Annotated in this window: 44 protein-coding genes and 2 pseudogenes (1 of these 46 cut by a window edge); 23 read left to right on the top strand and 23 right to left on the bottom strand. The window is 40.5% G+C overall.

Going from position 1 to position 57,671, the window contains the following annotated elements; genetic code table 11:
• Nucleotides 1-239: 239 nt before the first annotated feature.
• The 5 genes and pseudogenes from ACMX3D_RS29110 (at nucleotide 240) to ACMX3D_RS29090 (ending at nucleotide 7,807) form a co-directional block, all read left to right on the top strand.
• Entirely contained in the window at nucleotides 240-434 is a 195-nt protein-coding gene (locus tag ACMX3D_RS29110) for a hypothetical protein (RefSeq protein ID WP_482749237.1), read from the top strand.
• A 65-nt stretch (nucleotides 435-499) separates the two neighbouring features.
• Nucleotides 500-688, top strand: a pseudogene (locus tag ACMX3D_RS29105) (hypothetical protein); the annotation flags it as partial.
• Between the two features lie 86 nt (nucleotides 689-774).
• On the top strand, nucleotides 775-1,284 hold the full coding sequence (locus ACMX3D_RS29100) for a MarR family winged helix-turn-helix transcriptional regulator (protein WP_482749236.1): 510 nt from the start codon (nucleotides 775-777) through the stop codon (nucleotides 1,282-1,284).
• Nucleotides 1,285-1,497: 213 nt separating this feature from the next.
• Nucleotides 1,498-6,876, top strand: a complete 5,379-nt coding sequence (locus ACMX3D_RS29095; protein ID WP_482749235.1) for a trifunctional serine/threonine-protein kinase/ATP-binding protein/sensor histidine kinase — start codon at nucleotides 1,498-1,500, stop codon at nucleotides 6,874-6,876.
• Nucleotides 6,877-7,270: 394 nt separating this feature from the next.
• The gene (locus tag ACMX3D_RS29090; RefSeq protein WP_482749234.1) at nucleotides 7,271-7,807 is read left to right on the top strand and encodes a hypothetical protein; all 537 of its coding nucleotides are present in this window, start codon (nucleotides 7,271-7,273) and stop codon (nucleotides 7,805-7,807) included.
• A 68-nt stretch (nucleotides 7,808-7,875) separates the two neighbouring features.
• Here the strand turns inward: ACMX3D_RS29090 and ACMX3D_RS29085 are convergent, their stop codons facing one another.
• The 3 genes from ACMX3D_RS29085 to ACMX3D_RS29075 form a co-directional block, all read right to left on the bottom strand.
• Nucleotides 7,876-13,329 carry a trifunctional serine/threonine-protein kinase/ATP-binding protein/sensor histidine kinase gene (locus tag ACMX3D_RS29085; RefSeq protein ID WP_482749233.1) on the bottom strand — a complete coding sequence of 1,818 codons (5,454 nt, stop codon included), beginning with the start codon at nucleotides 13,327-13,329 and terminating at the stop codon, nucleotides 7,876-7,878.
• A gap of 196 nt (nucleotides 13,330-13,525) precedes the next feature.
• Nucleotides 13,526-14,644 (bottom strand): DNA-processing protein DprA, encoded by a 1,119-nt coding sequence (gene dprA / locus ACMX3D_RS29080; RefSeq protein ID WP_482749232.1) that lies wholly within the window; start codon nucleotides 14,642-14,644, stop codon nucleotides 13,526-13,528.
• A 95-nt stretch (nucleotides 14,645-14,739) separates the two neighbouring features.
• Nucleotides 14,740-16,194: an aminotransferase class I/II-fold pyridoxal phosphate-dependent enzyme gene (locus tag ACMX3D_RS29075; protein ID WP_482749231.1), complete on the bottom strand. Its 1,455-nt coding sequence runs from the start codon at nucleotides 16,192-16,194 to the stop codon at nucleotides 14,740-14,742.
• A 125-nt stretch (nucleotides 16,195-16,319) separates the two neighbouring features.
• Between ACMX3D_RS29075 and ACMX3D_RS29070 the strand changes: the two genes are divergently transcribed.
• From ACMX3D_RS29070 to ACMX3D_RS29055, 4 genes are all read left to right on the top strand, one after another.
• A complete protein-coding gene (locus ACMX3D_RS29070) occupies nucleotides 16,320-17,894 on the top strand; it encodes an alkaline phosphatase D family protein (protein WP_482749230.1) in 1,575 nt (524 codons plus the stop codon).
• A gap of 238 nt (nucleotides 17,895-18,132) precedes the next feature.
• Complete coding sequence (locus tag ACMX3D_RS29065; protein ID WP_482749229.1) at nucleotides 18,133-18,426, top strand: hypothetical protein; 294 nt, start codon at nucleotides 18,133-18,135, stop codon at nucleotides 18,424-18,426.
• Nucleotides 18,427-18,784: 358 nt separating this feature from the next.
• Nucleotides 18,785-21,142, top strand: coding sequence for a two-partner secretion domain-containing protein (locus ACMX3D_RS29060; RefSeq protein ID WP_482749228.1), 2,358 nt, complete (start codon nucleotides 18,785-18,787; stop codon nucleotides 21,140-21,142).
• Between the two features lie 22 nt (nucleotides 21,143-21,164).
• The gene (locus ACMX3D_RS29055; RefSeq protein WP_482749227.1) at nucleotides 21,165-21,308 is read left to right on the top strand and encodes a hypothetical protein; all 144 of its coding nucleotides are present in this window, start codon (nucleotides 21,165-21,167) and stop codon (nucleotides 21,306-21,308) included.
• Between the two features lie 127 nt (nucleotides 21,309-21,435).
• Here the strand turns inward: ACMX3D_RS29055 and ACMX3D_RS29050 are convergent, their stop codons facing one another.
• The 4 genes from ACMX3D_RS29050 to miaB all read right to left on the bottom strand — a co-directional run bounded on the left by ACMX3D_RS29050 (nucleotide 21,436) and on the right by miaB (nucleotide 23,645).
• Nucleotides 21,436-21,594, bottom strand: a complete 159-nt coding sequence (locus ACMX3D_RS29050; protein ID WP_482749226.1) for a hypothetical protein — start codon at nucleotides 21,592-21,594, stop codon at nucleotides 21,436-21,438.
• Nucleotides 21,595-21,735: 141 nt separating this feature from the next.
• Nucleotides 21,736-21,978, bottom strand: a complete 243-nt coding sequence (locus tag ACMX3D_RS29045; RefSeq protein WP_482749225.1) for a hypothetical protein — start codon at nucleotides 21,976-21,978, stop codon at nucleotides 21,736-21,738.
• Entirely contained in the window at nucleotides 21,959-22,240 is a 282-nt protein-coding gene (locus ACMX3D_RS29040) for a BrnT family toxin (protein ID WP_482749224.1), read from the bottom strand. Before ACMX3D_RS29040 ends, ACMX3D_RS29045 begins: the two co-directional genes overlap by 20 nt.
• A gap of 40 nt (nucleotides 22,241-22,280) precedes the next feature.
• A complete protein-coding gene (gene miaB / locus ACMX3D_RS29035) occupies nucleotides 22,281-23,645 on the bottom strand; it encodes a tRNA (N6-isopentenyl adenosine(37)-C2)-methylthiotransferase MiaB (RefSeq protein WP_482749223.1) in 1,365 nt (454 codons plus the stop codon).
• Between the two features lie 210 nt (nucleotides 23,646-23,855).
• On the opposite strand from miaB, the gene bchI reads away from it, so the two are divergent.
• Both bchI and ACMX3D_RS29025 read left to right on the top strand, forming a co-directional pair.
• Complete coding sequence (gene bchI, locus ACMX3D_RS29030; RefSeq protein WP_482749222.1) at nucleotides 23,856-24,980, top strand: magnesium chelatase ATPase subunit I; 1,125 nt, start codon at nucleotides 23,856-23,858, stop codon at nucleotides 24,978-24,980.
• A 67-nt stretch (nucleotides 24,981-25,047) separates the two neighbouring features.
• Nucleotides 25,048-25,335, top strand: a complete 288-nt coding sequence (locus tag ACMX3D_RS29025) for a hypothetical protein (RefSeq protein ID WP_482749221.1) — start codon at nucleotides 25,048-25,050, stop codon at nucleotides 25,333-25,335.
• Between the two features lie 27 nt (nucleotides 25,336-25,362).
• Here the strand turns inward: ACMX3D_RS29025 and ACMX3D_RS29020 are convergent, their stop codons facing one another.
• The 4 genes from ACMX3D_RS29020 to ACMX3D_RS29005 all read right to left on the bottom strand — a co-directional run bounded on the left by ACMX3D_RS29020 (nucleotide 25,363) and on the right by ACMX3D_RS29005 (nucleotide 30,785).
• On the bottom strand, nucleotides 25,363-26,454 hold the full coding sequence (locus tag ACMX3D_RS29020; protein WP_482749220.1) for a nucleotidyltransferase domain-containing protein: 1,092 nt from the start codon (nucleotides 26,452-26,454) through the stop codon (nucleotides 25,363-25,365).
• A 243-nt stretch (nucleotides 26,455-26,697) separates the two neighbouring features.
• The gene (gene secA / locus ACMX3D_RS29015) at nucleotides 26,698-29,493 is read right to left on the bottom strand and encodes a preprotein translocase subunit SecA (RefSeq protein WP_482749219.1); all 2,796 of its coding nucleotides are present in this window, start codon (nucleotides 29,491-29,493) and stop codon (nucleotides 26,698-26,700) included.
• Nucleotides 29,494-29,802: 309 nt separating this feature from the next.
• Nucleotides 29,803-30,069: a hypothetical protein gene (locus ACMX3D_RS29010; RefSeq protein ID WP_482749218.1), complete on the bottom strand. Its 267-nt coding sequence runs from the start codon at nucleotides 30,067-30,069 to the stop codon at nucleotides 29,803-29,805.
• A gap of 173 nt (nucleotides 30,070-30,242) precedes the next feature.
• Nucleotides 30,243-30,785, bottom strand: a complete 543-nt coding sequence (locus ACMX3D_RS29005) for a diheme cytochrome c (RefSeq protein ID WP_482749217.1) — start codon at nucleotides 30,783-30,785, stop codon at nucleotides 30,243-30,245.
• A gap of 266 nt (nucleotides 30,786-31,051) precedes the next feature.
• Between ACMX3D_RS29005 and ACMX3D_RS29000 the strand changes: the two genes are divergently transcribed.
• The 8 genes and pseudogenes from ACMX3D_RS29000 (at nucleotide 31,052) to ACMX3D_RS28965 (ending at nucleotide 36,728) form a co-directional block, all read left to right on the top strand.
• A complete protein-coding gene (locus ACMX3D_RS29000; protein ID WP_482749216.1) occupies nucleotides 31,052-31,489 on the top strand; it encodes an RrF2 family transcriptional regulator in 438 nt (145 codons plus the stop codon).
• 89 nt (nucleotides 31,490-31,578) lie between these two features.
• Nucleotides 31,579-32,541 carry a cysteine synthase A gene (cysK, locus tag ACMX3D_RS28995; RefSeq protein WP_482752453.1) on the top strand — a complete coding sequence of 321 codons (963 nt, stop codon included), beginning with the start codon at nucleotides 31,579-31,581 and terminating at the stop codon, nucleotides 32,539-32,541.
• 15 nt (nucleotides 32,542-32,556) lie between these two features.
• Nucleotides 32,557-33,249: a J domain-containing protein gene (locus tag ACMX3D_RS28990; RefSeq protein ID WP_482749215.1), complete on the top strand. Its 693-nt coding sequence runs from the start codon at nucleotides 32,557-32,559 to the stop codon at nucleotides 33,247-33,249.
• Nucleotides 33,250-33,303: 54 nt separating this feature from the next.
• Nucleotides 33,304-33,975 carry a Uma2 family endonuclease gene (locus tag ACMX3D_RS28985; protein ID WP_482749214.1) on the top strand — a complete coding sequence of 224 codons (672 nt, stop codon included), beginning with the start codon at nucleotides 33,304-33,306 and terminating at the stop codon, nucleotides 33,973-33,975.
• A 41-nt stretch (nucleotides 33,976-34,016) separates the two neighbouring features.
• Nucleotides 34,017-34,247 (top strand): annotated as a pseudogene (locus tag ACMX3D_RS28980) (hypothetical protein).
• Nucleotides 34,248-34,300: 53 nt separating this feature from the next.
• On the top strand, nucleotides 34,301-34,507 hold the full coding sequence (locus ACMX3D_RS28975; RefSeq protein WP_482752452.1) for a ParE family toxin-like protein: 207 nt from the start codon (nucleotides 34,301-34,303) through the stop codon (nucleotides 34,505-34,507).
• 129 nt (nucleotides 34,508-34,636) lie between these two features.
• Nucleotides 34,637-35,509: a 6-carboxytetrahydropterin synthase gene (locus ACMX3D_RS28970; protein WP_482749213.1), complete on the top strand. Its 873-nt coding sequence runs from the start codon at nucleotides 34,637-34,639 to the stop codon at nucleotides 35,507-35,509.
• A gap of 139 nt (nucleotides 35,510-35,648) precedes the next feature.
• Entirely contained in the window at nucleotides 35,649-36,728 is a 1,080-nt protein-coding gene (locus tag ACMX3D_RS28965) for an NAD(P)H-dependent flavin oxidoreductase (RefSeq protein ID WP_482749212.1), read from the top strand.
• 145 nt (nucleotides 36,729-36,873) lie between these two features.
• Here the strand turns inward: ACMX3D_RS28965 and ACMX3D_RS28960 are convergent, their stop codons facing one another.
• Nucleotides 36,874-38,814: an FAD-dependent oxidoreductase gene (locus ACMX3D_RS28960; protein ID WP_482749211.1), complete on the bottom strand. Its 1,941-nt coding sequence runs from the start codon at nucleotides 38,812-38,814 to the stop codon at nucleotides 36,874-36,876.
• A 171-nt stretch (nucleotides 38,815-38,985) separates the two neighbouring features.
• On the opposite strand from ACMX3D_RS28960, the gene ACMX3D_RS28955 reads away from it, so the two are divergent.
• Entirely contained in the window at nucleotides 38,986-39,759 is a 774-nt protein-coding gene (locus ACMX3D_RS28955) for an ABC transporter permease (protein WP_482749210.1), read from the top strand.
• A 74-nt stretch (nucleotides 39,760-39,833) separates the two neighbouring features.
• On the top strand, nucleotides 39,834-40,736 hold the full coding sequence (locus ACMX3D_RS28950) for an ABC transporter ATP-binding protein (protein ID WP_482749209.1): 903 nt from the start codon (nucleotides 39,834-39,836) through the stop codon (nucleotides 40,734-40,736).
• A 49-nt stretch (nucleotides 40,737-40,785) separates the two neighbouring features.
• Here ACMX3D_RS28950 and ACMX3D_RS28945 read toward each other — a convergent pair whose 3' ends face one another.
• The 4 genes from ACMX3D_RS28945 to ACMX3D_RS28930 all read right to left on the bottom strand — a co-directional run bounded on the left by ACMX3D_RS28945 (nucleotide 40,786) and on the right by ACMX3D_RS28930 (nucleotide 48,378).
• A complete protein-coding gene (locus ACMX3D_RS28945) occupies nucleotides 40,786-41,796 on the bottom strand; it encodes an acyltransferase family protein (protein ID WP_482749208.1) in 1,011 nt (336 codons plus the stop codon).
• A gap of 264 nt (nucleotides 41,797-42,060) precedes the next feature.
• A complete protein-coding gene (locus ACMX3D_RS28940) occupies nucleotides 42,061-43,632 on the bottom strand; it encodes a Na+/H+ antiporter (protein ID WP_482752451.1) in 1,572 nt (523 codons plus the stop codon).
• A 32-nt stretch (nucleotides 43,633-43,664) separates the two neighbouring features.
• Nucleotides 43,665-44,657 (bottom strand): mechanosensitive ion channel family protein, encoded by a 993-nt coding sequence (locus ACMX3D_RS28935; RefSeq protein WP_482749207.1) that lies wholly within the window; start codon nucleotides 44,655-44,657, stop codon nucleotides 43,665-43,667.
• A 382-nt stretch (nucleotides 44,658-45,039) separates the two neighbouring features.
• Complete coding sequence (locus ACMX3D_RS28930; protein WP_482749206.1) at nucleotides 45,040-48,378, bottom strand: DUF4912 domain-containing protein; 3,339 nt, start codon at nucleotides 48,376-48,378, stop codon at nucleotides 45,040-45,042.
• Between the two features lie 614 nt (nucleotides 48,379-48,992).
• On the opposite strand from ACMX3D_RS28930, the gene ACMX3D_RS28925 reads away from it, so the two are divergent.
• On the top strand, nucleotides 48,993-49,913 hold the full coding sequence (locus tag ACMX3D_RS28925; protein ID WP_482749205.1) for a ParB/RepB/Spo0J family partition protein: 921 nt from the start codon (nucleotides 48,993-48,995) through the stop codon (nucleotides 49,911-49,913).
• A gap of 478 nt (nucleotides 49,914-50,391) precedes the next feature.
• Here ACMX3D_RS28925 and ACMX3D_RS28920 read toward each other — a convergent pair whose 3' ends face one another.
• The 5 genes from ACMX3D_RS28920 to ACMX3D_RS28900 all read right to left on the bottom strand — a co-directional run bounded on the left by ACMX3D_RS28920 (nucleotide 50,392) and on the right by ACMX3D_RS28900 (nucleotide 56,003).
• Nucleotides 50,392-50,865 carry a hemerythrin domain-containing protein gene (locus ACMX3D_RS28920; RefSeq protein WP_482749204.1) on the bottom strand — a complete coding sequence of 158 codons (474 nt, stop codon included), beginning with the start codon at nucleotides 50,863-50,865 and terminating at the stop codon, nucleotides 50,392-50,394.
• 394 nt (nucleotides 50,866-51,259) lie between these two features.
• Nucleotides 51,260-52,651, bottom strand: coding sequence for a cytochrome P450 (locus tag ACMX3D_RS28915; protein WP_482749203.1), 1,392 nt, complete (start codon nucleotides 52,649-52,651; stop codon nucleotides 51,260-51,262).
• 197 nt (nucleotides 52,652-52,848) lie between these two features.
• The gene (locus tag ACMX3D_RS28910; RefSeq protein ID WP_482749202.1) at nucleotides 52,849-53,556 is read right to left on the bottom strand and encodes a DevA family ABC transporter ATP-binding protein; all 708 of its coding nucleotides are present in this window, start codon (nucleotides 53,554-53,556) and stop codon (nucleotides 52,849-52,851) included.
• A gap of 90 nt (nucleotides 53,557-53,646) precedes the next feature.
• On the bottom strand, nucleotides 53,647-54,822 hold the full coding sequence (devC, locus tag ACMX3D_RS28905; RefSeq protein ID WP_482749201.1) for an ABC transporter permease DevC: 1,176 nt from the start codon (nucleotides 54,820-54,822) through the stop codon (nucleotides 53,647-53,649).
• Complete coding sequence (locus ACMX3D_RS28900) at nucleotides 54,819-56,003, bottom strand: ABC exporter membrane fusion protein (RefSeq protein ID WP_482749200.1); 1,185 nt, start codon at nucleotides 56,001-56,003, stop codon at nucleotides 54,819-54,821. Before ACMX3D_RS28900 ends, devC begins: the two co-directional genes overlap by 4 nt.
• 159 nt (nucleotides 56,004-56,162) lie before the next feature.
• On the opposite strand from ACMX3D_RS28900, the gene ACMX3D_RS28895 reads away from it, so the two are divergent.
• Nucleotides 56,163-56,768, top strand: coding sequence for a TetR/AcrR family transcriptional regulator (locus tag ACMX3D_RS28895; protein ID WP_482749199.1), 606 nt, complete (start codon nucleotides 56,163-56,165; stop codon nucleotides 56,766-56,768).
• Nucleotides 56,769-56,793: 25 nt separating this feature from the next.
• Here ACMX3D_RS28895 and ACMX3D_RS28890 read toward each other — a convergent pair whose 3' ends face one another.
• Both ACMX3D_RS28890 and ACMX3D_RS28885 read right to left on the bottom strand, forming a co-directional pair.
• The gene (locus tag ACMX3D_RS28890; protein WP_482749198.1) at nucleotides 56,794-57,156 is read right to left on the bottom strand and encodes a VOC family protein; all 363 of its coding nucleotides are present in this window, start codon (nucleotides 57,154-57,156) and stop codon (nucleotides 56,794-56,796) included.
• A gap of 180 nt (nucleotides 57,157-57,336) precedes the next feature.
• Nucleotides 57,337-57,671, bottom strand: partial view of a family 10 glycosylhydrolase gene (locus ACMX3D_RS28885; RefSeq protein ID WP_482749197.1) — the end only. 1,894 nt of this gene lie beyond the right edge of the window; only the last 335 of its 2,229 coding nucleotides appear in the window; its start codon lies beyond the right edge, outside the window — the gene reads right to left on this strand; its stop codon occupies nucleotides 57,337-57,339.

Below are 57,671 nucleotides of genomic sequence, written 5' to 3'. Positions count from 1 at the left end.
TAAAGGATAGAGGCTAGTGTAGTGTAGTTCATGTAAATGAAAGGTGCTATGTTTGCCTCTTTTAGTTGATTGGTAAGTGCGATCGCTGCTGGTAGCATTCGAGTACTACCATTTTGATATTCATGAAAAATTTTGTTAAGTAGAACTGCTAGTAAGCATCTCAGGGTTTTGAGGTAGTACTGTGGTAAATGCTGGGCTGAAATGGGAATAATACCTCAAAGCATTACGGAGTAATACTGATGGAAGAATATTTAAGAGAAGCCATAGGTCTAAGTAGTTCTCAAATCACACCCGAACCATTACCAAAACCTGAAGTCGAACCGCAGCCACAAGTCACTATCTACGATTTTGCGGACTTACTTCTCAAAAATGAACCACCCAAAATCGAACGTCACCAGAGCAGTAATATAGTGATAAAAATTCAGTTACTGTAGGCAGATAATCATTGCTCAGACTTGCCCATAATCTTAATTTTGTAGAAAAAAATTTTATAATTATTGCAAATAATCGTCGTTTATTAGGCGATCGCCATTGGGATATGACGGCTAACGTTGCAGATATAGTGTGCTATTTACCTGCACCAATGGTCGCTTTACGCACCCTCAAGTCAGAAGTAGCAGTAGGTTTAAAATCTGATGCTTCGTGGTTAACGAACGGACAATGGGGTGTGATCCAGTTTGTGGCTTAGTTTGGATATTTGTATGAAACTGCGATCGCATCAACATTATATTAAGGCAGCATATAGTAAGTTAGTCAACAAATGCTTGCCAACTTATGTTTGTTTCTCCCGAAGTTCCTTCACCGCAAGAATTAAAGGAATTAGCGCAGCAATTTTCTGAGTTAGACATTCCATCTATAGAGGCTTGTTTAGCATTTTTGAATACGACATCTCTGGTTTATGCTGCATTAGATACCCATTTAGCTCGTCATCAGCTATCGATGGGCAAATTTACAGTTCTGATGCAATTATTCCGCACCAAAGGGCAAGGCTTAACACCTTCCGAATGTGCGGAACGTTCTGGTGTAACTCGTGGAACGATCACAGGACTATTGGATAATTTGGAAAAAGATGGACTCGTGAAGCGTCAACCACACCCAGAAGATAGGCGGCGTTTAATTGTCCAATTAACTCCCCAAGGACAGCAAAAGTTAACTCAAATGCTACCAGAGCATTTTTTTCGCACAACTGGGATGATGGCTCATTTGACTTCTGCTGAGAAGAAAACACTGATTGAGTTATTATCCAAACTACAGGCGGGACTTCCTGCTATGCGAGATATTTAAGAACGAAAAGCTAGAAGATGGTTTTTTGAAACTCTCAAATTTATATTTCGTGAAAAGAAACCTTCACGCTGAAGAAAGCTATTTCAAAATTCGGTCTAGCAAGCTGCTAGCAGATTGTGCATTAGCGTATGATTACTGCGAGTGTTTTGGCGCTATTTGTAAAATATTTTATATGTATGGGAATACTAAATCTGATGTTGGAAATTTGGCGTTATGATTAGTATTCCCGGTTATCGCTTGAGCAACAAACTTTATGACGGTTCGAGAACCGTAGTTTATCAAGGGATTCAAGAGATTGATTCATTACCAGTAATCATTAAAGTACTAAAGAATCAATATCCCAGCTTTAGTGAACTAGTACAATTTCGCAATCAATACGCCATTGCTAACAACCTTAACTATCATGGAATTATTCAAACTTACAGCTTAGAACCATTACACAATAGCTTTGCGTTAGTAATGGAAGATTTTGGCGGGATTTCTCTGAAGGATTATTTCTCTAACAATAATGTCGTATCTTTAAATCAATTTTTACAAATTGCGATCGCTCTGTGCGATACCTTAGACATACTCTACCGCGCTCGCATTATTCATAAAGATATTAAACCCAGCAATATTTTAATTAATCCCGAAACCAAACAAGTTAAATTAATTGACTTTAGTATTGCCTCTTTACTACCAAGAGAAACTCAAACTCTCGTCAATCCCAATGTTTTAGAGGGGACATTGGCTTATATTTCTCCAGAACAAACAGGCAGAATGAATCGAGGGATTGACTACCGCACAGATTTGTATTCTTTGGGTATAACCTTCTATGAATTACTAACAGGGCAATTACCATTTTCATCGAATGATGCAATGGAGTTAGTACATTGTCACATTGCCAAAATCGCACCATTAGTCCATGAAATCAATTCAGAAATTCCCTCTGTTATCTCAAGAATTGTCAGCAAATTGATGGCGAAGAATGCTGAAGATAGATACCAAAGTGCTTTGGGGCTGAAGTTTGATTTAGAGAAGTGTTTATATCAACTCAAAGAAACTGGTAGGATTGAGAGTTTTGAAATTGGGCGAAGGGATGTGTGCGATCGCTTCCTCATTCCTGATAAACTCTATGGCAGAGACATGGAGGTTCAAACCCTTCTGCAAGCATTTGAGCGAGTCAGTCAGGGTGCAACGGAAATGATGCTGGTTGCTGGATTTTCTGGTATTGGCAAAACAGCAGTCGTCAACGAAGTACATAAACCAATTGTCAGACAACGCGGCTATTTTATCAAAGGTAAATTTGACCAGTTTCAACGTAATATTCCCTTCAGCGCTTTTGTGCAAGCATTTCGAGATTTAATCGGGCAGTTGTTAACAGAAAATGATATTCAGTTAGCTCAATGGAAAGATAACATCCTATCAGCAGTTGGCGAAAACGGTCAAGTAATTATTGAAGTTATTCCCGAATTAGAACGCATTATTGGCAAACAACCACCAGCGATAGAATTATCAGGAATAGAGGCACAAAATCGCTTTAATTTATTATTCCAAAAATTTACGCAAGTCTTTACTATTGCAGAACATCCCTTAATTATCTTTTTAGATGATTTGCAATGGGCAGATTCAGCATCACTAAAATTAATGCAACAATTAATGGCTGATACAGGCCATCTTTTCATCATTGGTGCGTACCGCGATAACGAGGTAACTTCAGGACATCCACTAATGTTGACTTTGAGTGAAATTGAGAAAATACCAGCAGCAATTAGTACAATTACTTTAGCACCATTATCTCAATCTCAAGTAAATAAGTTAGTCGCTGACACCCTAAAATGTCCAGAAAGTTTGGCGTTGAATCTTTCTCAGTTAGTTTATCGCAAAACTCAAGGAAATCCATTTTATACAACTCAGTTTCTGAAAGCATTACATCAAGATAAACTGATTGAATTTGACTTTGAATTAGGATGTTGGCAATGCGACATTGCACAAATTAATCAACAGGCAGTTACAGATGATGTTGTTGCCTTTATGGCGTTGCAACTAAAAAAATTGCCAGAATCAACTCAAAAGGTATTACAATTAGCTGCTTGTATCGGCAATCAGTTTGATGTTGCAACTTTGGCTATTGTTTCAGAGCAATCAGAAGTAGAAACAGCAGCCTGTCTATGGAAAGCTTTACAAGAAGGATTGATTTTACCAATTAGTGATGTTTATAAGTTTTATCAAGGAGAGAATAATCAGCAATTTGCCTTAGAAAATATCAATAAACAATTAGCTAAATATAAATTTTTACACGATCGCATTCAACAAGCTGCCTATTCTCTAATTCCTGATGACCAAAAACAAACAACTCACTACCAAATTGGACAACTACTGCTGCAACAGATTCCAACAGCAGCAAGAGAAGACAGAATTTTTGAAATAGTTAATCAATTAGATCGCGGCACTACTTTAATTGCCGAACAAACACAACGATATGAATTAGCCCAACTTAATTTAATTGCTTGTCGCAAGGCTAAAAATTCCACTGCCTATCAAGCAGCGGGTGAATATGCCAAAATTGGATTATCTTTGTTAGGAGAAAAAACTTGGCAAGAGCAATATGAAATGAGCCTCGATTTCCATGAATTAGCTGCGGAAATCGCTTCTTTATGCGGCGAATTTGCAGTAATGGAACAGTTGGTTGATAGTGTTATTGAACAGGCACACTCTCTGCTCGAAAAGGTGAATGTCTACTGTATTAGAATTCAGTCTTATATCTTTCAGAATAAAATAGTCAAAGTCCTTGATATCGGACAGAATCTCCTGCAACAGCTTGGCATAACTTTTCCTGAATCACCCACACCCGTAGATCTTCAACAGTTAATTCAAGAGATTAAGGAATTGATTGGAAATCAAGAAATTGCAGATTTAGTTGATTTACCTGTAATGACAAATCGGGAAGTCTCGGCAATTATCCAGATTGCTAGTAATCTCATCCCAGCAGCGTACAACAGTGGTTCTATCTTGTGTCCATTACTGGTGGCGTTATCAGTCAAATTATCCATTCAGTATGGAAATACAGTAACTTCTGCATTTAGTTACGCTAACTATGGCTTTATTCTCTGCAATTTTTTCCAAGATGTAGATACAGGGACAAAGTTTGGCCAATTGTCACTGCAAATTATCTCTAAATTTGACGCTAAAGCTATTAAACCAGAAGTGCTTTTGGTGCTGGCAGGTTTTGTTCTGCACCGCAAATCTCACATCAAAGATATCCTCCCACTTTTGCAAGATGGCTACATGACTGGTTTAGAAGTTGGCAGCACGAAGTTTGCTGGGTATCATGCCCGAACCTTTTGTAACGCTTCTTTTTGGTGTAATCAGCCTCTTGCTACTGTTGAACAAAATGCTCGTGCTTACTACAACGGATTGATGCAATTGAACCAAGCGGCACTAGCTAATCATTGTCGCCTTTCTTGGCAGTCGGCATTAAATTTGCTGGGTTTTGGGGAGCATTCTTGTGTTTTGTCTGGGGAAGCTGTACGAGAGGCAGAAATGCTGCCGCAGCTAATTTCTGAGAATGATGTCAGTGAGTTATGTGTATTCTATTCATATAAACTTATGCTCTGTTTCTTATTTGGTGAAATTGAGCAAGCGCAAAATTATACTGTTGAATGCAGTCGTTATTTAAATGCTGCTAAGGGATTAGTATACGAACCTGCGTTTTATTTCTATGATTCTTTGATTGCTCTAGCAGCTTTAAATTTGCGATCGGAACAAGTAGCAGAGGTATTTCAACGAGTAGAGCAGAACCAAACTCAACTACAACACTGGGCGCAATATGCTCCAATGAATTATCAACATAAAGTTGATTTGGTGGAAGCAGAAAAATGTCGAGTGTTAGGAAAGAAAGTCGAAGCAATGGATTTATACGACAAGGCAATATCTGGAGCCAAAGCCAACGAATATATCCAAGAAGAAGCTCTTGCCAATGAACTCGCCGCTAAATTTTACCTCGACTGGGGCAGACAGCATATTGCCCAAGACTATACGATTGAAGCCTATTACGGTTATGCTCGCTGGGGTGCAAAAGCCAAAGTCGCCGATATAGAAAAGCGTTACCCGCAATTATTGGGTTCTATCTTCCAACAAACTCGCACTCTTGTCTCAGTTAACGAAACTGTCTTCAACTTGGGAACTGTTACCGCTACTAGTTCTTCTACAAGTGTCTCCCATTCTCTTGATTTAGTTACTATTCTCAAAGCCTCGCAAACTCTCTCTGGTGAAATTGAACTGGAAAAACTGCTGGTATCGTTACTTTCTATTGTCATTGAAAATGTGGGGGCTGATAAATGTGTATTAATGCTGTTACGAGACGATCGCTTGCTGATTGAAGGATTAATTACTCTCTTAACAGAGCCAGTTGTATTGCAGCATCTCCCCATTGAGGAAAGCCTAGAAATTCCTCTGAAACTAATTTACAAAGTCAAAAATGAGCAGCAAACTACTGTGCTGACTGATGCGAGTACCGATCTCACCTTAGCTAACGATCCGTATATCATCCGTCAACAGCCTAAGAGTATCATGTGCAACCCGATTTTATATCAGGGCAAGTTGTTGGGGTTGTTATACCTAGAAAATAGTTTAGTTACAGGGGCGTTCAGTGGCGATCGCGTCGAACTACTCAACGTACTCTGCACTCAAGCCGCAATTTCTCTAGAAAACGCTCGATTATATGAACGATCGCAGCAATATGCCCAACAATTAGAACAGGCATTAAACAAATTACAAAATGCTCAATTACAAATTGTTCAAAGTGAAAAAATGTCTGCGTTGGGTAACTTAGTTGCCGGTGTCGCTCACGAAATGAATAATCCTTTGGGTTTTATTGCTGCCAGTCTCGAACAAGCTAAACCCTCACTTGCAGATATTGTTGAACACCTAAAACTATATCAAGAAACTTGCCAAAACCAGAGTGAACAAATTATTGACCATGCGGTCGAAATTGATTTGGAATATACCTTGGCAGATTTACCAAAGGCGATTGATTCGATGACTATGGCTTGCGATCGCCTGAAAAATATCAGTACTAGTCTCCGCACCTTCTCTCGTGCTGACAAAGATTACAAAGTACCATTTAATATCCACGAAGGAATTGACAGTACAGTTTTAATTCTCAAACATCGCCTCAAAGCTAACGAACAACGCCCAGCAATTGAAGTGAAAACTGATTATGGCAACCTACCTCAAGTTGAGTGTTTTCCAGGACAATTAAATCAAGTATTTATGAATATTCTGGCTAATGCTATTGATGCTTTAGAAGAATCAAATCATGGACGTAGCTTTCAGGAAATACAAGCCAATCCCAACCGCATTAAGATTGCTACCGTAGTGAAAGATAACCAAGTAAAAATATCAATTTCTGATAACGGTATGGGTATGAGTGAATCAGTTAAACAAAAAATATTTGACCATTTATTTACTACCAAAGCTGTTGGTAAAGGGACAGGTTTAGGATTGGCGATCGCTCGGCAAATTATAGTAGAAAAGCACGGCGGTTCCCTCGAATGCAATTCCTCTCCCGGTCAAGGTACAGAATTTGCAATCTTCATTCCAATTCGATAGTCAGCTGACAAACAATACAGCAGGGAACAGGGAACAGGCTTGAAAGTCCTGTGTTACATTGCTTTTTGGTGAAAACTTGTACCTCATTCACCTGCAATCTGCTGTAAATGGTTTTAGCCAGAGATTTAAATGTGTGTAACCTCAACAGGTCAACGGGCGTTGCATAACTGCTAGAACACCAATTCAGTAATGCTGGAAGAACCTCTCCCCCTACCCCTCTCCTACGAGGAGAGGGGAGTTTGGCTCCCCCTTCCCTAGTAGGGAAGGGGGCTGGGGGGTTAGGTTTTTGATTACTGAATCGATGCTCTAGACACAATAGTAAGGAACCATATTATATGGTAGCTTATTAAAATAGCTAGACTGTGATTCTTCCTACATCCAACCTGGAGAGTTTATGCCCAAGCTCAACGTTAAACAGAAAAACTGGTTATTATCGGCTCATGTGGCCTTTGGGAGCATTTGGTTTGGTGCAGCTTTGTGCATGGTAGCGATCGCACTGAAAAATGCTCATACTACTAACGGTGATGAACTGTATGGGATTAATGCAACGTTGAAACTATTGGATGATTTCGTCGTGATTCCCGCAGCTAACTTGTCTTTATTAACTGGGGGACTGCTTTGCTGGTTAACGATTTGGGGATTTTTTAAACACTACTGGGTAATTGTCAAATGGGTTGCGACAGTCACCTTGATTACTACAGGAACTATTTGGCTAGGGCCTTGGGTAAACGCAGCTACTAGTATTTCGGATGTAGAGCGATCGCAAGCATTAATCAACCCACTGTATAACTTTGATATCAAAGGCGTTCTCATCGGCGGTACAATTCAAAACTTATGTATACTTGCTATCATTGCTATTTCCGTGCTGAAGCCTTGGGGTAGAAGAATAGTTAAATCGCCAGAACAAGCCACAGCAAAAAGCAGCGAATAGAGAACAGATTGATAATTCTAAGTAGAGAGGCGAAATTTTGCGTCTCTACTACAAATCTGATATTCTCATCAGCTTTCCAGCGAGATGGGAATGCAGATAATAAACTCTGCACCCTGACCTAGTTCTGACTGACAAACAAGAGAACCACCGTGTTTTTCAGTGACAATTTGGTAGCTAATCGATAAACCCATACCCGTGCCTTTACCCACAGGTTTTGTCGTGAAGAAAGGATCGAACAGGCGTTGTCGAACTGGCTCTGGTATTCCTATACCGTTGTCTGCAATGCGGATTTCAACTTGATGCGCATTCACTTGTTGAGTGTGAATAGTAATCCTGGGGCCAGTCATTTTTCCGGGATTGTTCACTAATGAATCTTCCAACGCATCAATAGCATTACTCAACACATTCATAAACACTTGATTTAACTCTCCTGCATAGCATTCAACTAGAGGCAGATTGCCATAATTTTTGATAATCTCAACACCTGGATGCTCTGACTTCGCTTTGAGGCGATGTTGCAGAATCATCAAGGTACTGTCAATCCCATCATGAATATTCACCGCTTTTCTTTCAGATTCATCCATCCGCGAGAAGGTGCGCAGAGAAGCGACAATTTTGCGAATTCGGTCTGCGCCTACCCGCATAGAAGACAGTAATTTAGGTAAATCTTCCAGCAGAAATTCCAAATCAATTGCTTGGGCTTCTTCTTGAATTTCTGGATGAGGAGATGGGTAATGTTTTTGATAGAGTTCCAACAATCTCAGCACTTCTTCTGTGTATTCGTTGGCATGATTGAGATTGCCATAGATAAAATTAACTGGATTGTTGATTTCGTGAGCAACGCCAGCTACTAGTTGTCCTAAGCTGGACATTTTCTCTGTTTGTACAAGTTGAGCCTGGGTTTTTTGAAGTTTTTCCAAATATTGTTGGAGTTGTTCGGCTTTTTCTCGCTCTCGCGTTTCGGATGCTTGCAAAGCTGTGTTTTTAACTTCGAGTTCTTGGGAGTAAGTTTGCAAATTGGTATAAAGACGGGCGTTATCAACTGCGATCGAAATTTGTGCAGTTAATAAACTTAGCACCTTCACCCGTTCTGGAGTAAAAGCACCAGGAATCAGGTTATTTTCCAAATAAATAATCCCAGTAAACTTGCCAGAATGAATTAGTGGCAAACATAAAATCGACTTAGATTGATGCGTGGAGATATAAGTATCAGTTGCAAACCGGGAATCTTGGACAGCATCATCTAAGACTAGGTTTTCTTTGGTTCTCTCGACGTAGTTAAATAAAGCAACTGGTAGTAAAGGTGAATCTGTTTCTGATTGCGAGTTAATAATAACGCTAACGTCTTTCCCTTCAACAATTCCCGCTGCTTCTGGCATCCATTGATTCTCGTGCTTAGTAATCAAGTAACCTTGGACAGCACCAGCATTTTCGATGACAATTTTCATCATTTTTTGCACCAGGCGATTTAGCTTCATTTCTTCTGACAACACCTGCGCAGCTTTCATCACTGTCATCAAGTCAAGAATATGAGCGCTTCCGGTAGTAGTAGAACTGGTTTGAGTTAGGTCTAGGTGCTTTATCGATTTTTCTGTGGTGGCAGTTCGTGTAATTAAATGTGGGTATTTTGCTTCTAAATCTTTGACTTTTGCAACAGCACCCCAACGCATATAGCAGTAGTACGCATCTGTCATATAGGTTTTAGCAATGCTTTGTTTACCCCATGAAAGATAGAATTTAGCTGCAAGTTCGTAAGCTAATGCTTCTTCGTTGATGTATTCGTTTTCTTTAGCAAGTGCGATCGCTTTATCATACATCTCAATCGCTGCTAATTTTTCATCCAAAACTCGATATTTTTCTGCCTCTACTAAATAGAATTTGTGCAGATAATTCATGGGTGCATGATGCGCCCATTTTTGCATTTTTTCTTGATTAGCTTGGACGCGCTCAAAAATGGCTTTTTGCTCATACCCTTGGATATTAGGATACACGGCTAAGTGTGCTAAAGAATCATAAAACTTGAAAATAGGAACAACAGGCAATCCTACTAGTGCGTTCAAACACTTTTCTGCTATGGCACTATTTTCCATCGCTGCGGAATAATTTTCAAACCAGTAACTCAGTGAAAATTTGTTCAAGTATATGTAGCCAACTCCCGCATCGTCTTTCGTTTGCTGATGCTGTGGCAACTTTATCTGCTCATCGTAGACTTCACCCTTGAGACAGCAAGTATTTTCACTTTTTCCCAACAAATTTAAGATAGTCTGCCAATAGGTTTCTATATAATTAAGCGCTGTTTCATGCTTAATTTTATGAATAGCATCTCTGTTAATTGCTATCTCTTTTTCAAAGACAGTCAGTTCTTTGCCGCTAAAGTAAGCTAAACAGGAATACTGTAGTAGATTATAACCAGCATATTCTAAATCGCCTGTCTCTATTCCACTAGAATAAGCTGACACCAAAGGCTTTAAACTTTCTCTCAGATGCTCTTTGCAAGGTCGGATAAATAGATTTACGATGAAGGCCGTTTTGGCTTTCATTTCTTGAGCATTCAACTTTGATACCAGACTTAAAGCCAATTGACCGAACTGATAACCTAAATCAATATCTTCTACAACGCCACAAAGAAGAAAACCATAATTGGCGTAAGCAAAGGGAGAAACAGAAGCATTACCATATTGGACGGATAAATTTACTTGTTTGCACACCGTCAAGGGTAATAGTGCAGGAGCAGCAATGTATGCAGGAGCAAAGATACTTGACAAAAGCCTCATAGCTGCTAGTTTGTAGGGATCGGACATTTGAGGCAGATCAACAAAATCTTCAATTTGCTTGCCTTTCAAAGTTGCCGCAGTTTCCCCTAGCACCTGCCCAATATCTGACGCGTTCGGCTCTTGGGGAAACTCCACTCCTAACAGCCTCAACACTTGTAGCGCTGTATTAACTGCTTCTAGCAGTCTGTTTTGTCCCATGTATGCTTGCATCTGGACTTCATACACTTTAATTTTGTCCAGCAGCGTTCTAGCGCAGTTTTGTACTACCTCAACGAACTTCTGCATTCCTGCAAAATCACCGCTTAAAAAAGCTGCTTCTGCTACTTCCTCATACAGTGCTAATGTCAGTTCATAGTGACTTTCCCAGCTATCAACTGCTAACAGCCCTAAACCTACTTGCAAATATTTGATCGCAGAATCATATGCTGTTGCGGCTTTGGCTTTTTGCCCAGCTATCAAGTTAAGTTGGGCTAGTTCATATTTTTCTGTTTGGGTTGTTAGTAAATCAATACCATAATTGAGTTGATTGACTAAAGCAAAGACATTTTCTTTACGTTCTTCTAGTGTTGTATTTTGTAACAATAATTGACCAATTCTCAGGTGCGTTGCTTTTTTCTCTGCATCAGGAATCAAAGAATATGCGGCTTGTTGTACTCGGTCATGTAAGAATTTGTAGTTAACTTTGACATCCGTTAAATTAATTTTGCTAGATTCTTCCTGACCAAACACTAAAGGAATTTTGTAATCTTGAGTTAACGGCAAAATAAACCCAGCTTGCAGCGCAGTCCACAGTTGTGTTGCAGTAGTTAGGGGTGATGCTTCGTTAACAATTGCTAAGACATCTAAATTAAAAGTATTACCAATACAAGCAGCCAATTTCAAAACTTTTTGCGTTTCTATTGATAGTTTGCGAATGTTTCTGGCTGTCAGTTCGACAACATTCAGGTCAGTAATACCTATCGCTTGAATATATTGGATATTCCACTGCCACAGCCCTGAATGGAAGTTGTATGTTAATAAGTCTTCTTGATGTAGAGTTTTGAGCAGTTGTGTTAAGAAGAACGGATTTCCCCCTGTTTTGTGCAACAGTAATTCTGCTAGTGGCTTGGTATGTTCTGTGTCATTCAATGTATCAGCAACTAACGCTTCTACATCTGTTAACTGCAACGGTGATAAGACAAGGTGATTCACCACAGCATCGGCTGTTTGAATTTTCTCCAAACTCATCATCAACGGATGGGTGCGCGAGACTTCGTTATCGCGGTATGCTCCAATTAATAATAGATATTGGCGATCGCTATCCGTCATCAATAACTCAATTAAATTTAACGATGCCGAATCTGCCCACTGTAAATCATCCAGAAACACAACCAAGGGATGCTCTTGGCTAGTAAATACTCCGATAAATTGCCCAAAAACACGATTGAAGCGATTTTGCGATTCAGCCGCACCCAGTTGTGTCACAGCTGGCTGAGTGCCAATAATTAGTTCGACCTCTGGAATCACATCGATAATAACTTGCCCATTTTCCCCCAATGCGGTTAACAGTTTCTCTTTCCATACTTGAATTTGGGCTTCGCTTTCGGTGAGTAATTGCCCAATTAAAGATTGGAAGGCTTGAATCAACGACGCATAGGGAATATTGCGCTTGAATTGGTCAAACTTGCCGGCAATAAAATAACCTCTTGCGCCCACAATTGGTTTATGAACTTCATTGACAACGCTAGTTTTACCAATCCCGGAATAACCGGAAACAAGCATCATTTCGCTGCAACCACTTGCCACACGCTCAAATGCAGTCATCAAGGTTGAAACTTCAGTTTCGCGTCCGTACAACTTTTGGGGAATCAAAAATTGTCCCGATTTATCTCGTTTTCCGAGTACAAAATTGACAATTTTGCCAGTCGTTTGCAGTTGAAACAAACATTCCTCTAAATCTGCTTTCAGTCCCCAAGCGCTTTGATATCGCTCCTCTGCTGTTTTGGCTAATAGTTTCAAAATAATCGCACTAATCGCCTCTGGCACATCTTCTGGAATGCGACACACTGTTTCTTTGCAAGGTGCGGCGGGTATTTTGGCAATGTGACAGTGTACCAATTCCATTGGGTCGGAAGTATGAAATGGCAAAGTACCTGTCAGCATTTCATATAACGTCACACCCAAAGAGTAAAAATCTGTGCGATAATCGATCGCTCGATTCATTCTGCCTGTTTGCTCAGGCGACATATAGGCCAGTGTACCTTCTAGCAAATTCGGATTGCTCAAGGTGGGATTTTCTTTATCAAGGCGCGAGGAAATACTAAAGTCAATTAGTTTAACTTCTCCAGATTCGGGGTCAATTAAAATATTATGTGGCTTAATATCTTTATGAATAATTTGTTGGGCGTGCAACTCTCCTAAGGTGTGTGTCAGATTAATTGCGACTTTTAGGAAAATAATCAAGTTGGTTGTTTGATTAGTAATTACTTCTTTGAGCAAGTAACCTGGAATGTCTTCCATTACCAAAGCCAGACTATGATGATAATTCTTTAATTCGTAGGGTTTAACAATGCCTGGAATTTGCAGCGGCTCAATAATTTGATATTCGTGGCGCAGCCGTGCAATGTCTTCTAAAGATGGATGTTCGTCCACAAGAGTTTTGACAATGACGGACGCATTATCGGTATTTCTCCGTCCGCGATAAATGATGGTTTTACTGCCACAGTGAAGGGTTTCTAGGAGTTGATAACCAGATAGTGTTGTTGTCATTTTGAGCTTGCAACATGATAAGCATTCTTAATATGCCCATGCAAGTTGAGCTTTGTAACTTTTCAAACAAAACTATATATTTTTTAATGAGGTGTTACGACTACTAATTTAGAAGAGTAACTCCTTACCAACCTGATTTTGCTGGGCTGATTACCCTATTAAATACTAGAAATAACACGAGATTATATGTAAATAATCAAACTTTTTGATACCTCATCCCTGGAAGTTGCGAGACTAAACCCATAAGTTCTAGTTGTAATAAAACACTAGAAACAGAACTAGCGGGAATACCTGTTGTTTGAACGATCGCATCCAAGGGTAAAGTATCAGAAGCGATCGCATCGATTACTTGTTGCATTTGCGGTGCTAAAGTCGGCAAACTTAACTGTTCTATTGCTGGGGAAGTTGTCACAGCATCTAGTTTTGGAACTGCACCTAATAAAGTTAATAGTTCATCTAATTCTCGAAAAATTATCGAAGCGCCTTGAGAGATTAACTTTAAACAGCCTTGGGATGGGTAATCATCGAGTCTTCCTGGGAGTGCATAGATATCTCTGCCAAAATCGTTAGCGTAGGTAGCAGTAATTAACGCACCAGATTTTAAAGGCGCTTCCATTACCAAAATGGCACGGCTTAAACCTGCAATAATTCTATTGCGTCTAGGGAAATTTTTGCGATCGGGTGGGGTTTTGGCAGGATATTCACTCAGCACTAAACCTGCATCTAAAATCTGCTTGTACAAATCTCGATTTTTGTGGGGATAAATCACATCTACACCTGTTCCTAACACTGCAATTGTCCTTCCACCCGCTTTAATTGTGGCGCTGTGACTTTCGGTGTCAATTCCTTCCGCCATCCCCGAAACAACCGTAAAGCCATTTTTCGCCAAAGCCGTACTAATTTGGCGAGTCCAGCGAATACCATATTCGGAAGGTTGGCGGGTTCCAACAATTCCCACCATTGGTTTTTGTCCGAGATTTTCTGCTAAATCCACTTTACCCCGATAGTACAAAACTGGTGGTGGACTGGGTGTTTCTAACAGCAAGCGGGGATAATCTGCATCGGCTGGTGTCCAGAAACAAGGGTTTTCTTGCAGGTGTTGGGTAAGTAATTGTTCTGGATGTAATTGCGATCGCTCTTTTACTACTTTAGCCAATGTTTGCAAACCAAAACCTTCAACTTCCCCTAATTCAGCCTTGGTAGCTTCCCAAGCTGTAGATAAAGTCCCAAAATGCTGGTGCAATCGTTGCAACAACACCGGGCCAATTCCCGAAATTTGCGCCCAAGCTAACCAATATGCTCGTTCTTCTAACACTTGCTGATCCTCGCACCCACTCTCGTTGAGTATTCCCAAATTAGACGAGGCAATTGTGAGAATTATCTTCAAATTTACCAATTGTAGAGCGATCGCTAATTTTTAACTACTTTTAAAGTATGCAAATTATTATCTGCACAACCAGTAATAAATCCACCCATTGCTTGAATTTGTTGCAGATATGCTAAAGCTGCTTTGGTAATAATTTCTCCTGGCATTAATACCGGGATTCCGGGAGGGTAGGGACAGACGATTTCGGCACAGATGCGATCGCTTGTTTGTTCTAATGGTACAGTTTCACTAGCAGCAAAAAACGCATCACGAGGAGATATCTGTACAGCATACTCCTCAAAATTCTGCTCAACTGGGCGATTTACAATTACTCTGTTACTACGATACTTTTCGGCAAGAATATCAAAACCTTGGATTAATTGCTCAATATCACTAGCGGTGTTCCCTAAACTAATAATAAAAGTCAGATTCCGCAATGATGAGAATTCCGCAGTTACGCCTAGCTTTTCGTCTAAAATTTCCTCGGCTTCAAATCCAGTTAAACCTAACTCAGTCAAGTTCACCGTTAACCGAGTTCTATCTAATTCCTCAAAGCCAGGTGATAATTTTTGCTGCAAAATTGATAAACCGGGAATTTGACTGATTTTGCTTCTCGCTAAATCTGCAAGTTGCAAAGTGCGCGACATAAGTTGTTCGCCATTCACCGCCATTTGCTGACGTGCTGCATCTAAAGAAGCTAACAGTATATAACTAGGACTGGTAGACTGGACAAGTTGCAAAGCTTTACTCACACGGTCAATATCTATTCTCTGTCCTTGAACGTGTAACATCGATGCTTGCGTCATCGCACCGAGTACTTTGTGAATTGACTGGACAGTTAAATCTGCACCTGCGGCTAAAGCTGGGGTAGGTAATTCTGGATGAAAGGTGAAGTGTGCGCCGTGAGCTTCGTCTACCAGTAAAGGAATATTATATTGATGGGTAATTTGGGCGATCGCACCTAAATCTCCGCAGACACCGTAATATGTCGGGTAAACTGTCAACACTGCTTTAGCATCAGGATGCTTTTGTAGCGTTGCTTCTACCGCATCGGGTGTGATACTGTGAGCAATATCAAAAACTGGGTCATATTCAGGATTAACAAAAATTGGTATCGCGCCGGAGAGAATTAAACCAGCGATCGCAGAAGAATGCACATTTCGCGGCAAAATAATTTTATCGCCTGTACCGCAGGTAGCCAGAATTGCCGCTTCAATACCACAGGTAGAACCATTGACAAGAAACCATGTTTGTGCAGCACCAAACGCTTCCGCCGCCAATGCTTGTGCTGCTTGAATCACACCTTGGGGTGCAAACAAACTATCTAACTGAGCTAATTCCGTTAAATCTGCGTGAAATACAGTTTCACCAAGTAAATCAGCCAATGACTGCGGAATTCCCTGACCTCGCTTGTGTCCAGGAGTGTAAAACGGCGCGTGAGGATTTACTGTACAAGCTTTGATCGCATCTAATAAAGGCGTTTCGTTTTGGTTAAGCATTAAACAAAGAATAGAATTTCATACTTCACACTTCATACTTCACACTTTTAACACTTTCTTAAACTCCGCTTGATTGTCGGTTGGTAGGTTCATTGCATTTGTGCGGAAACAAACTAAGGGTGGATATGGATTTTATCAATTGCGATCGCCTATTATCAAATCGTTATAAACGGCGGAGTATTTTACTTGGTGCAGGATTTTTTACAGGTTTAGCATTAACTAGTCAATGGGAACCAGCATTAGCAACATCGAGATTTTCTAGCTATCCATTTACCTTGGGTGTAGCTTCTGGCGACCCTTTACCCGATAGTGTGGTGTTATGGACAAGGTTAGCACCCGACCCCCTCAATGGCGGTGGAATGCCCCCCAGAAATGTGGTGGTACACTGGGAAGTTGCCATAGACGAGAATATGCGAAAAGTTGTCCGACGTGGTAAAACTTTAGCGATCGCAGATTTAGCACATTCAGTACACGTTGATGTTCAAGGGTTAGAACCTAACCGTTGGTATTGGTATCAGTTTCGGGTAGCAAATGAACTTAGCCCCATCGGTCGGACTCGTACAGCACCAGCATTCAACAGTTCTATTCAACAATTGAACTATGCTTTTGTTTCTTGCCAAGATTGGCAAAATGGCTTTTACACAGCTTACCGACATCTAGCGGAAGAAGATATTGAATTAGTTGTACATCTTGGTGATTACATTTACGAATACGGGCCAGAAACTGGGGGGCCACGTCAGCATAATAGCCCAGAAATTATGACTTTGAATGACTACCGTAACCGTCACGCACTTTATAAAACCGACCCAAATCTGCAAGCAGTTCATGCAGCCTTTCCTTGGATAGTTACATGGGACGACCATGAAGTAGAAAACAACTACGCCAACTTAATTTCAGAAGATAACGTCAACCCAAAAGAATTTGCCCAACGCCGCGCCAATGCGTATAAAGCATACTACGAACACATGCCACTGCGCTTATCTTCACTGCCCATTGGTGCTAACGCCCAGCTTTATCGGCGCTTGAGTTATGGGAATTTAGCTCAGTTTCACGTTTTGGATACCCGTCAATTCCGCACAGACCAACCTTGTAATGATGGACTCAAGCCTCGTTGTCTGCAAGCCTTTGACGAAAATGCAACCATGACAGGCTCAGAGCAAGAACGCTGGCTATTCCAAGGTTTAGATAAATCCCCCGCCCGTTGGAATATTATTGCCCAGCAGACGATGTTTGCTCAATTCGATTTTGATCCTCGTCCAGAGATTGGGGTGTTTAACTTAGATCAATGGGATGGTTATGTAGCAGCACGTCAGCGAATTGTGAATTTCCTCAACCAGCGCCGTCCCTCTAACCCTGTGGTGATTACTGGTGATATCCATTCCAGTTGGGTACACGATGTAAAACTTGATTTTAATAATCCATCCTCAGTAACAGTGGCGACTGAGTTTGTTGGTACTTCCATTACCTCCGACTTTCCCACCTCATTCATTGCGCCAGTGCAAGCCGCTTTGAGTGCTAATCCCCACACTAAGTTTTTCGACGGTGCATACCGGGGCTATGTCCGTTGTCAAGTCACTCCCAGACAGTGGCAAAGTGATTATCGAGCTGTTTCTAGCATAGTTGACCCCAATGCAACTATTAGAACCTTAGCTTCCTTTGTTGTCCAAGATGGGCAACCAGGAGCATATCGGCAAGCTTAATTCTGACGCTCCTGTTAATAACTAGATTGTTGTAGGTGGTATTTGCCCACCTACACTTTTTGCATAATTTCATAGAGGAAAATCTAAAGTTTTGTTAAGCAATGCGTAATTCTTCGGAGTCACTCTGAATTTATAAATAGAGAGAAAAAGTTCACACCTCAAGCTTGTGACTTGTAACTCAGCAATGCTAAACAGCTAAATTCATTTGTCTACTACATTAAAAAGCCAACCAAAATCTATGCAATCCCAAGAAACAGAACCAACAGTTATTGATTCGCAAATATTACCAGAGTTATACGCTGATTTGTCCAAAGAAATATACAGTAATCTGAATCATGATAAACTAGCTGAATTATTAGAAAAATATGGTCTGTCAGATTTAGAATCATTTCAATTACAGTTCTTAATCGACCTAAGTCAAATTAAATCCAGCCAAGAAAATCAAGGAATTTTGCCTAGTATTACCCCACCAAAGGTTAAATTACAAGGTTATTACTACAATGGACAATGGTATAGCTGTGGTTTTCCCTAAAAATACACTGCATCTTGCTCATACAAGGCAAAAAAGCAGATTGAGAAACATTTTTCTGTAGTAAATATTAGAAGGGAGTAATCTTTCTTTTACTATTACTAATAAGTTACGACAACCAAATAAAAATTTGCTCAATCAAAAAAAGCGGTGTTGTCCCTATTAGAATATAGATAACACCGCTTTTTTTTCATAAATTTAGTGCTATTTGATAAAACTCTTTTCGCTACAAATAAAGTTGCAAAATAGCAGTAAAAATAAACGTTGATAAGCAGCATAACCAACGAATTTTGTCAATTCTTCAACAGGTCATTGCATTTTAAAAGTACAATCACAATTGTTCAGTGAGTTGTGTGGAGATATGAGCAATCTTCATTGGTGGTCAAGAATTTTAGGCAGTGCAATAGGTAGTGTTATAGCTTTTTCTGCTAACTCAACTTCTGCCCAAATCATGCAGGATGGGACATTGCCCACCAATTCTCAAGTCACAAACCAGAACAATACTACAATAATTACAGGGGGTACTCGCGTCGGTGATAACCTCTTCCATAGTTTTGTGAATTTTTCTGTCCCTGCTAACACTACAGCTAGTTTTCAAAATACTGCTGGTATTCAAAACATTATCAGCCGCGTAACAGGAAATTCTATTTCTGAAATTGATGGTACTCTCCAGGCTGGAGGTACAGCTAACCTGTTTTTGATTAACCCCAACGGAATTGTGTTTGGGCCTCAAGCTACATTAAATATTGGCGGTTCTTTTCTGGCAAGTACAGCTAGTAGGATTAACTTTGCTGATGGCAAGACATTTAGTGCTACAGATACACAAGTTTCATCTCTACTATCTGTCAGTATTCCCATTGGTTTACAATTCACAGCGATCGCGGCGCCTATCCGCAATCTATCTCAAGCAAGTCCCAATGGTACGACTAATGTGATTGGTCAACCTGTTGGCTTACAGGTGCAGTCAGGTAAAACATTAGCTCTAGTGGGCGGTAATTTATTCTTAGATGGAGGAAATATAACAGCGAAGTCGGGAAATATTGAATTAGGAAGTGTTGTGCCTAATAGTCTAGTTACTCTCAAGCCCATAAGCCAGGGTTGGGTCTTGGGATATGAAAATGTCAATAATTTTCAAAATATTCAACTAGCTCAACGAATAGTTGGTAGCACGGCGGTAGGTTCTGTCCTAGATGCTAGTGGTGTAGATGGTGGTGGCAGAATTACAGTACAAGGTAACACTGTCGAACTAATTAGCCGCTATGCAATTGTTACAAGTCAAACTCTAGGTATGAGAGACGGCCAAGACTTAACAATTAACGCTAAGAACTTAATTCTTCGGGATGGCGCACAAATTCGTGTTTCTACTTTCAACAAGGGGGATGGGGGAAATTTGAATGTCAATGCTTCTGATTCAGTGGAGTTAATTGGTGGGATTGTTGAGCCAGTTAATCGTTTTATAGCCACTGCATTGGTGAGTGATACTGCTGGTGATGGTCATGCGGGTGATATTACAGTAAACACTAGTAGATTGCGCTTACAAAACGGCGCAGAAATTTCAGCTGGCTCTGGTGGTAATTTAGATCCTTCAACTTTGACCTTGATACCAGCTAAAGGTAACGGAGGAAATATAACAATCAATGCTTCTGATTCAGTGCAGATAACTGGTATCTCAGCAGTAGGTTTTCCTAGCAATTTGTCTGCCACAACTATAGGCCCTGGAGCAGCAGGTACAGTGACAGTTAATACAGTAAAATTATTGATAAGAGATGGTGGTATAGCTGTTACTAGTCGAATTCCAAGACTTCCACCTGTGATTAAATATCAAGGAAATGTCAATGAACTAGGTACAGCAGGTGAAATAAATGTAAATGCTGGTTCTATCCTGCTGGATGAGAAAGGACAAATCTCCTCTAATAGTCAAGGTGGTGGAGGTGGGAATATTACGTTGCAGGTGCAAGATGTATTATTATTACGTCGCAATAGTCAAATTTCCACAAATGCAGGTACAGCCAACGCTCCAGGGAATGGTGGCAATATTACCATCAATGCACCTAATGGTTTTCTAGTCGCTACTCCCCAAGAAAATAATGACATTACAGCCAATGCCTTTTCTGGTACTGGTGGTAGGATTTTCATCAACGCCAATAGTATATTTGGATTTGTGCAGCGCGATCGCTCCGACTTAATCAGCCTCTTAGGTACTGAAGATCCAAGACAACTAGACCCCGGTAGACTACCAACCAGTGATATTACCGCTTTTTCGCTACAAAACCCTTCATTAAACGGTATTATCCAAATCAACACACCCGATGTTGACCCCAGCAGAGGATTATTAGAACTACCCGCAGATCCAGTTGATGCTTCTCGGCAAATTGCCACAGCTTGTAAACCAGGGGGTAAATTCAAACGAGGTTCTCTTGTCGCCACAGGTAGGGGAGGAATTGCACCCAGTCCCACAGACCCTTTAATGGATGATACAGTCCTAGCCAATTGGATTACTCTAGATGACGAGAGTGAAAATACTGCTAGTACTCAGCCCCATCGAATAAACACACAAAAAGTAGATTTTGTCAATCAAACAACTAAAATTGTCCCAGCCCAAGGCTGGGTGACAGATGGCAAAGGAAATGTGACTTTAGTTGCACAAGCACCCACTGTCACACCCCATAGCCCATTACTCAATCCAGCATCTTGTGCTGTACCTCATAGCAATTTTTAATATCTTGTCTGACTGATCATTGATGATTCGCTGCAACTGTGCAGCAACTACAAAACCCTCTCCCCTGCACCCTGCAACGCCAGTCGCTACAAGTCGGGAAACCCGACGACAGTTGCTACATTTGATGAGTGTGGAGCGATCGCTTGTGAAATACTGGAATAAATAAAGCGTTGATTAATGGTGGAAGAATTACTGGCGATCGCTGCGCCAACTCCTACAGTGATCGCTCACCTGCTTTTATGTCTAATTTTTCATCTTATTGACATTCTAAGTTTAGAGCAATTTGCTGTGAGTTAACTTCTTCTGTAAATACCTCTGTTGCAACATATTTTTGGCAGGCTTTTAGGTATGCCACCTTGAGCTAGTTTTACCTCTAATTCTAGCGTTTCTCTGCCTTGCAATCGCTCAATAACAGTAACAAGCAAATTAGTAACAGCAGTATCGCCAGACATACTTGAATTTGATTTACCTTTGAAATAATAATTGCTGTAGTTTATCACAGATAAACAATTGTGATTGAAGTAGCTGATAAGTGCATTACCCAAGTCTTTTATAAGCGTTCGCCTCAAAGTACATTCTGCTACAAAAAACTTTTATTCTTTCCCACTCTTGGGTGTTTTTGGCATCGACTCAATTAATGCTCGTAGAACTTTATTAACTGATTCAGGAGTTTTGAAAACTTTTGCTACATCTTCATCCAAAACTACAACTGTTAAACTTTGTGTTCCACTTCGGTTAGCAAAACGGTTTGGTTTTGCTTTCCGGTAATCAAAGTTGTACTCAGCCAAAAGCTCGTCATCAGAATTTTGTGATTGTTCAAAATGTGTTTCGTTCATAATCTTCACGTTCCTTTCGAGTCGCTAAACGGGCGCTAATGATACGAATATTATTGGAACGCTCGGTGAATGAAATCAGCAGCAAGCGATTTTGTCTGGAGTGACCAATAATGATTTCTCGCTGATCATTTATAGAAGAGTGCGTTTGATCATTAAAGATAACTGCTAACGGATTATCAAAAACAGTTTTAGCTTCTTCAAAGCTGACTCCGTGTTTCTTTAAATTCGTAGTTGCTTTGGACTCATCCCACTCGAACTCCATGTCCCAATAATATCGAATCTATGATTAAAACATCACCTAATTAAACTGTTAAAGCTTGCCGCACTTCTATTGGTTCACCAGTCAAGCTAAAAGCGCGAACTTCGGTAATTTTAACTTTCACCAATTGCCCTTTGAGTTCATTAATATCGCCTGTAAAAAATGTCAAACGATTACCGCGTGTACGTCCCATAACTTGAGTTTGATCTTTGGGGTTTTGGTCTTCGACTAATACTTCTTCGATGCGACCAAAATAACGCTGCGATCGCTCGGCTGCTTTGATAGCCACTAAATGATTTAATCTTTGTAGGCGATCGCTTTTTACTTCTTCACTCAGTTGATTTTCCCACAATGCTGCGGGTGTTCCCGGACGTGGTGAATAGGCGGCTGTGTTCAATTGGTCAAAACCAATATCTTCAACCAGCTTCAAGGTATTCTCAAATTGTTCCTCTGTCTCACCAGGAAAGCCGACAATGGCATCAGCACTAATTGACGCATCCGGCATATACTTGCGAATCGTATCAATAATCCGGCGATATTTCTCGTGAGTGTAACCCCGTGACATCGCTTTTAATACATCGTTATCCCCAGACTGAAACGGAATATGGAAGTGTTCGCACACCTTGGGTAATTCCGCACAAGCTTTAATCAATCTTTCCGTGAAATAACGAGGATGGCTGGTAGCAAATCTTAGCCGTTCAATTCCTGGTACATCATGCACGTAATACAGCAAATCTGTGAATGTGTGCAAATGTCGCCCTTCTGGAGTGACACCAGGTAAATCTCTACCGTAAGCGTCAATATTTTGACCGAGCAAAGTTACTTCCTTATAACCTTGCCGTCCGAGTTCTTCCATTTCGGCGCGGATAGCTTCTGGTGTGCGGGACTGTTCTACACCACGCACGTTTGGAACTACGCAATAAGTACAGCGTTCGTTACAACCATAAATCACATTCACCCAAGCAGTAACTTTGCTATCCCGGCGCGGTTGGGTGATGTCTTCCATAATGTGGACTGGTTCAGTCGCAACAATTTGATTACCGCCAAAGACTGATTCCAGCAAATCTTTGAGGCGGTTGGCGTGTTGTGGCCCCATGACTAAATCTAATTCTGGGACGCGTCGTAACAGTGCTTCGCCTTCTTGTTGTGCGACACAACCAGCCACAACCAAGGTTAAATCTGGCTGTTCGTGTTTGCGCTTGGCTTGTCTGCCAAGGTAAGAATAGACCTTCTGCTCGGCATTGTCTCGAATTGTGCAGGTATTGTAGAGAATTACATCTGCATTATTTGGATCTTCGGAAAACTCAAAGCCCATGTCTTCTAAAATGCCAGCCATGCGCTCTGAGTCGGCTTTATTCATTTGGCAACCGAAGGTAGTAATGTGATAGCGGCGTTTAGAAGTGGTCATGGGAATTATGCTTAATTAGCGTGATGTTAAATATGCTTGGTTTCTGTTTCTATTCTATGTTTTAAACGCAGAGGTACGCAAAGGAAAACAAAGGAGGTACACAGAGTGATTTCTGAATCAACTATTCCCTACTCCCTATTCTCTGTTCCCCCTGCGCCTAACTGTGGCACAATAAAGAACTGTAATAAAAAAAATTGTTAAGGTAATTTAGTGACTCCAACTGCTCAATCCACGGCAAGTGCGCGTCGCGTGGTATTTCCATTTACGGCAATTGTGGGCCAGGAAGAAATGAAACTGGCGCTGCTGTTGAACGTGATTGATCCCAAAATCGGTGGTGTAATGATTATGGGCGATCGCGGCACCGGCAAAACAACAACTATCCGGGCGTTAGCGGATTTGTTGCCAGAAATCCCTGTAGTCGCTAATGACCCCTTTAACAGTCACCCCAGCGACACCGACCTGATGAGCGATGAAGTCCGCCAAAAACTAGAACAAGGTGCGGATATTCCCGTAGACCACAGAAAAGTCCAGATGGTAGACCTGCCGTTGGGAGCTACAGAAGACCGAGTATGCGGTACTATCGACATCGAGAAAGCTTTGTCTGAGGGTGTGAAAGCTTTTGAACCAGGACTTCTAGCTAAAGCTAACCGAGGCATTCTCTACGTGGATGAAGTCAACTTGCTAGATGACCACCTCGTAGACGTGTTACTCGACTCTGCTGCTAGTGGCTGGAACACTGTAGAACGGGAAGGGATTTCCATTCGTCACCCTGCGCGGTTTGTACTGGTTGGTTCTGGAAACCCGGAAGAAGGCGAATTGCGTCCCCAGTTACTCGACCGTTTCGGAATGCACGCCGAAATTCACACTGTGAAAGAACCTGCTTTGCGGGTGCAGATAGTTGAACAACGCTCGGAATTTGACCAAAATCCGCCAGCATTTTTGGCACAGCACAAAGCTGACCAAGAAGCACTACAGCAGAAAGTTGTCAACGCTCAAAATCTATTACCACAAGTCAAAATTGATTATGACTTGCGGGTAAAAATTTCGGAAGTTTGTTCGGAGTTGGATGTGGATGGTTTGCGGGGTGATATTGTCACCAACCGTGCAGCCAAAGCATTAACCGCATTTGAAGGACGTACCGAAGTTACTCTTGATGATATCCGACGCGTGATTACTTTGTGCTTGCGTCACAGATTGCGCAAAGACCCCCTAGAATCAATTGATTCTGGTTACAAAGTCGAAAAAGCTTTTGCTCGCGTTTTTGGTGTAGAGTTGCCAGAAGAAGATTCTGCAAAGAAAAACGGCACAGGCGGAATTAAAACGGGTGTACGCTAATTTTCCTTGAAAGGAAAAAGTAGGGGCGCAAAGTTTTGCGCCCTTAAATTCATCTGATTTACTGAATATGAGATTTTGGCGTTTTTGGTTAAACAGTCTAGTTTTGTCCAGCCAATACGAACCAGCTAAATTTATCGAGTTTGTGATGCTAATTTTGACAGTATTACTACTCGGTATTTGGGGAGTTACACAACAATTACCTTATATGCTCTTATGCCTTAGTTATGCAATTGGAGCATCTATTTCTATGTTAGTTCGAGAAGCGATCGCACCCTCACCCCAAACACGAGTTTCTCGCTGCATTGCTTTATTATTACTTTTAATTAGCCTCTACGGTTTCGTTGATTTTCTTTAAATTGGTCAATGGTTAAATCACGAATGACTAATTCCATCCTTGCATTTCCACCAATTCTATACACAACTCGTTAATTTGCTCTAAGTCAGGTTTAGCAGGCAGAGTTGATTTTTCATAAACAGCATCCATTTGTGCGACTAAATCTTCTGCCATCTGCATCACCTGCTCATAACTATACTCTCCCTTGAGAATAGCTTTTAAATCATCAATATCACCTGCTATTCTTCTATCAACAATTATTTCTCCTTGCTGCAATATTTCTAAGCCGCTGCGTAGTAATCTAATGCAGTGCATTCCATGTTTGAGGTCAAATCCAGACTGTCTTTCCATTTCGGCTCTAACTGGATTTCGATTTTCCTGCCAAGATAAATATGCTTTCCATTCTCGCAAAGCAATTTGATAGTTTTGACTTTTTTGCAACAGTCTAATAAAGTCTTTGCGTCCATGAGTTAATTTTTCTGTATATTCTAAAGTTTCATTAGGTAAAGCATATTGTTTCAATACTCCCTTAAAATCAATATCTGCTGTTAGTAATTGATATAATTGCTCTGCTTCTTCTAAAAACTCAATTCGTCCTCTAATTAAGATATAAAGATACTCCAAAAAAGCGTTTAACTCATCTTTACTCAGTGGTTCTTCACCTTCTATGCCAAAATCAGCAGGTAATGGTTTCTTCTGCGGCGGATTTAACAACCACTTACGATGAGTTTCCATTTTTTTGATTTGAGCAAAAGCATAACCTGAATAAGTATGCTTAACTTTCTTACTCAAAAATAAATTTCTCTGTTTAATTAAATATTGTCCAACTTCAGTTAAAACAGGATATTTATGTAACCACAGCAATTCCAAAACATTAGGATTTGCACCTGCTAATAATTGGAGAATTTTTCTTAATTCGTAGATAACTGTATCTTGATTATTATCAATAAAAGGAAATATCCCTAGTTCATCCCAACCAGTATCTTTCTGTTCTATATGGTCAAATCCCAAATAATATCTTTTAGGCGCAATAAACACTCCCCGAAAATCAAAATCTGAGTCAGGACGATTTAATCCATAGCCGTGACTACCTGCTAAACCTATCAAAATGCTTCTTTGTTCGACTTCTATTCTTTTCATATCAAATGATTAAAATAGCTATCGTAACTCATTCCATTTTAGATTTTGGATTTTAAATTTTGGATTGAGAATGGCAGTGTGAGAATCTGATGTGGTGCGTTGCGCTACGCAACAACACACCCTACTAAGATTTAAACGCAAAGGCACTCACAAAACTTTGCGCGGCAGTCGCTACAACGGGGGGAACCCCCGCAACGCGCTGCCTTGCCTTTGCGTCTCTGCGTGAGATATTTAATTCCTCTGCTACACCATTTCAGATGATGTTTGCACCATTGGCTGCGGCTGGGGTTGGAACATGAACAAGGAGTAAACTACATCTCGACGGATGTTGACCATCATATCGAGGAATAGTTCATAACCTTCGCTCTTGTATTCAATTAACGGGTCTTTTTGACCGTAACCACGCAAGCCTACAGACTCACGTAAAGCATCCATTTGTTGCAGGTGTTCTCGCCACAGGGTGTCAATGCGCTGCAAGATGAAGAAGCGTTCAGCTTGACGCATTAGTCCTGGTTGAACTTGGTCAATTTGGGCTTCTTTGATGTCGTAGGCAATTCTCACCTGTTCGTGGAGGAATGCTTTAATCTCAGCCACAGACATATCCTCTAGCTGACTTGCCTGCATATCTGAAAGCAAGTAGACGAATTCTTTGACTTTATCAACCAGCTTTTCTAATTCCCATTCTTCTGAAGGCAAATCTGGGTTGATGTAGTAGTCAACGATGTCGTCCATCGTTTTTTCGGCATATTTGATGACTTGTTCTTTCAAGTCTTGACCTTCTAATACGCGACGGCGTTCGGCGTAGATGGCGCGACGTTGGTTGTTCATTACCTCGTCGTACTCAAACACCTGTTTCCGAATGTCGTAGTAGTAGGTTTCGACTTTTTTCTGTGCGCCTTCTAAGCTGCGAGTCAGCATTCCCGACTCAATGGGCATATCTTCTTCAACTTGGAAGGCATTCATTAAGCCAGCAACGCGATCGCCTCCAAAGATCCGCAACAAGTTATCCTCTAAACTGAGGAAGAATCTTGTGGAACCAGGGTCGCCTTGTCTGCCGGCACGTCCCCGCAACTGGTTGTCAATACGTCGTGATTCATGACGTTCTGTACCAATCACGTGCAAACCACCGATTTCGACAACGTTATTATGTTCGCTGCTGGTGAATTCTTCATATTCGTGTTTGACACGGTTGTAAGCTTCCCGCAATTTTTGAATTACTGGGTCTGAGGTGGGTGCTTTTTCCGCAGCTACCGCGACTTTATCTTCGGCTTCGAGTTCTGGTAAACTGCGATCGCCATATTCCCGCACTGCAAAATCTACTGCTTCTTTTAGCAGTTTTTCAGTTTCTTTTGACAGTTGGGTGGGGAAGATTTCTGGCGAAGCTTTCCAAGTTTTGACTTTTTTCCCAGGTGTAAAACCTTGGCCACCACCATGCCCACTAGGCATACTACCACTGGCCCTTTGAACACCAAACACATCTTCGTCTTCTGGTTGGACGATGCGCGGCATAAAGTATTCCCGCAACTTCAACCGCGCCATGTATTCAGAGTTACCGCCGAGGATGATGTCTGTACCTCTACCAGCCATGTTGGTCGCAATGGTAACAGCACCTCTGCGTCCTGCCTGAGCCACAATTTCCGCTTCCCGTTCCACGTTTTCTGGTCGAGCGTTCAGCAATTCGTGGGGAATGCCAGCTTGTTTCAGTAGTTGACTGAGGTATTCTGATTTTTCGACACTAGTGGTTCCTACTAATACTGGGCGACCGAGTTCGTGCATTTCGGCACATTCTCTAGCGATCGCTTGCCATTTACCAGCCTCTGTCTTAAAGACCATATCCGACAAATCTTGTCGTCTTCTGATTCTGTTGGTCGGAATTACGCTGACTTCTAGTTTGTAAATTTTTTCAAACTCAGCTTCTTCTGTCTTGGCTGTTCCCGTCATCCCGCCTAATTTGGGATACAGCAAGAACAAGTTTTGGTAGGTAATTGTTGCTAGAGTTTGGGTTTCTGGCTGAATTTCTACGTGTTCTTTGGCTTCAATGGCTTGGTGTAAACCATCACTCCACCGCCGTCCAGGTAACACCCGCCCGGTAAATTCGTCTACGATGACTACTTCGCCATTGCGGACAATATAGTTGACATCCTTCAAGAACAGTTCTTTGGCTTTAATGGCATTAAATACAAAGTGCGCCCAAGGGTCTTCCGGGTCAAATAAATCTGTAACACCTAAAAGTTGTTCTGCTTCAGCAAAACCTTCGTCTGTCAACAGTACGTTACGAGCTTTTTCGTCTACCTCGTAATGCTCATCTTTTTTCAAAGTCAGAGCAATTTCCGCAGCTTGGACATATTTTTCTGTTGGTCTTTCTACCTGACCAGAGATAATTAGTGGTGTCCGTGCTTCATCAATGAGAATTGAGTCTACTTCGTCAATTACACAATAGTTAAACGGGCGTTGTACCACATCAGCCATTGAAGTGGCCATGTTGTCGCGCAGGTAGTCAAAGCCTACTTCACTATTGGTAACGTAGGTAATATCACATTCATAGTTTTTCTGGCGCTCACTGGGATTCATGGTCGCCTGAATTAGTCCCACACTCAACCCTAGGAAGCGATGCACCTGTCCCATCCACTCCGCGTCCCGGCGAGCCAGGTAATCGTTGACTGTAACAACGTGTACACCTTTACCAGTGAGGGCATTTAAATAACTTGGCAAGGTTGCTACTAGGGTTTTACCTTCCCCAGTTTTCATTTCCGCGATTTGCCCAGTGTGTAGGATGATACCGCCTAACAGCTGGACATCAAAGTGCCGCAACCCTAAGACTCGCCTTCCTGCTTCTCTAACCACGGCAAAGGCTTCTGGCAGAATGTCATCGAGGGTTTCGCCTTTAGCGAGACGCTGTTTGAATTCTCCGGTTTTACCTTTTAAATCCTCATCAGAGAGAGCTTTAATTTCTTCCTCTAAGAGGTTAATTTCCGTGATGTAAGGTTGGTATTTTTTTAGCTTCCGAGCGTTGGGGTCGCCCAACAAGAGTTTTAACATGGCGGTTATGGAACTAAATCAAGGGGGATGGGAAATATGGCTTTGGTATTGATTATAAGAATTTAACCTAACCCAGCTATTTTGGTTGCAGATGAGTAGGAAATGAGAATTGGGTCAAAAACGCAGAAAAAGTAGATCAAATAAATCTACTAAAGATTTGGTTTTATTTTACGTTTAATATCGAAACTCTATTAATAGTATCATTTTGCCCCCAACTGAGGCAGGGAAACCCGACCATATTCAAGGTGCGATCGCCCCCATGATATCGTGTCTGGTAATCAGGTTGCTGGGTGTAGGGGAAGATAAATCTTACACCTGGTAAATCCCAGCTAGTAGGTTGGGTGAAGCGACAGCGCAACCCAACATCCAATGATTTTCATATTTAGTCAAATGTTCGAGTTCCGAAGGTGAAGTTTCAGCCTTTTTACTCGAACGTTGGTGTTCAAAGGCTGAAACGTGAGGTTTTGAGGGTGAAGTGTCAGGAAATTTTCTGCGTTGGGTGTTGTGGGATGTGGTTTTGTTTCGCGCAGAGGCGCAAAGATGAAGTCCCTCCTCGGAATTTATTCCGAGTCTCATAGTGCAAGTCCACTATGGAGGACTCAAAGAAAAATTCAGTCCACTTGAGTGGACTTTCGCTATTAGCCTAGAACTTTAGTTCTAGGTGGGATATGGTTTCAACGTGAGAATTTTCGGCTTGTGTGTACACCGTAGCGCCTTTTAGGAGAGAGAAAGGTCTGTCGAATTTACGTTCAATTAGAATTTTCCCATTCGGAAGAAAGGCGACGAAAATTATATTGTTCTGCGCTGGGATGACAGCTCACACAGCTACTAATTTGTACCGGACGTGGTAAATCGACGTTGGGATGCAAAGCTTTGAAGAAACGAGATTTGTTGACACGATAAGGTGTTTCTTCGTCTTGGAGTTGGGTACGGGAGAAAGTTGAAAGATATCGCCACACAAGAATGCGGGGTGGGTCGATTAATGGCTTGAGTTGTACACCATAGTGCTGGGAGTCTTCCAAAAGATTTTTCCAGGTTTGGGTGGGTAAAACTTGTGGCGGGATAGCAATATGACATTTAGAGCAATTTTCTATATATAGTTCTTGTCCTAGCTCGTACTGAGCCGGGACAACATCAACTGTTCCTACTTCTGCGCTAGGAGTAGCACTGTAGACGCTGGTTGCAGAAGTAAATAGCCACCCCATAACCAGACTCCAAGCCACAATTACCAACACTAAACCAAAAGATTGGCGTTTAAGTTGGCGAGTTTTACGCTTTACAAGATTTGACATTCCTCACATTCCCAGATACTTAATATGTGGAGCTTGTAGCTAATGATTGAGACTTATGCTGTGTTGCTGATGTTGCAAGTTTTGGGTGGGTATTTTAATTGTTGGGCATTGCGATCGCATCTTCAATCTCATCATCCCTTGATTCAACGTTAATAGCTGTAATACAAAAACCCCAGCAATGAACCGGAGTATACTAAAAGAAGTATGAAATTTCAAACTTCATACTTCACACTTCATACTTCATACTTCAGCCTTACTTACCGCCTGTGGAACTATCGTGTAAATCAGAGTACGCAATTCTAGCCTTACTAGAAATGGCAACTCATTATGAAAATGGCGAACCGATGCAAATTCGGCAAATCGCGGCTACACAAAACATACCCGATCGCTATTTAGAACAACTACTGGCAACTTTGAGACGCGGGGGTATAATCAAAAGTCAACGCGGCTCCAAAGGTGGCTATTTATTGTCCAAAGAACCTTGGAAAATTACAATATATGAAGTTTTAGAATGCTTAGAAGGCTTAGACGTGAAAGTCAACGAAGAAACTTCCAGTCTCAAAAGTGTAGATAGTGCTGTTGTAGATGAAATTTGGCAAGAAGCTTGTCTAGCAGCAAATGCTGTTTTGCAAAACTACACACTTCAGGATCTATGTGAAAAAAGAGATTCTCGCAAGCAGCTAGACATCATGTATTACATCTAGTCAATGGTCAATGGTCAATGGTCATTAGTCAATTGTTGGTACTCTTGACTTTGGACTATTGACTCTTGACTAATAACAAAGGAATCGAAATGCAAATTGCTCGTAACATAACAGAACTTATTGGTCGTACACCCTTAGTGCAATTAAATCGCATTCCCCAAGAGGAGGGATGTGTAGCGCAAATAGTATTGAAGTTGGAAAGTCTCAACCCATCGGCATCAGTGAAAGACCGAATTGGGATTAGCATGATTAATGCCGCAGAAGCAGAGGGATTGATTTCTCCAGGAAAGACAGTATTAGTAGAACCAACTTCAGGTAATACAGGAATTGCCTTGGCAATGGTAGCGGCTGCGAAGGGTTATCGATTAATTTTGACAATGCCCGATACTATGAGTGGAGAACGACGGGCAATGTTGCGGGCTTATGGGGCAGAATTAGAACTCACCCCCGGACTTGAAGGTATGGGTGGGGCAATTCGCCGCGCCCAGGAAATAGTTAATACTACACCACACTCATATATGTTGCAGCAATTTCGCAATCCAGCGAATGCCAAAATCCATCGAGAAACGACTGCCGAAGAAATCTGGGCAGATACCGATGGTCAGGTAGATATGATTGTTGCAGGAGTAGGTACAGGTGGTACGATCACTGGTGTAGCAGAAGTTCTGAAAGCACGTAAGCCAAGTTTTCAGGCGATCGCAGTCGAACCAGCCAATAGCCCAGTCTTATCAGGCGGAAAACCTGGGGCGCACAAAATCCAAGGGATTGGCGCGGGTTTTATTCCGCAAGTGCTGAAGATGAAATTCATTGATGAAGTCATTACCGTCAGCGATGAAGATGCGATCTCATTTGGACGACGGTTAGCCAGAGAAGAAGGCCTATTATCTGGCATTTCCAGCGGTGCGGCTTTGTGTGCTGCTGTTCGCGTTGCCCAACGCCCAGAAAACGAAGGACGCTTAATTGTGGTCATTCAGCCCAGTTTTGGAGAAAGGTATTTGAGTACACCGTTATTCCAGGACTTGGAAGCAAAGGTAGCCACCAGCGTCAGCTAACAATCAATTAGACTAATGGTTGACTCCAAACATATCAATAATCACTACGAAACTCTCAAAATTAATCGTGATGCCAGCCAAGCGGAGATAAAACAAGCTTATCGCCGCTTGGTGAAATTATTTCATCCTGACAGCAATCAAGAAACAGCAGATAAAGATCAAATTATCCGCATCAACGCTGCTTATGAAGTCTTGGGTGATACCCAAAGCCGTCTTGATTATGACCAAAAATTGCAAGACGAATCTCAAAATCGTCAACAACGGGCAGCATCGGCGCAAAAACATTACCAAGCCACGCGACAATCAGGTAAAAACGCTGATGAACAAGTCGAAGAATGGCTACGTTTAATTTATCAACCAGTTAACAGCATACTTAGTGAAATTCTTGATTCTCTAGAAGAGCAAATTGAGCAATTAGCAGCTGATCCTTTTGACGATCAATTATTAGAAGAATTTCAGGAATATTTAGATAATTGTCGAGAAGATATTAAACAAGCTCAAGTTATTTTTCGTTCTCTCCCCAATCCACCTAGTTTAGCGAGAACTGCGGCGCATCTTTATTACAGCCTCAATCAAGTCGCAGATGGCATAGAAGAATTGGCATATTTTCCGATGAACTATGATGATCGCTATTTGCACACAGGGCAAGAAATGTTTCGCATAGCAACAAGATTACACTACGAAGCGCAAGATTCAGTTAAGCAATAAAACAATAAGTTAATATCTCAAATAATTCGATATTTATAGCTAAAGGAGAAAAGTATGAATACTGCGATCGCTTCTAGCACAACTTTAGCTGAAACACCTACAAATATAACCATACTTCACGACATTCAATGGGATACCTATCAAAAATTGGTGCGAGATTTAGAGTCACAACCAGGAACAAAGCTGACTTATGATAATGGCACATTGGAGATTATGATGCCGCTACCTCCGCATGAACGTTATAAAAGATTATTGGGTCGTTTTGTTGAAGTAACGACAGAAGAATTAGGAATTGAAATTTGTAGTTTAGGTTCTACAACTTGGACACGAGAAGATTTACGCAAGGGTTTAGAACCAGATGAGTGTTACTACATTCAAAATGAATTAGCTGTACGCGGTAAAGATGTCATAGATTTAACAATTGATCCGCCTCCAGATTTAGCGATTGAAGTTGACAGTACCAGTAGTTCCATGAATCGGATGGGGATTTATGCAGCACTGAGAGTCCCAGAAGTATGGCGTTTTGATTGTGAGACTTTGACTATTTGCAGTTTAGCTAATGAAGAGTATCAACTTATTGAGGTGTCGTCAGTTTTGCCAATATTTGATGCTGCTGTGTTAATGGAATTTTTGGAGTTAAGTTTAACGATGGGTGAAACAAGTTTAATTCGTCATGTGCGGCAATGGGTAAGAGAACAGTTAGCAAAATCATCAACCACCGATTAGTGTTAGCGTAAAATCAAAGCATTGCATAAAAACCAGACACCATGTCATCAACAGCAATTGCTACTGTCATCAAAATGATGGAATCTTTACCAATTGAAGTACAAGACCGCATTGCAGAACATTTGCGAGAGTATATTGATGAATTGCAAGATGAGATGAGATGGAATAACGCTTTTCAAAGAAATTAATCAAAATTAATCGCTGCCGCTAAACAAGCTAAACAACAAATCGCAGAAGGAACAGCAACTGCGATGGATTATGACCAACTATGAGGTCAGTAGTTCTTCCCTCTTTTTGGGCTGAATATCGGGAGTTGAGCAAGTAAATCAGGCCAAGTGCCAGAAAATCATATAAGCTTTGGGCAGAGAATCCATTTCATCCATCTTTACATTTCAAGTGCATCAATACCGAAAAAAATATTTGGTCTGTCAGAATAATGCGAGGGTATCGCGCACTTGGAATTTTAGAAGAAGATACGGTGACATGGTTTTGGATTGGTAGCCATGATGACTATGAGCGTTTTTTTGGATGAATTGGAATTGAGATAAACTTATACCAGCAGCCAGCAGGATATTATTCCCTTCGCCACAGACAAAGAAATTAGTTTATGCTGGAAAAAGTGAAAGATTAAGAAAGTTTAAAATTTTCTCCCAGTGTACTCATGCAATGTATCGTAAATCGCCGCGCTCAATTTTCGGCTAGTCATCGCTATTGGCTACCCGAACTGAGTGAAGCAGAGAATTTTGAGAAATTTGGTGCTGGCGCAAAATTCCCCGGACATGGACACAACTATGTCTTGTTTATTTCCCTGGCTGGGGAATTAGATGAGTATGGAATGGTGCTGAATTTGTCTGATGTCAAACAGGTAATTAAACGCGAAGTTACCAGTCAACTGGATTTTTCTTATCTCAATGATGTCTGGGCAGAATTTCAAGAAACTCTCCCCACCACTGAAAATATTGCACGGGTTATCTGGCGGCGGTTAGCACCCCACTTGCCTGTAGTCCGCGTACAGTTATTTGAACATCCTGAACTTTGGGCAGATTATATGGGAAACTCAATGGAAGCCTACCTCTCTATCAGCACTCACTTTAGCGCCGCCCATCGGCTGGCACATCCTGATCTCAGCCTAGAAGATAATACTGAGATTTATGGCAAATGCGCTCGGACTAACGGTCACGGACACAACTATCATTTAGAAGTGACTGTGAAAGGCGAAATTGATCAGCGCACTGGAATGATTGTTGATTTAGGTGCGTTGCATAAAGTGATAGAAGACTATGTGGTAGAACCATTCGATCACAGCTTTTTGAACAAAGATGTGCCTTATTTTGCCAAAGTTGTACCGACTGCTGAGAATATCGCACTATATATTAGTAATTTACTGCGATCGCCCATCCAAGAACTAGGAGCCAAGCTTTACAAAGTCAAACTGATCGAAAGTCCCAATAACTCCTGCGAAATATACTGCACAGATACAGAATCGAATTCTGTCAATGCAGTAGATAGCCAACCAGTTTTAGTACGAGTGTAGTTCTTGTAGAGACGCGAAATTTCGCGTCTCTAATTTTTCATAATCAGAGATACAAGCAAAGGATGACTATCCAGGAAAAGTCACACGGAGATGATAAAATTACTCCTTAGCTATTTAGTTAATAATGAGTAATTATCAAATGTCCTCGACGCTTCATCCCTTGCAGATTGGTAAACATATTGCCCGTTATCCCATCATGCAAGCGGCAATGGCAGTACGGGTATCTGGCGCACATTTGGCTGGTGCAGTTGCTAATGCTGGAGGCGTGGGGATGATAGCTTCTCTGGGACTAGGTTTAGATTCTCCCTACTTTAATCAGAGTAAACGCAGTAGTTTTTTTACAGCTAATCGACTCGCACTCATCGATGAATTGTCTAAAGCCAGAACCATCAGCCCTGATGGGGTGATAGGTGTAAATATTCTTGTAGGTACGAAAGATTACTCCAGATTAGCGACAACAGCCGCAGCTGAGGGTGCAAATTTAATTGTGACAGGGGCAGGAATGCCTTTAAATTTACCAGAGTACACTGCCGATTTTCCTGATGTCGCCCTTGTACCGACTATAGCTAATGTTGAGGCGGCACAGTTTCTTTGCCAGACTTGGAAAAATCGATATAATCGCTTACCTGATGCCTTCATTGTAGAAAATTGCCAGAAGGTAGGCGGACATTTTACCCAATGTGAACAAATCAATGTTCCAGGGTTTTCCATTGAATGGGTGATTTCCCAATTGCGGGATTATTTAGTTGAGACGATGGGTGTGAGGATACCTTTGATTGTTACAGGTGGAATTAGCGATCGCCACGATATTGATCAAATGTTATTAATGGGTGCTGATGGTGTGCAAATGGGTACTCGCTTCATTACTACAATCGAATGTGATGCCAATCAGCGTTATAAAGAATATCATTTGCAATCAAATATAGAAGATATCGTTACTGTACCCAGTCCTGTCGGTAAACCCAGCCGTGCTTTACGCAATTCCTTTGCAGAACAAATTATGAAAGATTCATTACAGGAACGGCGATGTATTGCCAACTGTTTAGAAACCTGTTTGTTTCGAGACAAAGGCAAAACCTATTGCTTACTCAATGCACTAGCTCAAGCTGCTCGTGGTGATGTGGAACATGGTTTAATTTTTTCTGGTGCTAATGTTAGTCAGACTGAACGCATCATCTCTGTTGCAGAATTGATGGCAGATTTGACTGCCAAAGTCTAACACCAAACCAATAGTATGGTGAATTTCTGGCTAAATCTGCGTTGCAGCTAATACTTCTGCGAATTGCCACGTTTCTAAGAACACCATACTTGATGATTTGGCGTTGCTGAATCCAGAAATGATTCTTGTAGGTTATGCCACAAATTTATATTTGCAACAACCCTTCAGGATTGACAGAGAAGAGCGATCGCCTCTGCAAACCTTCTCGATGTAAAATCTCGTTGGCTGCTAATAAGCCACTACTCACAGCGCGTTCCATTAAACCGCAGGGAAAAGGCATCTTTACCCAATCTCCTGCAAATACTAAGTTAGGAATAGTCGTGCTGGTTTCAGGACGTTCTGCATAACTATTAGGTGGGTATCCCGAAAAGTTATGTTGATTCACTAATTCTCGGTGTAATATTTTTGCTTGTTTCAACTCTGGAACAATTGCATAAAGTTCTTGTTCAAAAGTATTCATCAAAGCTTCTTGAGTAGGAAATTGTTTTTCTTTGTAACAGTAGGCGTGTAATTCAACAACACTACCACCAGTTTTTTGTGACCACTCAATAAATTGTTGCTGAATGCGATGATAAAGAGTGATGCTGTCAGTTAATTTGTAGCCCGATAAAGAAGTAAAATTACTTTGTTGCCACTCAAAATCGCGGTCAAACCAAAAGCGACATACCGCAAAAGGATCAGCAATACTCAACTTTTCTACTTGGCTTTGCACTGTCGCATCTACATCACCACTAACACGCTGAAATAATTTTTGTACTCCTGGAACATCGGTAGCAAAGACATAATAATCGGCTTGCAATTTTTCTGACAAAGCTAACTCTTGATTAACTGCTACTAGTTGCACCTCATCATTGTGTCTTTCTACTACTTGAAACTTAGCTAAATCTCGTTTAGCTGGCCCTTTTAAAACTTTACCATCAGCAGCAAATGTAGCTCCATGACAAGGACATTTAAACTTGCCATCTTCAGCTTTTTGGACAGTACAACCTTGGTGAGTGCAGGTAAGAGAAATTGCTGCTTGACTGCCTAATGGTAAAGCGAATACTTCATCAGCCGCGCCAAAATATTCTATCTGGTCATCAGCGATCGCAGTATTTTGCTTCACTGTAAACGGCACAGCATTGTGATTACCACCAACGTTATATTTTACCCCATCAATCTTACCGTCTACAGCTATAACTTCAGTTACAGTTGCATCGGTGATGATTTTACCGCCATGCTGCACAATTGCTTTAGCGATCGGTTGGACTAAACTTGTCCCCATATCGTCTTTTGTACCATTAAAAGCTAGTCCTTCTGGGTTGCCAAAAAAATAAAAGTGGAAGAACTGCATTAGTTCTCCAACACTCATAATATCTGGTGCATTTAAACTAGATTTAGCAAAAGGTAGAAAATATAAATCGTATAAACCTTGGGGAAATTCTGTTTCTACCCAATCAGCAACAGATATATTATCAAAGCGCTGATAATTTTTTTCTCTTTGAAATCCCGTGATAGCTTGGAAAACTTGGAGATGTTTGATTTTCGTTAAATTAATTCCCCAACGGAAGCGATTGGGAGATGCTATGGCTAAATCTATAATATTCCACGGAAAAGCCGAACGACTGGGGCGAAATATCTCTGGTTTGTATTTAGAATCTTGATAAACAACAGAATAAAAGTTCAGGGATTGAAAATTATTAGTTATTCCCAATTCTGCGACTACACTATTCAAGTTATAGTACTGAGGAAAAAAGCCATGAAAGCCATGTTCCATCATGAAAGTTTCGCCAGCAGCTTCTACTTGCCAACTAGCGATTTTTCCACCTAATTGCGGAGATTTTTCTAACAGTGTGACCACAAATCCCCGCTGACTCAATTCATAAGCACAAGCTAAACCTGCTAAACCACCACCAATTACTACAACAGTTTTAGGTTGGTTTAATATTTGCGGCAACTCAAGAGTATCTTTTTGAAATACCGTTGGTTTTGGCTTAGTAAACCGCGAGTAGCCTGTGATTCCTGCAATTGTACCGACACTGAACAACTTCAGCAGTGTACGCCGAGGGATAGTAGATGATTCCAGCAAATTAGGTATTTGGCTCATTGGTTACAAAATTAACTTTTCACATCTAACACAGTAGTGAAATGATCACAGTAAGTTTGCCGATTGTATTGTTAGGAGTATTTCTTTGATTACTGTGCTAGTCCTGAACGGATTTATTTTGCCAGAATGGCAGAAATTGTCAAGAGTACACAATACTGGAGACTTTCTTAGATGAAATATTGGCGCGAAACCATAGCTGTGACTCAGCGCATCTTAATTGAATTATTACGTCGCCGACGTAGCCTCATTTTTTGGAGTATTTTTCCGATTTCAGTATTAATACTCGGTGGGTTTATTTTGGCGGAACGAGCAAAATTACCAATCAACACGGCTTTTGAATATACTGCACCTTCAACATTGGTAGGTGCTGCACTATTTTTCAGTTGTTTGGGTGGTAGCGTCGCCACTGTCGTTGCAGAAAGAGAACAGCAAACCCTCAAACGCCTGTTTCTTTCTCCTTTGAGTGGTATATCCTATTTTTTAGGAATTTTTTTAGCTCATAGTTGCATTGGTTTAGGACAAACTTTGCTAGTTTATACTGTTGCTGCTTTTTGGGGTGCTACATTTAAAGGTTCTATTTTCTTAGGATTAACTATTATTTTCATGAGCATCGCTGCTTATGTAGGCTTAGGTTTTATTTTAGGTACGCAATTAGCGAGGCGAATTGAAGATGTTAATGCTTTAGTTGCCGCATTTGGAGTACCTTTATTAATTTTAGGTGGGGCATTTTTGCCGAGTTCATTATTTCCTAAAAGTTTAATTAATATTGCTCAATATAATCCGATTTATCACATGAATGAGGCGTTTGTAGGAGTATCAACGCAGGGAAAGCAAATTAGTGAAATAGCATCACATTTTTGGTTTTTATTTGTGTTTACTTTAGGGATGGTGATTGGGGGTTGGTTATCTTATCGCCGAATGTTGTTGGTGGAAAAAAGGCTATGAAAATCTAGATACTCAACTTCTTTAATAAGTTGGGTATCTGAACCATGCTAACCAGATCAGAAAAAATTTAAAATATGCTGACAATTAACAATCTCAATAAATCTTATTTTAAAAGAAAAGTTATACAAGATTTAAACCTACATATAGAAGCCGGAGAAATTTATGGTTTACTAGGTGCAAATGGTGCTGGTAAGACAACAACAATTAATATTATTTGTAACTTACTTAAGGCTGATAGTGGTGATGTCACAATTAATTATCAGCCAATTTCTGATGCGACAAAAAAAATCATTGGCGTTGCACCGCAAGAGAATTTACTTTATAAAACTCTGACTTGCGAAGAAAATTTAAAATTTTTTGCTGATATTTATGGATTAGATAAAAAAACGCGCCAACAACAAATACAATCAACTCTGGCGGCTGTAAATTTATTAGATAGGGCAAAAAGTCCAGTAGAAACTCTCAGTGGGGGAATGCAGCGGCGGTTAAATATTGCTGTTGCTTTAGTGCATCAACCAAAATTAGTGATTTTGGATGAACCAACTACCGGATTAGATATTGAATCAAGGTATGAGATTTGGGAGTTGATTCGACAGTTGAGCAATCAGGGAATGACAATTTTGTTGACGACGCATTTATTAGATGAAGCAGAGCGTCTTTGTCACAGAATTGGTATTCTCAAAAATGGGCAAATTTTGGCTGAAGGTAGTTTGGCGCAGTTGCGTAAATTCGTTCCAGCCGCTGAAATTTTGGTAATCCAAACAACACAAAAAGAACAAGCGATCGCCCGCGCTCAAGAATATAATTTTATCCCTAAATATTATGGCAATGAGTTAGCTTTTTGGCTGCCAGAACCACTAGAATTAAAAGAAATTTTTGCCAGATTTGAGGGCATAAATATTGATGCGATTGCTCGTCAGCCTGTGCGATTAGAACATATTTATTTAGAAGTAACACAAAAAACTCACACGTTTTAGCCATTACAACCAATATTTTCAGTAAATATATGAAATTATGGTGATTATTTTAGGCAATAAATAGCTTTAATTTTGTCTTTCTCAGGAAAATAATTGTAATTATCGTAAATCCCAGCGCTAACAAGGATGAACTCAAAGACAGAATATTCACAGGAATACCGAGGTTTATTTTAAATAAATAATTTTTGCTGATTAAAATAAATATATATTGCCAATATTTGTGTAGTGCAAACAAACCTAGTGAGTATTTTGCTAAAAAATTAATCAGTCTATTAGTTTTGAAGTTAGCATTATAAATAAAACAGAAAAACGTTAATGCTCCAAAAAATATAGAAACTCTGCCATAAACAGTTGTCGGAAAACCATAAGTACGCAAAATTATGTCATGTAAGGAAAAAAGTAAATATGCTCCCAAGTAGAAGAACTTAAATTTTAGTACTTGATTTTGATGATTAACTAAGGCGAAAGCTATAGGTATATAAATTAAGAAATTGCCAATAAAAAAGTAGGGAATTTTAACTTTTGATAAGTAGCTGATTTCATAACCTAATAAAGTGATGGTTACAATTGCTATAGATAACACTAGTCTCAGTTTTTTGTTAGAATGTTGATAAAAGTGAGTAATGATAGTTAAAATAATCAAATTTAAAATAAAATAAAAAACTGAATCACCTACAAGAGGTATTTTTGGAGATATGCCTAGCAGAATTGTCCAAGTTAATGCAGGTAACTTTGAAGTATAAATCCAATAAAGTGTAACATGAATAAAAGTCCAAAATAAAAATATTTGAAGTAATCTATTTAACCTATTTTTTAGGTAATTTAAATCAGATTGAAAATTTTTTATAATAAATAAATAAAGAGAAACAATATAAAATATAGGCACAGCAGTAAGAGTTAATTGATACTCAAAATTACTGACTAATGAATTTAAAGAAGTGATCATCTGTTCAGACGCATTTTTATAAACAAACTTAATTGGATGCAAATGCCAAAATAAAACAAAGCTGATACTTAGTGCCTTTAAAGTATCTAATCCTTGATTTCTTGACGATTTCATAAGTTAAATTTATAGCAAATTTTGTTATATCACAATAAATATTACTGCATAGCTGTAACACGTAATTAAAGTTTTCAATAAGTTTAAGCACTTCAAATCTAATGATGTGCAGACAAGCATAACCTTTGTAAAAGGTATGCTTGGATATAGTTATAAGCCTGATGAAATGAATTTTGGGGAGTTCACACCAGTTTTCAAATCAAGGTAAAAAATGAAGAATTGATAAAGTTATCAACTGCGATCGCCAGACAGCAACACTTCAGCCTAGCCTACCTGATTAGTATTGTCATGACTTGTTTGCAGAAAAGGTGAAAGTTCCTTATTCAACTTACCTGCGCGAACAAACTCAGCGTATGTGTCGGCTTCAATAGCCAGCAGTTCTTCTCGCAGTTCTGCGGTTGTAAATTCTAGTAAATTGGGGTATTCATCCAGTAATTGCTCAATCTTTTCTTGCAAGAGATTGATTTCTCCGGTAATCAGAGTCTTTTGATATTTATAAAACTCTGGCTTAATTCCTGGACGATTTTGTGTTGTCTCTAAATATTCTAGCGATCGCTGGAGCGCAACTTGACGAGCAATTGCTTCCATGTATTTTTGACGTAACGGTTGCGAACCTAAAAGTTGTAATTTTTCTAATAACGGTTGGGTGGTTAAGCCCTGTACTAACAGTGTAAATAAAACTACCCCAAAGACTGTGGCAATAATTTCTTCTCTGTCAGGCAGAATGCTTGGTACACTCAAAGCCAGAGCAATTGAAACAGAACCGCGCAACCCACCCCACCACAGCACAGTTTGTTCAGTTACAGGAATTTCAGATTTAGCTAACCAATTGCTGAGACTACTTAAAACCCAAATGGCGACGGCTCGCGCCACAATCATGGCAATAATTGTGACTGCAATAGTTTTTAAATTATCCCCTAAGATAGCAAAATGAACTTGATCACCAATTAATAGAAAAACAATCGAATTGACAAAAAAGGCTAAGAATTCCCAAAATTCGGTGACAATGATGCGTGTACGAGGGTTCATGCCGATGCGTGAACCAAAATTGCCTAAAATTAAAGCTGTGGTGACTACCCCAATCACACCAGAACCACCCAAATTTTCTGTAATTAAGTAAGTACTGTAGGCAGAAACTAAAGTGAGAGATTGTTCTACTAACGGTAAATCGAAACGTTGTGTGAGGTAGGAAATCCCAAACCCCGTTAATCCGCCAACGCCAATACCAATACCTACTACCTGAAAAAATTCTAGTAAAGCCGACTGTAAATCTAGTTTCGCAGTACCTAAAGGTAAAGCAACTAGTAAGCCAAAAGCCACAACCGCCATACCATCATTAAATAAACTTTCTCCTTCCATCAACGTTGTTAAGCGTTTGCTGGCTCCTAATTCCCGAAACAACGCCGTTACCGAAACTGGGTCGGTTGCTGATAGACTAGCTCCCACTAATAAAGCAATGCTCAGTTCCAGTCCAGCAAATTGATTCAGCGCAAATGCTACTCCAGCAATAGAAATGACAACCCCAACAACTGCATACAGACAAATAGGTAATAAATCCCGCTTTAAATCTGACCATTTTAAATTCCAAGCAGCTTCAAACAACAATGGCGGGAGAAAAATCACCAGAATTAATTCAGGAGAGAGATTGACGAGTCGCACATCCACGAATGCTAATCCCAATCCCACAATGACCAGTAAAAGTGTGTAAGGAATGCGGCGCAACCAACTAAAAATTTGTGGTAATGTTGCTACCCCTAAAGAGACAGAAAGTACTAACAGAAATTGCTTGAGTTGTTCTGCAATGACGACTTCACCCGTAGCAGACTCTAACACCATAAGAGTATTCCAGTTAAAAAGTAGATTGACCATCAAATTTTGCCGTTACCGTGATCATCTTTTTGCCTCTGCATTTGGGTAACTGTCTGAAGTGAATCGCTGATTCGGCGAGGTTTTGGCACTCTACCACCGCCAGCAGGCCAGCCTTCTCGTTGATGGGAACGGTCTCCATCAGTTTCTTCTGTCTGGTCGTGAAACAAAATTTGCTGTGTGGGGAAGGGTAAATCGATGCCGTTTTCGACTAAGGTTTTCTTGATTGCAGACAGCACTTTGTCCCGTGAGGCGAGGTCATCTGCACGTCGTGGCGGTTTTATCCACCAGCGGACGCGGATGTTGACAGTACTTTCGGCAAGTTCCATAACTAGGACATCGGGTGCAGGGTCTTGCAGTACTTCTGGGACACTATGCACGGCTTGCAGCATTAACTCCTTGGCTTGGTCGATATCGTCACCGTAGCCAATACCAACATCATACTGGAGTCGGCGACTTTCAAAGGCAGTGTTCACCGTCACTGAGTTAGTGAACAATTCTGAGTTAGGAATTACAATGCGGCGACCATCGTAAGTTTTGATTGTGGTCGCCCGTGTTTCAATATTTTCTACAGTTCCTTCAAAGTCTTTAAAAACTATTTGATCGTTGATGCGGAACGGCTCTGTTAATAAAATCAGAATGCCAGCCAAAAAGTTTTGCAGAATGTCGCGGAAGGCAAAACCAATCGCCACACCACTAATCCCCAGTAGTTGGACTAAATCTCCAGCACGGAATGTCGGAATGACAATCGATAAAGCCACAAACAGCCCTACCAAAAGTATTGTACCTTGCGCTAAACGGCCTAGTACTAGTCCTAAATTCCGAGCCTGATGGCGATCGCGTGTTAAGCGTTTCACCGCTTTCTTAATTGCTCTAGCCACAAAAAAGAAGATGGCAAAGACAATCAATGCCAGCACAATATTTGGCAGCAAGACAATCAATCCGTTAATCATTCCCTGGATTTTATTCCAGAGTGCGGATATATCTGCATTCATGATACTTGCTTAATTATCAGCATTGCTGATATTAAGAAAAAATCTGGTTATTTAATTCTCTCCATAGTTGGTTTTTATAATCTATAAATAGTATGAAAAAATAAATTTTATAGCAATACATTAATATAGCAATTCATTTAGGAGTTGCCAAAAATCTCTGAAGCAATTGTAAAAATCAAATAATACTAAATTGGCATAGGTAGTCTTGTTTCCAACTCTTACAATAGTTATAAATCAAGGTTTTTAATCCAAAATTGGTATAAGTGGGCAAAGTCTAGCATATCTAAATACTGGTAGACTTTGCCCACTTCACTAAATTTCTAGAAATAATGCACAGACTTTATCTACTGTTGCCTTCCCTATTTTTTGGCTTAACAACTAACTATGCTTCGGGTACTTCTTGGGAGAACTTTTTATGAATTGTTTTAGAATTTTCTCCGTCAGCAGCAACGGCAGTCATGAGATAGTCAATCAAGTTTTCTGAGAAGGGAACGCGTAGGTGGAATGTTCCATCTGGTTTCAAAGCAATCGGATTACCTGCAATATTGACAGTTGCATTAGGTTCAGTTGCACCGTGAATAATTAACTCTGCATCTGCAACAAACCAAAAATCTCGTTGGGGACGACTGAAAACGCGAACCGCAGCAGAACGGGCAATTGTTACCCAACCATCGGTTTCTGTAGCATAGCCAAGTTCAATCATATAGTCGCGATCGCTGGTAGGAATCGCCACATAGCGATCGTGGGTGATTTCCTCGCATTCATACTGCTGAATTAATTGGGGCTGCTGATAACTCATGTCAATATCAGTTGCATCATAAAGCCGCAATGCTAATTGTAAGATTCCGGCATTTTGCAGCATTTGCTTGCGTGTCTCGGAAAGTTCCCAAGACGCATAAGCCCACTTGGGAGTACGTGGTGTCAAGGTAATACTGCTATCGTCGGCGAGCAAGCTCAATATTTGCTCTTCTGTTGAGAAATTTTCATCTTCTGTATACAGAGGACTGAATACCCGCACAATGGGTGAACGAGCAATGCTGACCCAGCGATCGCCAATTATCAGGTAGCCAATTTCTGCAATGTAATTATGATCTGTTTGCGGAATCCCCACAGAACTTTCAGACGTTGCCAAATCAAATTCGTACTGCTGCACTAATTGTGGTTGTTGATAACTTAGATCAATGTTTGTCACATCATAAAGCCGCAAACCTAGTTGGAAGATTCCCGCATTCTGAAGCATTTGCTTGCTAGTCTCGGAAATTTCCCAAGAAACATCAGCCAATTGGTGATTGCGAGGTGTGAGAACTACACTGCTTGTTTCATCAACTAACACAACATCTTTCGTATTTGTGTAGGAAGTACCAAAGACACGCGCAATTGGTGAATGAGCTATTGTCGCCCAGCAATCGCTTGCTGTTACATAGCCAATTACTGCTATGTAATCACGATCAGTTTGGGGAATTGTCACCGAACCGCCAGATGTGCTGAGGTCACATTCATATTGCTGCACCAATTGGGGTTGCTGATAACTCATGTCAATATTTGTGACATCATACAGCCGCAAAATTAATTGCGATACGCCTGCATTTTGCAGCATTTGCTGGCCAGTTTCCGAAATTTCCCAAGCAACATCAGCCAAATCATGAGATTTAGGTGTGAGAACGATACTGCTTTGGGGATCTGCGATCGCTAAAATTTCAGTTGTGGTATTGGTTGGTATTGGCGCTGCTGATTCTGGTTGTTCCATACTCTGCCAAGCTCCAATCCCTGGGCTTCCTAAACTTTCTGAATTATTCACAATCAACTCCTCTGTCTCTTCAAGATCAGGTTCTGCTGCGTCTGCTACGAAATTCAATTTCTCGATTTCCGGGTCTAACTGAGAGTCTTCTGCTGCCAAATTTTCAGTCAGTTCAAAACCCCAATCATCTTCATCTGTTGAGTTTTCGGGAATTTCTGGCAAGTCCAGAGTTGCATTGGCATTTGTTGGAGTGACATCATCAGTAGTGTTGACTTTTGCTACCGGAGTAATTGGCTCTGCGATGCTTTCGACTGTCGCTGCTATCTCTTCTGGCGGCTCAGATGTTGTTGATGCTTCCCCATTTGATGTTGTTTTCGACCTATCTAAAATCGGCGGATATGCAGTATTGACCACTGCGGCTGGTGCTTCCATATCCCAAGGTGATATGCCGAGGTCGTAATTATTTTCTTCTGTTTTATGGTTGTCTGATTCTTTGCCGACCATGATTGAACCGATAACGGCTCCTGTACCCAATGCTAAACCTGCATCTGCTGTTGTGGCTGGAGTAGTACCTTGCAGTACGTTAGCACCATTGTGATAGCCATTTCCGTTTGCCCAATTAGCAGGTGAAGTTTCTGCTACAGGTTCGCTGATAGTAGTGTTAGTTGCTGCTGTGTCTGGTGCAGGCGGTTGAGGATTGGCTGGTGATGTATCTTCTGTGGCTGTGGAATTCGACGGACTAGTTCTAATCATCCACAACAACAAGCCAGCGATGACACCTAGAGGTAATACTAACCACCAAAGTGGTATTTTTCCTTGCGCAATAGGATTGTTAGCGGCTGGAGGAAGTGGTTGCTGTTCACCTGATGTTGCAGGTGCAGTTGTAGACAGTGGTTGCTGTTCACCTGATGTTGCAGGTGCAGTTGTAGACAGTGGTTGCTGTTCACTGGTTGCTGTTGGCGCTGTGGTTGCTATTGGTGCTGTTGTCGCCAAGGGAGAAGCAGGAGCTTGCGCTTGTAAAGTTGCTTCTGGAGGAGATGTGGGATTGACAGCTAACAGCAGGTTAGAAGATTCACCTTTGGCGATCGCTTCGGCTTCTGCGGTTCTAGCTGCTTCTATAGCTTGTTGTCCTGGTGTTGCTAAAGCAAAACCGAGAAAACCTGCTACAGCGGGGCTAGGATTTGTTTTGTAAACGTAAACTAAAGGTTGCGAAAACGGATATTTAGGATCAGTTGGCAAGGCTTGATGCAAATGAAGCACCCGTACCCCAGGTAACTTTTCTATTTGATTAAATTTGGCGTAGCTAATGCCATCTTTGCCTAGTTGTTTAACAATTTCGGCGGTGTTGTCTTCAGTTAATTGCGTTGCAGTAGCGCCTGTGGTGAATTTTGCTGCTTTAAAAACTGGGTAATTATTCAGCGCTTGGCGGGTATCGCTAGTATCTGGGCGATCGATTACCCGAATTTTTCCGGCCGGCCCACCCAACTGTGACCAATCAGTAATGCTTTTACCCCGGAAAATTCGGGCAAATTGTCTATCCGTCAAGCTGCCTTTAAAAGGATTTTCTTCACCCACGATGATGGCAATTTTCTCGCGGTGCAAGCGGACTTGCTCTAAACCTTGGGCTTTTTCTTCAGGAGTTAAACCACGCCCAATGGCCGCTATATCAATTGTTCCGTCAAGTACACCTTTAAGTGCTGCGTCTGTACCGTTATTGGCAACTTCTACCTTTGCACCAGCAAACTGTTTCTCAAAACCTGCTTTGAGGTTTTGGTTGATTAGCGCCAAACTACTGGAGCCATCAACACGCACCGTAGATCCATTCTCCACTGTTTGTGGTAGTGAGAAAGAGGGAGTGTCAGTGGCAGATTGTGCCGACACTGGTGCCGACACGAACAAACTCGCTGCCATAGGGGTGGTAGCTAAAACTAACGTTAATACCAGGTTGGCGATCGTACTATCTTTTTTTTGTTGTTGCCCCATATGCTCCAAATCCAAGGTACAGAAAACAGCAAACCGGCCAGTCCTCAATGTGATTTTGTTATCTAGGAGGAGACGCGCTAATTATACATCCGGTGTCAAGTTTCTTTTAAAATTGCGTAATCTACGTATACGAATCTATACTGTGTTTTACTTTATCTTGACTTTGGTCATTATTCATGCGCTGTTTAGCTTTTTTAAACCATTGGGCAGAATCCAGACTCTAAAATATGAGTTCTTTCATGGTTATAGATTTCGATGTAATTAACACATTTATTACCAATTAGCCCAGAATTTTTTCATAAAAATACACAACTTCAACCTTGGTAACAGATAGAACGTACCAAGAAAAATTAGTTGTTGATTGTCTGAGGGGGTATATCCTATGGTCGTAAATTTCTGAGGGTCTTGTCTTTAGCCAATACGTAAACAAAACAACTATTAAGTAATAATACTCACAATCCTCACAAGTTCCTCAGATTTATCCCTTAATTTTGAGTATAGAAGCAGATCAAATCAGTCAACGGCAGATAATAACGGTTTTTAGTGCTTTATCAGTCTAAGCACTAAGTATACAAATCGTTAAATCTCATACTTATAAATTTAAGGGCAACATCATGCTATCAGAACAATCTAGTCAAGCAACATCAAATAATAAGATTGATATTAACCACAATAATTCTTCTCCCCAATCTATTACCACACTTTCAATTGACAAAATTCGATTTCCCACTAAACAACCACGTCGTTACTTTGACCCTAATAAGCTTTTTCAACTAATACAATCCGTTAAAGAACACGGTATTTTGGAGCCTGTGCTAGTTCGCCCACTTAAAAATGGAGAATATGAACTGGTGGCTGGTGAGCGTCGAATAAGAGCAGCACAGAAGGCTGGATTGTTTGAAGTACCTATTATCTCACTGGAGTTAAATGATAAACAAGCCCTGCAAGTTGCGCTCATCGAAAACTTACAAAGGGAAGAACTAAATCCAGTGGAAGAAACGGAGGCTGTAATGGCACTCCTATCTCTGTCTCTGGGAATACATACTAACGAAGTTATGTCTCTCTTACATCGTGCTTTCAATGCTAAACAAAGAGGTCAAAAACTAAGTCAAAATGTTTTGAATCAAATTGAGAAGATTGAATCTATATTCTCGGAAATTGGCAAGTTCAATGCTGGTAGTTTTCGTTCTAGTAGACTTCCTTTATTAAATCTGCCCAGTGAAATCTTGTCAGTTCTACGACGCGGTGAAATTGAATACACTAAGGCTCAAGCAATTGCACGCTTAAAGTCAGAACAACAACGTGCCGAATTGCTCAAGATAGCAATTACTGAAAACTTATCTTTAAACCAAATCAAGATGAGAGTGAAAGAACTTACATCCGCATCAAAAACAAAATCAGAAAATATTGTAAGTGAACGTTTTATTGAAATTAGCAAAGTGTTAAAAAAGAAAAAGTTTTTAGTTAATCCTCAAAAAAAAGAACAAATCACCAAGCTTTTGGATGAGTTGGAAAAAATAATATCTGAAAGCTGAAATTTATATTTATACCGAGTTGCTATCAAAGATAGTAATTTTGGCTGGTCTCACCACTCCCAGCCCCCGTCTTGGCGGTTTCCGTCACGTAGACGCGAAGAGGCTTCCCGTAAGGGTAGGGGGACTGGCGTTACCGACGTTAGGAGCGTCACCCGAAGGGTGAGTAAAAAGTAGGGAGTAAAATATTATGTCTGAACACAACTTAGTATAGGACTCATATTTGATTAGTGAAAAAATCAGTACACATCTAACTTTTCTCTTATTTGTTCCCTGTTTCCTAACTACACAAGGATTTTCAGTAATCAATTCGGATTCCTATATTATGCAATCTAACAATTTAATTTGATACTTGAAATATCAAGGACAAAACACCCTCCCCAACAATTTTATAAGGGAGGTGTTATCTACCACAAACATTATTTGATTGAGAATAAGTTGATTCTTTTAAGAATCAACTACTAGTTGGAAAACATTCAAATTATGTTGTCAATGCAGTTTCCACATCTGGTTCTAGTTTGGCTTTAGCTTGTTGAAATTCCTCAGCCAATTCACTGAGTTGTTGACTACTAATACACTCGCGTACCGTATTAAAAATTTCACTTTCCTCTTCTTCTACATGATGTTGAACTGCTTGTTGTAATTCACTAATTTTTTCTAGAAACTCTGAATCACTTGTTTTCAAAGCTTTAATTTCTTCTAACAGAAGAGCAACTTCTTCATGTTCTGCTTCTGCTTCTTCGACGTACTGTTCAGTTTCTTCATATTCTCTCAAAGCTGGATAGAATACTAATTCTTCGGTTCTAGCATGTAAGTTCAATGCTTTATAAATTTGTTGGAAGTATTCAGTTCTTTTTTTACCCTTGGCATTTTCTAACTCAGCAAAAAGTTGCTCTACTTGACGGTGTTCAGCCTCAATTAATTCTAGAATGTCTGCTGCTTTATTTTTCGCCATTTTCGTTCTCCTGAACTAATAACTAATTTTTCAGCCACTAAATTTGGATGTTTACACCAGCTATCTTTTTTATTCTGTATAAGCTGTTAAGCAAATACCTCATTCTTTTAGTCAGATTCACTCTCGACTTCAGGTATATTCCTGTGCTTATCTACTACCGAAAACTCATTACCTGGGTATGATTTAGGAGTTACGCAGTGAAACAAAAAATCAATGCTTTTAGCCAAGGGTTTAGGGGTGCATGGGTGTAGGTGTTTAAAAGCCTTATACCTCATACCCTCACACCCTTACACCCAGGATCAACAGATAAATTCAGTGCATAAATCCTATGATTAATGCTCAATTTACTCAACTTACTCCTAGCATTTGAGAAGATAGAAGAATTTTGTTCGTGCTATACAATACCTGCACTAGATACTGGTTTTTTCCCATCTTCAACAGCGTTTATCTTAATTTGCTTGAGTTCCACCTTCAGCCCGTTTTCTGGACGTAAAGTAATTGAAGGCTGCGGCACAATTGGGTATCCTGGCACTAAATCTATTTGGAAGCTTTGAGCAATTGTTGCCAATAATAAAGCCGCTTCCATTTGCGCAAAACCTTTACCAATACAAATCCTTGGCCCATCACCAAAAGGAATATATACTCCTTTTGGCAGTTGTTTTTCTAATTCCTCTGTCCAGCGTTCTGGTTGAAAAGCTTCGGGATTCTCAAAATACTTTGGATGGCGGTGCATTACCCATTGGCTAATCATGATTGCCATACCTTGAGGTATTTCATAATCACCAATTTTCGTATCTACTACGGTTTCCCGTCCTAAAAGAGCTACTGGAGGATATAACCGCATTGATTCTTTAATAACTTGCTGTGTATAAACTAACTTTCCAAGGTCTTCTAGTGTTGGTAACTTTCCTTGCAAGACTAGATGCAATTCTGATTGTAATTTTTCTCGCACTTCGGGATTTTGTGACAACAGCATCCACGTCCAAGATAAAGTATTAGCGGTAGTTTCATGTCCCGCCAACATTAAGGTAGCGACTTCATCGCGCAGCAGTTTATTATCCATCTGCTGGCCTGTTTGTTCGTCTTTCGCTTCCATCAACATAGTCAACAGATCATTACTTTTTTCTTTGCTATTGCGACGTTCTTGAATCAGTTTGTAGATAGCTTCATCCATTTGGGCAATAGCTTGACGATAACTGATGTTTTCTGGTCTAGGAAACCACTCCCACACTAGAAAATTCTGCTTGCGCTTACTCTCAAACCAGTGCATTGCTACATCCAACGCGTTAGCAACAATCTTCGCCTCGCCTGCATCCACCTCCGCGCTAAATATGCACTTCATCACAATTTCTAACGTCAGATGCATCATGTCTGCATGAATATCATGAGTTTCGCCATCACGCCAAGTTTGCAACATTCGGTTGGTGTACTCCACCATGATTTGGCTATAGCCATTAATTCGTTTTTGGTGAAATACTGGTTGAGTTAAGCGACGTTGCCAAAACCAAGATTCTCCTTCTGCACTTAATAAACCTTCTCCTAATAGAGTTTTTAAAGCACGTAAGCCTCGGCTTTTAATAAAATCGTTGCGATTTTTCAGAACTTCTTCGATGTATTCCGGGTTAGTCACTAAACAAGCTGGTGTTAACCCCAACTGCAAGGGAACGATATCACCATAATCTCGACAACGGGTCATAAATCCTAACGGATCTTGTCCCAGTTCCTGTAGATGACCAACAATAGAATTAACTGGTGGTGCTGGTAACTCGAATACATCTTTAGGCATAGAAAAGTCCTTGAGGTTTATATCTCCTCAAGAACATTAATTCAGTATTGATATCAAATTCTTCATTACATAGAGAGATTTAACTATGCCGTTAGAAATAAAGATAACTAGTGAAGGTGGTCATTTTTTATGGAAAATAGTTTTAATATTTGTAAATTGCTGGAATTGACACACCTGATTGAATCTACCTAATTAATTCAAGAGGCTAAACTTAAAACTGCATTATTAGTCAATTTGCCATCTTCCATGTAGACAATGCGATCGGCAATATCCAGAATTCGATTATCATGAGTCACAAGTAAGATAGTGCAGCCTTGTTCTTTGGCTAATGTCTGCATCAGGTTGACTACATCTCGACCAGATTTGCTATCTAAGGCAGCAGTTGGTTCGTCAGCCAGAACTATTTTAGGATGGTTAACTAAAGCACGTGCGATCGCAACTCTTTGTTTTTGTCCTCCAGATAAATCATCAGGATAATAATTCAGCCGATTCCCTAAGCCTACATTTTCTAACATTTGGGCAGAACGTTCTAGCATCTGTTTTACTGACAAATGGTTGTGTAACTCTAGACCCATTCTGACGTTTTGTAAAGCTGTTAAACTATTATGTAAATTATGTGCTTGAAATATATAGCCATTGTGTCTTCGTGCTAACGTCAATTCTCCTGCACTCGCACCACAAAGTTCTCGATGCAATACTTTCAAACTCCCACCAACTTGAGCAGAACGCAGTCCCCCAATCAATGTAAGTAATGTAGTTTTGCCAGAACCAGAAGGCCCAGTCATAATCACAATTTCACCCGCATTGATTTCTAAGTTGATATCAAATAAAACTTGTTTTTGTAATTGACCACGACCAAAGTAGTGGTTGAGATTGTGAATAGAAATTATAGGTTCTTTAGTCATAACGCTGTAATTAACTGGGTACAACAGGATTGATAAAAATGAGACTAGAAATTAGTAATTTTACTCAGCACTCAGCACTCAGCACTGTTGTTAGAACATATCAGCAGGGTCAGCAGATTGCAGTCTCCGAGTAGCGATCGCTCCTGAAATTCCACACATGATAATGGTTAAAATTAACACCAACACTGCTCTGGAAGATTTCATCACAATGGGCAGTGCAGTGGCATTGGCTGCTAATTGATAAAGCCCAATTGGCAAGATAAAACCAGGTATAAAGCCTAAAAATGCCAGAATAATTGCTTCTTCAAAAACTACCGTGAGTAAGTATTGATTACGATATCCCATCGCTTTGAATGTGGCGTATTCTTTTAAGTGGCTGTTAACATCAGTTGAAAGTACTTGATAAACAATCACAACACCTACGACAAATGCCATTGCTGTTCCCAATCCAAAAATGAATCCAATGGGACTTTCTTTTTGCCAGTAACTTTCTTCAAAAGCAATATATTCTTCATGGGTGAGAACTCTAACATCATTGGGAAGATAAGATGCTAATTCAGTGGCTACTTGCTTTGAGTTATATCCTGGTTTGAGCTTGATTAATCCTAGGTTGATGCTGGCTGCTTGTCGTCGCGGGAAAAAATGTAAGAAAGTTTGGTCGCTGGCAATTAAAATTCCATCAGCACCAAAGGATGCTCCTAATGTGAATAATCCGCTAATATTAACGGTACGGCGTTCGATTTCTGTGGTGACAATTTTTCCTTGTTCAACTTGAGCGATCGCATCTTTGTAACTTCCTCTAGAATTGCGATCAAACAACACTCGATCAGGCAGTTTAACTTTATTTAATTGCTGATTTACTTCTGATAAGTTCAAGGCTGGTTTTTCCGGAGAAAAACCGATCACTTGCATAGATGTATCTTTGCGAGTTTCAGGGTGTTTCCACGTAATTGTGTTGGAGTAAAACGCTTGTGTTGATAGAACTCCGGGAATATCTTTGGCTTGATACAAACGTCGCCGGGAAAATGTACCTAAATTTTGGGTATTTCGCGCTTGGGGGCTAACCAAAACAATATCTGCATTCAAGCTACGACTCAGTTTTGTGTTGCTATCATATAAAGCACTTTGAAAGCCAAGTTGCATGAACATCAGCACATCAGCAAAAGCAATGCCTGATAATGCTACGAGAAGGCGGCCTTTTTCTTTGCTCAGTTGCAGCCATCCAAGCGGTGTCCGCCTTTGAAATTGCTCGATAAATGCAATCATTGTTCGATTTGGGCTGTAATTTGCAAATTGGTAAATTTAGCAGCTTTTTTACTGGATGCTGCATCTAAAGCGATATGTACTTCCACCACCCTAGAATCAATATTGGTGCTGGGGTCGGTATTAACAATAGTCTGTCGTTTTACTTGGGAATCTATACGTTCTACTTTTCCTAATAGTTCGCTGGGAATGGAATCGCTGCTGACTCGTACTTGTTGCCCAGGTTTGACTTTAGTAATGTCGCTTTGATAAACTTCTGCCACCGCATACATCCGCTCAGTCTGCCCAATATCAACAATGCCATCATTCCCAACTACTTCTCCGGCGTGGGTATGAATTTCAAGAATTTCCCCATTCATTGGCGATCGCACATAAGCTTGATTCAGTTCGGCTTTTGCTTGGTTCATTGCTGCAACCGCACGATCAACTTCTGCCTGGTTTTGTTTCACATCCACCGGACGAACTTCAGCAATCCTCTCTAGATTGGCTCTGGCTTGATTAAGTTGCGCTGGACTAGTCGATTGAATCCGCGTTAATACTGCTTTGGCTTCTTGCAAACTCTTCTGTGCAGTTTCTAGCGCTAACTGTTTGCTATCTCGGTCGGAAGCAGAAATTGCGCCCTCTGCATACAAAGATTGATAACGGTTGTATTCTCGCATCGCATTTGTTTGCTCTGATGTTAACCGAGCCACTGTTGCAACTTGAGCATCAATATCTCCCTGACGTTGTGCTTCTAGACGAGTTATTTCGGCGCGTTGAGCGTTGATTTCTCCTGTTTTCGCTCCAGCTTTGGTAATCGCCAGTTTGGCTTGGGCAACTTTCACTTCTTCCTGGGCTTGCTGATATGCTGCAAACAGGCGATCGCGGTTGTCTAAAATTGCAATTACTTGTCCTTTTTTGACGCGATCGCCTTGTTTTATTAGTAATTGTTCGACCCGATTACCGTTATTTGCGATCGGTGCTGACAACTTAATGACTTCTCCTTGCGGTTCCAAGCGTCCCAAGGCTGTAACTGTAGTAATTTCTGGCGTGATGGCTGCGGTTTGATTTTCTACTTGTTGTTGTGATGGCGATCGTAAAAGTACATAAGCAGAAGTTCCACCCACCACAAGGAGTGCAGTAGCAACCCCCATCCATTGAATAACTTTAGCTGAAGAAGCTTTGGCTGGTAAGTTTTGCAGCATTAGCAAGCTCCCAAAATTTCTTTTAAGTAGCAAAACAAAACAGTTTTGTTTCGTTTCTAGGATAAGGCTAAACGAAACAGTTTCGTATTGTCAAGGGTATACTTGAAATTAGGTGAATCACTTAAAAAGATTCTCTAGTCTGTTTGCATCCCTTGAGTCATGAAATCCAAGAGTTCTGAGCGCGAATTATCTCCTGAAAAGACAGAAGCTATTTTAGATGGAGCAATGCAAGAGTTTTTAGAACACGGCTATGCTGCTGCCAGAATCGATAGAATTGCAGTAGCAGCAGGTGTTTCTAAAGCAACTATTTATCGGCGCTTTCCTGATAAAGAAAGCTTGTTTATCGGATTCATGCAGCAACTAGCTTGCAAAAAAGAAATTTTCAATTCAAATCTACTTCAATCTGCACAAGGCGATGTTGCTGCTTTCTTAAAATTGTTTGCAAATATGATGTTGAATAATGTTGCAGATGATCCGCAAACCCTGACATTCTTGCGAATTATCATTGGTGAATCAGGACGTTTTCCAGAATTAGCACGCGCGTTTGTGCAGAACATTGAAAAACCGATGCTGGAATCGATGACACAATATCTAGCTTCTCACCCCGAACTAGAACTACCAGATGCGGAAGTTGCAGCGCGAGCATTCATAGGAACACTCGTTCATTTCGTCATTCTTCGAGATATCATGCAAAGTGGCGATATTATCCCAATAGAACGCGATCGCCTGATTGATAACCTAGTCAAATTAATCATTGATAAATAGTAGCAACAGCTATCGCTACATTCTATTAATCACGAGTTAGCAGTTCTAGGTTGTGGCCATTGGGGTCATAAAAATAAAAACCACGCCCACCCTTTCTATGGTTAATTTCGCCTTTATTATGGTGCATGGGGTCGCTACTATACTCCAAACCAGCTTGTTTTACTCTAGCGAAGATAGCATCAAATTCTTCATCACTAACATGAAAAGCATAATGATGAGATTCAAATGATTTTCTGTCATCAAAATCGAGTGTCAGCGTGTCATTAACTCGCACAGCAGCAAAATGACCAGCAGGTTCTACTTTTAAACCAAAAATCTCAGCAAAAAACTGTGCAGATGCTTGTTTATCATGCGCAGGAACTATAGTGTGATTCAAAGAGATTGCCATAATCTTTTACATCCCAAATTGTTTCAAAGTTTAATTCTAGAATGCCTTGTAAAAAGTTACCTGAATCAGCAGTTGATTAGGATGGTTAGCTCAAATCCAAGCCTGAAGAATTGAAGCTGGTAGATTAATTAATTTGATTTAAGTTTGGGTTAACTGCTGGCTCCTAAAGCCACTAAATTCTTAACTACGAATACCGAATCCTTGTTGTCCATTAATTGGGTCAAAAAGGACATCGTATTTATCAAAAAATCCAATACCACTATTCACAAACACAGGCTGTTCAGCTTGCGGAGAAATAGCAATATTCCACAAATTAAACCCGTCACGGTTACCCGGAACTAAACTGTAATTTAAAATGTTAGGAATAGCTATTTTAACAGTATTTTCCGGGCGTAATCTTCCTGGTTTAAGTTTGCCTGCCAGGGTTGCGGACTTCAATTCAACAAAACCATTTGTAGCTCTAGAGTCTATAACCATTCTACTATTACAATTATTTTTCATGGCACTGCCAGAGA

Source organism: Anabaena sp. TISTR 8404 (genome assembly GCF_056847745.1).
Note: the sequence above shows the minus strand (reverse complement) of the source record. Positions and strands in the feature narration are given on the sequence as shown.

Bases quoted from the DNA above. Each gene is read 5' to 3' on its own strand.
- ACMX3D_RS29025 (WP_482749221.1), top strand. From the start codon at position 25,048: ATGAGATTTTGGCGTTTTTGGTTAAACAGTCTAGTTTTGTCCAGCCAA.
- ACMX3D_RS28960 (WP_482749211.1), bottom strand. From the start codon at position 38,814: ATGAGCCAAATACCTAATTTGCTGGAATCATCTACTATCCCTCGGCGT.
- ACMX3D_RS28925 (WP_482749205.1), top strand. From the start codon at position 48,993: ATGCTATCAGAACAATCTAGTCAAGCAACATCAAATAATAAGATTGAT.
- ACMX3D_RS28890 (WP_482749198.1), bottom strand. From the start codon at position 57,156: ATGGCAATCTCTTTGAATCACACTATAGTTCCTGCGCATGATAAACAA.
- ACMX3D_RS29090 (WP_482749234.1), top strand. From the start codon at position 7,271: ATGCCCAAGCTCAACGTTAAACAGAAAAACTGGTTATTATCGGCTCAT.
- ACMX3D_RS28930 (WP_482749206.1), bottom strand. From the start codon at position 48,378: ATGGGGCAACAACAAAAAAAAGATAGTACGATCGCCAACCTGGTATTA.
- ACMX3D_RS29060 (WP_482749228.1), top strand. From the start codon at position 18,785: ATGAGCAATCTTCATTGGTGGTCAAGAATTTTAGGCAGTGCAATAGGT.
- ACMX3D_RS28915 (WP_482749203.1), bottom strand. From the start codon at position 52,651: ATGCCTAAAGATGTATTCGAGTTACCAGCACCACCAGTTAATTCTATT.
- ACMX3D_RS29075 (WP_482749231.1), bottom strand. From the start codon at position 16,194: ATGCTTAACCAAAACGAAACGCCTTTATTAGATGCGATCAAAGCTTGT.
- ACMX3D_RS28950 (WP_482749209.1), top strand. From the start codon at position 39,834: ATGCTGACAATTAACAATCTCAATAAATCTTATTTTAAAAGAAAAGTT.
- ACMX3D_RS28955 (WP_482749210.1), top strand. From the start codon at position 38,986: ATGAAATATTGGCGCGAAACCATAGCTGTGACTCAGCGCATCTTAATT.
- ACMX3D_RS28910 (WP_482749202.1), bottom strand. From the start codon at position 53,556: ATGACTAAAGAACCTATAATTTCTATTCACAATCTCAACCACTACTTT.
- cysK (WP_482752453.1), top strand. From the start codon at position 31,579: ATGCAAATTGCTCGTAACATAACAGAACTTATTGGTCGTACACCCTTA.
- ACMX3D_RS28985 (WP_482749214.1), top strand. From the start codon at position 33,304: ATGAATACTGCGATCGCTTCTAGCACAACTTTAGCTGAAACACCTACA.
- ACMX3D_RS29100 (WP_482749236.1), top strand. From the start codon at position 775: ATGTTTGTTTCTCCCGAAGTTCCTTCACCGCAAGAATTAAAGGAATTA.
- ACMX3D_RS28990 (WP_482749215.1), top strand. From the start codon at position 32,557: ATGGTTGACTCCAAACATATCAATAATCACTACGAAACTCTCAAAATT.
- ACMX3D_RS28920 (WP_482749204.1), bottom strand. From the start codon at position 50,865: ATGGCGAAAAATAAAGCAGCAGACATTCTAGAATTAATTGAGGCTGAA.
- ACMX3D_RS29085 (WP_482749233.1), bottom strand. From the start codon at position 13,329: ATGACAACAACACTATCTGGTTATCAACTCCTAGAAACCCTTCACTGT.
- ACMX3D_RS28965 (WP_482749212.1), top strand. From the start codon at position 35,649: ATGTCCTCGACGCTTCATCCCTTGCAGATTGGTAAACATATTGCCCGT.
- ACMX3D_RS29070 (WP_482749230.1), top strand. From the start codon at position 16,320: ATGGATTTTATCAATTGCGATCGCCTATTATCAAATCGTTATAAACGG.
- ACMX3D_RS29055 (WP_482749227.1), top strand. From the start codon at position 21,165: ATGATTCGCTGCAACTGTGCAGCAACTACAAAACCCTCTCCCCTGCAC.
- ACMX3D_RS28945 (WP_482749208.1), bottom strand. From the start codon at position 41,796: ATGAAATCGTCAAGAAATCAAGGATTAGATACTTTAAAGGCACTAAGT.
- secA (WP_482749219.1), bottom strand. From the start codon at position 29,493: ATGTTAAAACTCTTGTTGGGCGACCCCAACGCTCGGAAGCTAAAAAAA.
- ACMX3D_RS28970 (WP_482749213.1), top strand. From the start codon at position 34,637: ATGCAATGTATCGTAAATCGCCGCGCTCAATTTTCGGCTAGTCATCGC.
- ACMX3D_RS29040 (WP_482749224.1), bottom strand. From the start codon at position 22,240: ATGGAGTTCGAGTGGGATGAGTCCAAAGCAACTACGAATTTAAAGAAA.
- ACMX3D_RS28895 (WP_482749199.1), top strand. From the start codon at position 56,163: ATGAAATCCAAGAGTTCTGAGCGCGAATTATCTCCTGAAAAGACAGAA.
- miaB (WP_482749223.1), bottom strand. From the start codon at position 23,645: ATGACCACTTCTAAACGCCGCTATCACATTACTACCTTCGGTTGCCAA.
- ACMX3D_RS29050 (WP_482749226.1), bottom strand. From the start codon at position 21,594: ATGTCTGGCGATACTGCTGTTACTAATTTGCTTGTTACTGTTATTGAG.
- devC (WP_482749201.1), bottom strand. From the start codon at position 54,822: ATGATTGCATTTATCGAGCAATTTCAAAGGCGGACACCGCTTGGATGG.
- ACMX3D_RS29005 (WP_482749217.1), bottom strand. From the start codon at position 30,785: ATGTCAAATCTTGTAAAGCGTAAAACTCGCCAACTTAAACGCCAATCT.
- ACMX3D_RS28940 (WP_482752451.1), bottom strand. From the start codon at position 43,632: ATGGTGTTAGAGTCTGCTACGGGTGAAGTCGTCATTGCAGAACAACTC.
- ACMX3D_RS29045 (WP_482749225.1), bottom strand. From the start codon at position 21,978: ATGAACGAAACACATTTTGAACAATCACAAAATTCTGATGACGAGCTT.
- ACMX3D_RS29020 (WP_482749220.1), bottom strand. From the start codon at position 26,454: ATGAAAAGAATAGAAGTCGAACAAAGAAGCATTTTGATAGGTTTAGCA.
- ACMX3D_RS29095 (WP_482749235.1), top strand. From the start codon at position 1,498: ATGATTAGTATTCCCGGTTATCGCTTGAGCAACAAACTTTATGACGGT.
- ACMX3D_RS29065 (WP_482749229.1), top strand. From the start codon at position 18,133: ATGCAATCCCAAGAAACAGAACCAACAGTTATTGATTCGCAAATATTA.
- ACMX3D_RS28935 (WP_482749207.1), bottom strand. From the start codon at position 44,657: ATGAATGCAGATATATCCGCACTCTGGAATAAAATCCAGGGAATGATT.
- ACMX3D_RS29110 (WP_482749237.1), top strand. From the start codon at position 240: ATGGAAGAATATTTAAGAGAAGCCATAGGTCTAAGTAGTTCTCAAATC.
- ACMX3D_RS29010 (WP_482749218.1), bottom strand. From the start codon at position 30,069: ATGAGACTCGGAATAAATTCCGAGGAGGGACTTCATCTTTGCGCCTCT.
- ACMX3D_RS28900 (WP_482749200.1), bottom strand. From the start codon at position 56,003: ATGCTGCAAAACTTACCAGCCAAAGCTTCTTCAGCTAAAGTTATTCAA.